At 37.4% G+C, this 57,671-nt stretch carries 55 protein-coding genes (2 of these 55 cut by a window edge); 19 read left to right on the forward strand and 36 right to left on the reverse strand.

Annotated elements, in window-relative coordinates:
* Both D569_RS0100240 and D569_RS22235 read right to left on the reverse strand, forming a co-directional pair.
* Nucleotides 1–756: the 5' portion of a carbohydrate ABC transporter permease gene (locus D569_RS0100240; RefSeq protein WP_018930378.1), read on the reverse strand. The gene continues 183 nt to the left of window position 1, outside the view; only the first 756 of its 939 coding nucleotides appear in the window; its start codon is at nt 754–756; its stop codon lies off the left edge, out of view.
* Between the two features lie 645 nt (nt 757–1,401).
* Nucleotides 1,402–2,754: an ABC transporter substrate-binding protein gene (locus tag D569_RS22235; RefSeq protein ID WP_018930379.1), complete on the reverse strand. Its 1,353-nt coding sequence runs from the start codon at nt 2,752–2,754 to the stop codon at nt 1,402–1,404.
* Between the two features lie 155 nt (nt 2,755–2,909).
* On the opposite strand from D569_RS22235, the gene D569_RS24970 reads away from it, so the two are divergent.
* Entirely contained in the window at nt 2,910–3,044 is a 135-nt protein-coding gene (locus tag D569_RS24970) for a hypothetical protein (protein ID WP_018930380.1), read from the forward strand.
* A gap of 162 nt (nt 3,045–3,206) precedes the next feature.
* On the opposite strand, the gene D569_RS0100255 is transcribed toward D569_RS24970, so the two are convergent.
* The 12 genes from D569_RS0100255 to gloA2 form a co-directional block, all read right to left on the reverse strand.
* Nucleotides 3,207–4,343, reverse strand: coding sequence for a Gfo/Idh/MocA family protein (locus tag D569_RS0100255; RefSeq protein WP_018930381.1), 1,137 nt, complete (start codon nt 4,341–4,343; stop codon nt 3,207–3,209).
* Nucleotides 4,344–4,372: 29 nt separating this feature from the next.
* Complete coding sequence (locus tag D569_RS0100260) at nt 4,373–6,049, reverse strand: glycoside hydrolase family 2 protein (RefSeq protein WP_018930382.1); 1,677 nt, start codon at nt 6,047–6,049, stop codon at nt 4,373–4,375.
* Complete coding sequence (locus tag D569_RS0100265; protein WP_018930383.1) at nt 6,046–6,669, reverse strand: YesL family protein; 624 nt, start codon at nt 6,667–6,669, stop codon at nt 6,046–6,048. The genes D569_RS0100260 and D569_RS0100265 overlap by 4 nt, the downstream gene beginning before the upstream one ends.
* 16 nt (nt 6,670–6,685) lie before the next feature.
* Nucleotides 6,686–7,576 carry a carbohydrate ABC transporter permease gene (locus tag D569_RS0100270; protein ID WP_018930384.1) on the reverse strand — a complete coding sequence of 297 codons (891 nt, stop codon included), beginning with the start codon at nt 7,574–7,576 and terminating at the stop codon, nt 6,686–6,688.
* 18 nt (nt 7,577–7,594) lie between these two features.
* Nucleotides 7,595–8,485: an ABC transporter permease gene (locus D569_RS0100275; protein WP_018930385.1), complete on the reverse strand. Its 891-nt coding sequence runs from the start codon at nt 8,483–8,485 to the stop codon at nt 7,595–7,597.
* Nucleotides 8,486–8,828: 343 nt separating this feature from the next.
* The gene (locus D569_RS0100280) at nt 8,829–10,520 is read right to left on the reverse strand and encodes an extracellular solute-binding protein (protein ID WP_018930386.1); all 1,692 of its coding nucleotides are present in this window, start codon (nt 10,518–10,520) and stop codon (nt 8,829–8,831) included.
* A gap of 152 nt (nt 10,521–10,672) precedes the next feature.
* Entirely contained in the window at nt 10,673–12,073 is a 1,401-nt protein-coding gene (locus tag D569_RS0100285; RefSeq protein WP_018930387.1) for a response regulator transcription factor, read from the reverse strand.
* A complete protein-coding gene (locus tag D569_RS0100290) occupies nt 12,070–13,806 on the reverse strand; it encodes a sensor histidine kinase (RefSeq protein WP_018930388.1) in 1,737 nt (578 codons plus the stop codon). The genes D569_RS0100285 and D569_RS0100290 overlap by 4 nt, the downstream gene beginning before the upstream one ends.
* A gap of 232 nt (nt 13,807–14,038) precedes the next feature.
* Nucleotides 14,039–16,033: an O-antigen ligase family protein gene (locus tag D569_RS0100295; RefSeq protein WP_083938964.1), complete on the reverse strand. Its 1,995-nt coding sequence runs from the start codon at nt 16,031–16,033 to the stop codon at nt 14,039–14,041.
* Between the two features lie 43 nt (nt 16,034–16,076).
* Entirely contained in the window at nt 16,077–16,934 is an 858-nt protein-coding gene (gene dat / locus D569_RS0100300; protein ID WP_018930390.1) for a D-amino-acid transaminase, read from the reverse strand.
* Nucleotides 16,935–17,293: 359 nt separating this feature from the next.
* Nucleotides 17,294–18,268: an NAD(P)H-quinone oxidoreductase gene (locus tag D569_RS0100305; protein WP_018930391.1), complete on the reverse strand. Its 975-nt coding sequence runs from the start codon at nt 18,266–18,268 to the stop codon at nt 17,294–17,296.
* A gap of 301 nt (nt 18,269–18,569) precedes the next feature.
* The gene (gene gloA2, locus D569_RS0100315; RefSeq protein WP_018930393.1) at nt 18,570–18,953 is read right to left on the reverse strand and encodes an SMU1112c/YaeR family gloxylase I-like metalloprotein; all 384 of its coding nucleotides are present in this window, start codon (nt 18,951–18,953) and stop codon (nt 18,570–18,572) included.
* Between the two features lie 334 nt (nt 18,954–19,287).
* Between gloA2 and D569_RS22240 the strand changes: the two genes are divergently transcribed.
* From D569_RS22240 to D569_RS0100330, 3 genes are read left to right on the forward strand one after another with little or no spacing between them, the layout of a single operon-like run.
* Complete coding sequence (locus D569_RS22240; RefSeq protein WP_018930394.1) at nt 19,288–20,160, forward strand: glycoside hydrolase family 16 protein; 873 nt, start codon at nt 19,288–19,290, stop codon at nt 20,158–20,160.
* Nucleotides 20,160–21,536: a glycosyltransferase family 2 protein gene (locus tag D569_RS22245; RefSeq protein ID WP_018930395.1), complete on the forward strand. Its 1,377-nt coding sequence runs from the start codon at nt 20,160–20,162 to the stop codon at nt 21,534–21,536. Before D569_RS22240 ends, D569_RS22245 begins: the two co-directional genes overlap by 1 nt.
* 11 nt (nt 21,537–21,547) lie before the next feature.
* Entirely contained in the window at nt 21,548–22,495 is a 948-nt protein-coding gene (locus tag D569_RS0100330; protein ID WP_018930396.1) for a polysaccharide deacetylase family protein, read from the forward strand.
* A 21-nt stretch (nt 22,496–22,516) separates the two neighbouring features.
* Here D569_RS0100330 and D569_RS0100335 read toward each other — a convergent pair whose 3' ends face one another.
* Nucleotides 22,517–23,800: a purine/pyrimidine permease gene (locus D569_RS0100335; protein ID WP_018930397.1), complete on the reverse strand. Its 1,284-nt coding sequence runs from the start codon at nt 23,798–23,800 to the stop codon at nt 22,517–22,519.
* Nucleotides 23,801–24,040: 240 nt separating this feature from the next.
* Here D569_RS0100335 and D569_RS0100340 point away from each other — a divergent pair, with 240 nt between their 5' ends.
* The 7 genes from D569_RS0100340 to htpX all read left to right on the forward strand — a co-directional run bounded on the left by D569_RS0100340 (nt 24,041) and on the right by htpX (nt 31,925).
* A complete protein-coding gene (locus D569_RS0100340; protein ID WP_018930398.1) occupies nt 24,041–24,559 on the forward strand; it encodes an HXXEE domain-containing protein in 519 nt (172 codons plus the stop codon).
* Between the two features lie 130 nt (nt 24,560–24,689).
* On the forward strand, nt 24,690–25,193 hold the full coding sequence (locus D569_RS0100345) for a sigma-70 family RNA polymerase sigma factor (RefSeq protein WP_018930399.1): 504 nt from the start codon (nt 24,690–24,692) through the stop codon (nt 25,191–25,193).
* The gene (locus tag D569_RS0100350; protein ID WP_018930400.1) at nt 25,183–26,052 is read left to right on the forward strand and encodes a hypothetical protein; all 870 of its coding nucleotides are present in this window, start codon (nt 25,183–25,185) and stop codon (nt 26,050–26,052) included. The genes D569_RS0100345 and D569_RS0100350 overlap by 11 nt, the downstream gene beginning before the upstream one ends.
* A 578-nt stretch (nt 26,053–26,630) precedes the next feature.
* Nucleotides 26,631–29,552, forward strand: coding sequence for a rhamnogalacturonan lyase family protein (locus D569_RS24975; RefSeq protein ID WP_018930401.1), 2,922 nt, complete (start codon nt 26,631–26,633; stop codon nt 29,550–29,552).
* Nucleotides 29,553–29,666: 114 nt separating this feature from the next.
* A complete protein-coding gene (locus tag D569_RS0100360; protein WP_018930402.1) occupies nt 29,667–29,942 on the forward strand; it encodes a hypothetical protein in 276 nt (91 codons plus the stop codon).
* A 135-nt stretch (nt 29,943–30,077) separates the two neighbouring features.
* Nucleotides 30,078–30,863: an SDR family oxidoreductase gene (locus D569_RS0100365; protein ID WP_018930403.1), complete on the forward strand. Its 786-nt coding sequence runs from the start codon at nt 30,078–30,080 to the stop codon at nt 30,861–30,863.
* A 156-nt stretch (nt 30,864–31,019) separates the two neighbouring features.
* A complete protein-coding gene (gene htpX / locus D569_RS0100370) occupies nt 31,020–31,925 on the forward strand; it encodes a protease HtpX (RefSeq protein WP_018930404.1) in 906 nt (301 codons plus the stop codon).
* 68 nt (nt 31,926–31,993) lie between these two features.
* On the opposite strand, the gene D569_RS0100375 is transcribed toward htpX, so the two are convergent.
* The 3 genes from D569_RS0100375 to D569_RS0100385 form a co-directional block, all read right to left on the reverse strand.
* Nucleotides 31,994–32,584, reverse strand: coding sequence for a class I SAM-dependent methyltransferase (locus D569_RS0100375; RefSeq protein WP_018930405.1), 591 nt, complete (start codon nt 32,582–32,584; stop codon nt 31,994–31,996).
* Between the two features lie 75 nt (nt 32,585–32,659).
* Nucleotides 32,660–33,556: an NAD(P)/FAD-dependent oxidoreductase gene (locus tag D569_RS0100380; RefSeq protein ID WP_018930406.1), complete on the reverse strand. Its 897-nt coding sequence runs from the start codon at nt 33,554–33,556 to the stop codon at nt 32,660–32,662.
* Between the two features lie 63 nt (nt 33,557–33,619).
* Nucleotides 33,620–34,054, reverse strand: a complete 435-nt coding sequence (locus tag D569_RS0100385; RefSeq protein ID WP_018930407.1) for an Rrf2 family transcriptional regulator — start codon at nt 34,052–34,054, stop codon at nt 33,620–33,622.
* A 164-nt stretch (nt 34,055–34,218) separates the two neighbouring features.
* Between D569_RS0100385 and D569_RS0100390 the strand changes: the two genes are divergently transcribed.
* On the forward strand, nt 34,219–35,133 hold the full coding sequence (locus tag D569_RS0100390; RefSeq protein WP_018930408.1) for a VanW family protein: 915 nt from the start codon (nt 34,219–34,221) through the stop codon (nt 35,131–35,133).
* 434 nt (nt 35,134–35,567) lie between these two features.
* On the opposite strand, the gene D569_RS0100400 is transcribed toward D569_RS0100390, so the two are convergent.
* The 5 genes from D569_RS0100400 to D569_RS0100425 form a co-directional block, all read right to left on the reverse strand.
* The gene (locus D569_RS0100400) at nt 35,568–36,206 is read right to left on the reverse strand and encodes a LysE family transporter (RefSeq protein ID WP_018930409.1); all 639 of its coding nucleotides are present in this window, start codon (nt 36,204–36,206) and stop codon (nt 35,568–35,570) included.
* Between the two features lie 32 nt (nt 36,207–36,238).
* On the reverse strand, nt 36,239–36,553 hold the full coding sequence (locus tag D569_RS0100405; RefSeq protein WP_018930410.1) for a hypothetical protein: 315 nt from the start codon (nt 36,551–36,553) through the stop codon (nt 36,239–36,241).
* Nucleotides 36,554–36,877: 324 nt separating this feature from the next.
* The gene (locus tag D569_RS0100410; RefSeq protein WP_018930411.1) at nt 36,878–37,285 is read right to left on the reverse strand and encodes an NUDIX hydrolase; all 408 of its coding nucleotides are present in this window, start codon (nt 37,283–37,285) and stop codon (nt 36,878–36,880) included.
* 34 nt (nt 37,286–37,319) lie between these two features.
* A complete protein-coding gene (locus D569_RS24550; RefSeq protein WP_018930412.1) occupies nt 37,320–37,493 on the reverse strand; it encodes a hypothetical protein in 174 nt (57 codons plus the stop codon).
* 195 nt (nt 37,494–37,688) lie between these two features.
* Nucleotides 37,689–37,880, reverse strand: coding sequence for a hypothetical protein (locus tag D569_RS0100425; RefSeq protein ID WP_018930413.1), 192 nt, complete (start codon nt 37,878–37,880; stop codon nt 37,689–37,691).
* 157 nt (nt 37,881–38,037) lie between these two features.
* Between D569_RS0100425 and D569_RS0100430 the strand changes: the two genes are divergently transcribed.
* From D569_RS0100430 to D569_RS0100460, 7 genes are all read left to right on the forward strand, one after another.
* Nucleotides 38,038–38,478, forward strand: a complete 441-nt coding sequence (locus D569_RS0100430) for a YtoQ family protein (RefSeq protein WP_018930414.1) — start codon at nt 38,038–38,040, stop codon at nt 38,476–38,478.
* Between the two features lie 290 nt (nt 38,479–38,768).
* Nucleotides 38,769–39,458, forward strand: coding sequence for a FadR/GntR family transcriptional regulator (locus tag D569_RS0100435; protein WP_018930415.1), 690 nt, complete (start codon nt 38,769–38,771; stop codon nt 39,456–39,458).
* 17 nt (nt 39,459–39,475) lie between these two features.
* A complete protein-coding gene (locus D569_RS0100440) occupies nt 39,476–40,321 on the forward strand; it encodes a transketolase (protein WP_018930416.1) in 846 nt (281 codons plus the stop codon).
* A 16-nt stretch (nt 40,322–40,337) separates the two neighbouring features.
* Nucleotides 40,338–41,303 carry a transketolase family protein gene (locus D569_RS0100445; RefSeq protein ID WP_018930417.1) on the forward strand — a complete coding sequence of 322 codons (966 nt, stop codon included), beginning with the start codon at nt 40,338–40,340 and terminating at the stop codon, nt 41,301–41,303.
* A gap of 5 nt (nt 41,304–41,308) precedes the next feature.
* Nucleotides 41,309–42,628: an ABC transporter substrate-binding protein gene (locus D569_RS0100450; protein WP_018930418.1), complete on the forward strand. Its 1,320-nt coding sequence runs from the start codon at nt 41,309–41,311 to the stop codon at nt 42,626–42,628.
* A gap of 97 nt (nt 42,629–42,725) precedes the next feature.
* Complete coding sequence (locus tag D569_RS0100455; RefSeq protein ID WP_018930419.1) at nt 42,726–43,598, forward strand: carbohydrate ABC transporter permease; 873 nt, start codon at nt 42,726–42,728, stop codon at nt 43,596–43,598.
* Nucleotides 43,599–43,604: 6 nt separating this feature from the next.
* Complete coding sequence (locus D569_RS0100460) at nt 43,605–44,426, forward strand: carbohydrate ABC transporter permease (RefSeq protein ID WP_018930420.1); 822 nt, start codon at nt 43,605–43,607, stop codon at nt 44,424–44,426.
* A gap of 53 nt (nt 44,427–44,479) precedes the next feature.
* Here the strand turns inward: D569_RS0100460 and D569_RS0100465 are convergent, their stop codons facing one another.
* The 13 genes from D569_RS0100465 to D569_RS0100525 form a co-directional block, all read right to left on the reverse strand.
* Nucleotides 44,480–45,745 (reverse strand): PTS ascorbate transporter subunit IIC, encoded by a 1,266-nt coding sequence (locus tag D569_RS0100465; RefSeq protein ID WP_018930421.1) that lies wholly within the window; start codon nt 45,743–45,745, stop codon nt 44,480–44,482.
* Nucleotides 45,746–45,995: 250 nt separating this feature from the next.
* Nucleotides 45,996–46,262, reverse strand: coding sequence for a PTS sugar transporter subunit IIB (locus tag D569_RS0100470; RefSeq protein ID WP_018930422.1), 267 nt, complete (start codon nt 46,260–46,262; stop codon nt 45,996–45,998).
* A gap of 4 nt (nt 46,263–46,266) precedes the next feature.
* A complete protein-coding gene (locus tag D569_RS0100475) occupies nt 46,267–46,701 on the reverse strand; it encodes a PTS mannitol transporter subunit IIA (RefSeq protein WP_018930423.1) in 435 nt (144 codons plus the stop codon).
* Nucleotides 46,702–46,898: 197 nt separating this feature from the next.
* Nucleotides 46,899–48,014 (reverse strand): ABC transporter permease, encoded by a 1,116-nt coding sequence (locus tag D569_RS0100480; protein WP_018930424.1) that lies wholly within the window; start codon nt 48,012–48,014, stop codon nt 46,899–46,901.
* Nucleotides 48,011–49,279 carry an ABC transporter permease gene (locus D569_RS0100485; RefSeq protein ID WP_018930425.1) on the reverse strand — a complete coding sequence of 423 codons (1,269 nt, stop codon included), beginning with the start codon at nt 49,277–49,279 and terminating at the stop codon, nt 48,011–48,013. The genes D569_RS0100480 and D569_RS0100485 overlap by 4 nt, the downstream gene beginning before the upstream one ends.
* 12 nt (nt 49,280–49,291) lie before the next feature.
* Nucleotides 49,292–50,224: an ABC transporter ATP-binding protein gene (locus tag D569_RS0100490; RefSeq protein ID WP_018930426.1), complete on the reverse strand. Its 933-nt coding sequence runs from the start codon at nt 50,222–50,224 to the stop codon at nt 49,292–49,294.
* A 119-nt stretch (nt 50,225–50,343) separates the two neighbouring features.
* The gene (locus tag D569_RS0100495) at nt 50,344–50,976 is read right to left on the reverse strand and encodes a response regulator (protein WP_018930427.1); all 633 of its coding nucleotides are present in this window, start codon (nt 50,974–50,976) and stop codon (nt 50,344–50,346) included.
* Nucleotides 50,973–52,109: a sensor histidine kinase gene (locus tag D569_RS0100500; RefSeq protein WP_018930428.1), complete on the reverse strand. Its 1,137-nt coding sequence runs from the start codon at nt 52,107–52,109 to the stop codon at nt 50,973–50,975. Before D569_RS0100500 ends, D569_RS0100495 begins: the two co-directional genes overlap by 4 nt.
* Nucleotides 52,110–52,199: 90 nt before the next feature.
* Entirely contained in the window at nt 52,200–52,703 is a 504-nt protein-coding gene (locus D569_RS0100505) for an RDD family protein (protein ID WP_018930429.1), read from the reverse strand.
* A gap of 726 nt (nt 52,704–53,429) precedes the next feature.
* Nucleotides 53,430–54,281, reverse strand: coding sequence for a class II fructose-bisphosphate aldolase (locus D569_RS0100510; RefSeq protein ID WP_018930430.1), 852 nt, complete (start codon nt 54,279–54,281; stop codon nt 53,430–53,432).
* Nucleotides 54,282–54,293: 12 nt separating this feature from the next.
* Nucleotides 54,294–55,313, reverse strand: a complete 1,020-nt coding sequence (locus tag D569_RS0100515; protein WP_018930431.1) for a carbohydrate kinase family protein — start codon at nt 55,311–55,313, stop codon at nt 54,294–54,296.
* Nucleotides 55,314–55,343: 30 nt separating this feature from the next.
* The gene (locus tag D569_RS0100520) at nt 55,344–56,342 is read right to left on the reverse strand and encodes an ABC transporter permease (protein ID WP_018930432.1); all 999 of its coding nucleotides are present in this window, start codon (nt 56,340–56,342) and stop codon (nt 55,344–55,346) included.
* On the reverse strand, nt 56,339–57,671 hold the 3' portion of the coding sequence (locus D569_RS0100525; protein WP_018930433.1) for a sugar ABC transporter ATP-binding protein. Its footprint extends 167 nt past the window's final position; 1,333 of the gene's 1,500 nt are visible here — the last part of the coding sequence; its start codon lies beyond the right edge, outside the window; the stop codon is at nt 56,339–56,341. Before D569_RS0100525 ends, D569_RS0100520 begins: the two co-directional genes overlap by 4 nt.

Consider the following 57,671-nt stretch of genomic DNA (forward strand, 5'->3'; position numbering starts at 1 on the left):
ACCTGTCCCCTCACTAATAATAAAGGCTGAAGTAAACACTTGAATTGATTTAATTAATTCAATTACTAAGTTAAAGAAAATAACTGGTGATAATAATGGCAATGTAACACGGAAAAAAACTTGACGTTTCGTTCCTCCGTCAACTGCTGCTGCCTCGTAGAGTTCTTTCGGAATTTGTTTTAACCCTGCTAAGAAAATAACCATGGAAGCACCAAACTGCCATGTTGCTAAAATAATGATCGTACCTAATGCATAATCTGGGTGTGATATCCATCCTTGTCCTTGTATGTTGAAATAGGCTAAAACCTGATTGACTAACCCATCAATTTCAAATAAATTTTTCCAAAGGATCGCAATCGCAACACTTCCGCCAAGTAATGAAGGCAAATAATAGGTCGTTCGGTAAAAGCCAATACCTGCCATTTTTTTATTCAATAATACAGCTACTAATAAAGCTGCGATTAACTGTGTTGGTACTGCAATAAATACGAAGGTTAAGGTAACTTTTGCAGATGCAATCCACCTTTCATCCTGAAACATTGCTTGAAAGTTGGAAAGACCAATCCATTCCGGTGTATTTAATAAGTCAAAACGTGTAAATGATAAATATAATGAGCTGATCATTGGTCCTAATATCAACCCAAGAAAGCCGATTAACCAAGGTAAAAGAAACACATATGCAGCGATATATTGCTTGCGTTTTTCCTTCGATTTTTTCTTTATCATCGGTGTTTCTAATGCTTCTGTACTTTTCATTGTCACCCCTCCTAAATCTTTTTGTGTGTTGAAGTCTTCATCTCAGTAAACCAATCTCTGTTGATTTCCTGAAATTGAAAAAAACGAGAAAGCCCACCCGGTCCTGTCCAAAGTAGTTATTTTGCCATGAATGATAAGCGTAACAACCGCTGCGGCTTGCCCACTTCGCTTTCCGTGGGGCGTGTCTTCAGCTAACTTTTGTAAAGAAGATCGCTTTACAAAAGTGGATCTTCAGATCACGCTGATCCCACAGGAGTCGAAGTGGACGCCTACGCTAAATAACGTTCTACATTGTTTTAACGTACGGACATACGTCTTTATTTCACATTGTATAAAACCTCATAAAGTTAGCTGTCACATACGTTGTAGAACTGCTTTATAACGGAGGCCGACCACTTTCAAACGAGGCTACTGAAAAACCCAGTGTAATGGGAAGTGGGCAGCCGAAGCGATGGTTATGCGATTGATATATTTCAAAATGACTATTAAAACAATCGTAGATCCACTTAACATTTAGTCGGAGCTAGACAAATACCTAATTTTATGCTTTCTTTTCAGCTTAAGACTTCAAAACATGGATGGAACAAAGTGACCCGCTAGGAGTCACTTTGTTATCAAGCTTTTTATTATGGGCAGTGGTTCATTTTATTCTTCAACTTCTTCATTTTCGTATTTTTCAATATTGGCAAGTAATTCTTCGTAATAGTCTTCTGCAGCTTCATCTACTGATTTTTGGTCGTAGTAAATAATTTGCTCTGTTTCCGTGAATAATTGGGTATTTTCATTGTAACCAGGTAAGTTAGGAATAAATGGTGCATCAGATGTTTCACTAACTAAGTCAATGTAAGAGTAAACAGCTTCATCTAATTCTGTAGCTTGATCAATCAAGTTTTCACGAACATCAGAATTAACCGGTGCACCACGATCATTACCTAATACTTCAGTAGCCTCGATGTTATTAACGAAGAAATCCATAAATTTTGCCGCTTCTTCTGGATGCTCTGTATCCTTATACGCCGCAAAATACTGACTTGGTCTTAGGGATACACCGTTTTTACCCGTTTCTGAATTAGCTGGGTAAGGATATAGTTCAAACTCATCCTCTGTCGCACCTGTGTAAGCACCGAGCTGGTTACTTGCAACAGATTCAATCGCTACGTCACGTTGCACAATCAAGGATTGTTCTGGAGTTTGGGATGCTGACACTTGTACCTCCGGAATAGCAGCGCCGCCACTTTCACGAAGTTCTTTCCATAAGTTGAACCATTCTTTAACATCATCTGCTTCAAAACCAACTTCACCATCTAAATAGGTATACTTATCTGTTTGTGCGAGAAATACACCAAAACCATCTTCACCAAAATCCCCTGCACCATATGTTCCATCCAGATTCTCAGATAATTGAGGTGTTATCTCTTTAAAATCTTCCCATGTCCAGTCTTTACTTGGCATTGAAATACCAGCTTCTTCAAACGCTGTTTTATTTAACAGTAAGCCCCATGCTGTTGTACCAAGTGTCACCCCATACAATTGGTCATTAAATGTTGCCGAATCTAACATACTTTGATCATGTAAGCTTATATCTAATTCATTTCCTACGTAATCATCTAATGGTAAAATTACGTCTCGAGCTACAAAGTCGTTTAAATTACCACCAAATTGTATAACGTCGGGAGCATTTCCAGCTGCCAGTTGTGTATTTAATTTGTCAAAATAACCATCAAAACCAGAATACTCAGCCTCAATCGTTACATGAGGATTTTCCTCTTCGTACATTTCAATCACTTGTAATGTGCGGTCATGTCGCTCCTGACCACCCCACCATGCTACTCGTAAAGTGACCTCTTCACTATCTGATGCCCCTTCGTCATTTTCTGTCTCTGTTGTATCTTCTTCAGATCCTGTATTTTCCTCATTTTCATTAGCAGAATCCGAACTACAGGCAACCACCAATGCAGTAAAAAATGCTAAAACTAAAAATAAATACCACTTTTTCATCACTAATAACCCCTTTCCTATTAAATTAAGTTCATTTTATATTGTAAGCAGTTTCAATTAAATAAATAAAAGTAAGGGCTTACACAAGAAATCTTAGGTAGATTGAAAAATGGATATGTTTCGATTTCATAATTAAATAATGGGACCTGGAGGGGATGAACAATTTTTCTGCAAACATTCATAAACATTTTGCAGGTGCACATATTAAAAAGGAAACATATCACGGGTTAATAACCGTGATCAATAAGCCATTAGAAGGAGTTGAATACTGTGCCAAAGAGGAAATATAACCTAAAAAATGTTAGAGCAAATACAGAACGTAATTTCTTAGCAACGAATACAACATTGCCACAAAATAAAAATAAATCAAAATAATGTAAGCTTCAAAATATCGTTTTTCCTGAACTTACCAGAAGTTAAATTGCATATAGAAAGAGAAGACCATATCCGGTTCAGCCTTCTCTTTCTTTTTCCATTAGGGCATGTAATTTTTCAAGATAAAGCGATTGGTCAAAAGGTATAGATACTTCTTGCTGCAGCCAGTCCGATAAATAAATAGCATTAATAAGCTCCACATTACGTTCACCATCTTCTTTTGTCGCAAATAACCGAGTATTTTCTGTTATGCTTTCCATGAAATTTTCCATGACGCTAACATATGGATTTTGCTTAACCTCCCTATAATCCAACATCTTTTCTTGATAATACGGGGAATTTTGCTCCATCGTCTTGAACTCTGCTAAACTTAACTTCTTACTCCAGAGCTGTTCCTCTTGATCAAATACTTTCATGTTCATCCAATCCCCGTTTTCTATCATAATCTTGCCTTTATCTCCCAGGATCTCAAGCCGATCTGTCCCGAAAAAATCATGCGTACGGGATGTAAAAACACCAGACATACCATTCATATAAGTAAAGACTGCTGTTACATCATCATCAGCTGTAATGTCTCGTTGAGATCCATATTTAAGGTGTGCAAACACTTTTTCAGGCATCCCAAATAACCAAGTGATTAAATCAATATGATGTGATGCTTGATTGATTAAGACGCCGCCACCTTCTCCATTCCAGGTTGCACGCCACTCATTCTGTTCATAATAGGCTAGCGGACGCCATGTTTTAGTAGCTGTCCATTGCCAGTTTCTAATATTACCGATAATACGTTCCACTAATACATCCTTCAACTTTTGATAAGCTGGCTTTGTCCGTTGATTAAAAATGATACCAAAACGCAAATCCGGTTTTTCTTCGGCTAATCGATTTAGTTCTTCAAGCTCTTTGGTATGTACACTGAGCGGTTTTTCTACCAATACATGTTTGTTATGGGCAAGTGCTTCCATAGCAATTGCGACATGCTGAAAATGAGGAACACAAATGATAACAGCATCAATTGCTTCATTTTTTACTAAATCGTGATAATCCTGATAAAATAACACCTCTTTAAAGTGCTCCTGTACGTAGTCTCTTTTCTCCTCGCTTCGTGAATTGACGGCTGTTAATGCCATTCCTTTTACTTTCCCGTCATGAAGGAGTGATGCGTATTTTGTACCTTGGAGACCAAGTCCGATAATTCCTACTTTGATTGACACTGCTTGATGCCTCCTTTCCGATCATATTCTTAGCCCCATTTGTTTTTAACAATATGGTAGGCTTGTTTGGGTTGACGGTAGCCATTAACAATACCTTTGTTGTTTTGCGTACCGGCTCTTGTCATAAACCACTCTTCCTCTGTCACTCGACAGTCAGCAAATTGCCAGATGAACATACCAGATAGATAATCTTTTTTCATATAAGCAGTCAAATTAGCCTCGATAATCATTGCCTGCCGTTCTTCTGTTCCTTTGACTGTAGTTGGACAGCGATAACCATATAACCCATCAGCACCAAACTCACTCATTATCATCGGTTTTCCTGCCCCACCTGACTCATCTGCCCACTTTCTGGCCTGGTCAGCTAGATCACCTGGATTTTCATCTGTGTACCATTGTGGATAGAGGTTGAACGATACGATATCTACCAAGTCAAAACATAGTTCCGCCGCTCGATGATGGGAAGCAAAAGTCAGAGGACGACTTTGATCGAGTGCCCGAATTTGTTCGAGCTGTTCCTGATATATTTCACGTCCTTGTTCGGTATTACTGGCACACTCGTTTAAAATCCCCCAAATAATAATAGAGGGATGATTATAATGATTTTCTACCATTTCCCGATTTACTTGTTCACATTGCTTTCGGAAAAGCGGGTGCTGCATTCGTTCTAAGCTTAGTCCACGGGCATGGTTTTCCTCCCAAACAAGAAATCCCAGTTCATCACATAAATCAAGAAAAAGCTCGTCATTCGGGTAATGGCTTGTACGAACGGCATTAGCCCCCATATCCTTCATCAGTTCCAGATCCTTTACCATCAGACTAAGTGGAAAAGAAGCACCGACAATTGCATGATCCTCATGACGGTTAAATCCTTTTAACACGATATCTTCACCGTTCACTTGGATCTTTCCATTTGCTGTTGTGACTTCGCGAAATCCGATTCGTTCGATATAATCGTCTACAGCCACTTCATCCGCTTTTCTTACGATTTGAAGTTCTAACCGATACAAATGAGGACTATTTGGTGACCATGCAGACACATCCAACCCTGTTATTGAATGACTAATTCTCTTGTTTTTGTCTGTTTGCTTAAGATCAATCGTAAATGTATGGTTAGCAATGATTCCTTTTAGATAATAACTGTCCGGACTATCGTCTAATAATTCCATATCAACTTCTAATTCTAAATTCCAACTTTCCCCTACTTTGACTGGGACGCTTTTCACTTGATTTACCATGATACTATCCATTAATTCGACTGCAACCGGCCTTATGATACCCCCATACGTATAATAGTCATTAGGAATATGCAGAGAAGATTGATCCGTGAAACGATTGTCAACGAGGATCACCAGCTCATGCTCACCCTGTTTTACATGTTTAATGACATGAGAAAAAGGTGTATAAGCATTATAATGAGAAGTAACATAACTTCTGTCAAAATAAATTTCGGCCGTGTGACTAATTCCTTTACAAACTAAATGTACATGTGTGTCATTTTGGATGAAGATCTTTTTTCGATAGGCTGCTTTTCCACGATAATTGGCAAAGGAAGGATGTGACTCCCAGCAACTTGGTACAGGCAGTTGATACTCGTAATTCTCCACATCCTTTATCGTACAATTTTTATCAATCGGCTGAAAATCCCACAGTCCATCTAATTCTTGATATTCTCTTACTTGATGATTATTAAACAAACGGATCATAATGCGACTTCCTTTCGCTTTCCTTGTATCGTTGTCACTCTTTCAAACGTTTTCAAACTAAAATACATAACAATCAATACGAGACCACTGAAACCACATAAAGGAATAAATCCCGGTATCGTCTTCATCATCATACAAAAGATTGAAACCGTTATCAACAATAACAATGTATTCACTGGATGAACAAATATCATCAAGAATGCATGTTTTAGAACAGAAAGAAAAGAAGTTCGAAAATGGATATAAACAGGAATGACAAATAAACATAGGCAAAGGAACAAGATAAAAACCGTTAAGATTGGATAATAACTTATTTGTATGAGTGAATGGTTGATCACTTCAGCAATCGTTAAATTAATATACAACAATAAACCAACTATTGTTAACAACCATCCGATCCCGTTACTTCTAAGCAATTCCTTTTTAAAAATGCGATAAAAGTTCTTTGTTATCTTTATATCACTATCACCTGTTAACCATTTTCGCACAATATAAAAAGTAGCAGTCACGGCAGGGAACACCCCAAAAACAACTAAGCCTAGCAAACTAAAGAAAAAAGCAAGTATATTTAAATAAACAAGTTTTATAATAAAATCTGCAAGATAGTACACGCGCTCCATTCCGTCACTCTCCCTTTTATTCTTTAACTGATCCTAACGTGATACCATGAATAAAGTATCTTTGTAAAAATGGGTACACTACTAATACAGGGATCATCGCAATAAAGATTTTGGCAGCATCTAACGTGCGGTTTGACAACTCACTCAATCGTTTATACTGATCCTCTGTCATCGTTGATGGATCAACCGATACGACCAGCTGTTGAATATACGTCTGTAATGGATAGAATTCTTCTCTCGTCATAAAAATCAAACCATACAGAAACTCATTCCAGTGATAAACAATACTAAAGAGGGATACGGTAGCAAGAACCGGAATCGATAGTGGAATAAATACTTTCGTTAAAATATACCAAGGTCCGGCACCATCTACTAATGCTGCCTCCTCCAAAGAAGAAGGAAGGTTTCGAAAGAAGTTAATAGTAAGAATAATATTAAACACAATCGTTTGTGCACCACCAACTAACACTAATGCCCAAATACTGTTCATTAAACCATAGGCTTTAACTGTTAGATAAAGAGGGATCAAACCACCATTAAATAACATCGTAAAAATGAGCGTCCACATTAATACATTACGACCTTTAAAATCTTTTACTGTCTTAGATAACGGATACGCCATCAAAGGTACAATAATAAAATTCAGCCCTGCCCCTAACACTACCCGTTGGACTGATATCCAGAAGGATTTAAAAAATTGACTATCCTGCAATAATTGTTGATAAGAATTAAAATTAAATTCCACTGGCCATAAAGCAACAGCACCAGCCGCCGCAGCTGTCTTGGAGCTTAAAGATAAAGATAACGTATACCATAAAGGTAAAATGCAAGTAATCGCAATCGCTACTAAGATGATAATCAGAACAACATCCGCTATTTTAGAAGATAATGACTTACTTCTTAACATATGCTTTTCTCCCTTCCATTAGAAAATCCGATAATTCGTAAATCGATAAGCAAGATAGTATGACAAACTGATTAAAATAAACCCTGCAACTGATTTTAATAAGCCGACAGCCGTTGCCAATTCATACTGTAAATTTAATAATCCTGCCCGATAAACCCATGTATCGATAATATCTCCTGTTGAATAAACGAGCGGATTATATAAGTTAAATATTTGATCAAACCCTGCATTTAGTACATTTCCTAAACTTAATACAGCTAGCAATACCGCCGTAGTGCGAATTCCAGGTAATGTAACATGCCAAAGCATACGCTGTCTTGATGCACCATCAATACCTGCTGCTTCATATAGCGCTGGATTGATACCGGTTAATGCTGCTAAATAAATAATCGTGTTAAAGCCGAATTCCTTCCAGACATCACTGCCTACTACTAAAAAAGGAAAAAGGTCTTCTCTACCAAAAAATAAAATAGGATCTATTCCAAATGCAGCTAACATTTGATTGATCGGACCACCATAAGCAAAAATATCGAGCATTACTCCACCCAAAATAACCCATGATAAAAAATGCGGTAAATACACAATCGTTTGGATCGACCTTTTTAGCCCCATATATCTCACTTCATTGAGCATTAAGGCAAAAACTAAAGGAACGATAAGATTTCCAATAATTTTCATGATTGCAATAAAGATTGTATTAAAAAATACGTTTACGGTATCGCTCAATTCGAACATATACCGGAATGTTTCTAATCCCACAAACTCTGAACCGAAAACACCTGCTCCGGGATTGTAGTTTTGAAAGGCAATCATAATACCGAACATCGGTACAATACTGAATAAGGTTAACCAGATAAAACCAGGTATCAGCATGAAATAATAATGCTTAGCAAAACCCTTTGACTTCATGAACAATCTCTCCCTTCTTTGGCCAATCAAAAAATCAGACCGTGGGTTAGCGGACATTTAGTTCGTTATTTGCATAGATAACATCCCTTTTTTGATGTTGGCGGACATCTAATCCCTTATTCCGCTACTTTAGGTAGAAATCTGCTTTACTTTGGGTGAATAACGGAACATATGACCTCAAAAAGGTTTACAACAGCACTTTTATCACAAATAGCGGAACAAATGTCCACTCATAAAATTGTTAAAGTATTGCATTGAAATCTCTAAAAAGTTGTGATATTAATGGTTATATACCTATCTTATTAGAAAGGCGCCGAATCACTTCGCCGCCTTTTCTGTTTCATTATTGGTTTACAACTTCTGCAACCTCTTCTGTAATCTGCTCTCCCCCTTGTTTTTTCCAATTTTCCACAAATTGATCAAAGGATTCTAGCGGTTCTGTACCCATAATGATTTTCAAAAATGTTTCATCTTCTAATTTTTTCAGGTTTACCCATCTGTCCTCCATCGTTTCTGTTTGAGAATATATTAAGCTCATAACACCATTGATTTCAGTATCAACTAATGGAGCAGTTCCAACTAACGCAGAGTATGCTCTCGTCCATTGACCCAGATTTGCTTCAGGATCCCAATATTCTATATCCATATTGTCATATGGTTCTAGCTTCACTTCATGAATCGTATCTACATCAGATTTCAGCAATTTATAGGCGGGCATGTCATAAAAATCTTCTGGTTCTTTCGTTCCAGCAAGCACCTCTCTTAGAGCTACTGTTGTTACTTCCATTTCATCTGCAGGTGCATAGACAAGACGTAATGGATAATAGCCCGGTCCACCAATACTAGGATCGAATTCAGATTCATTTGCTAATAAATTATTTAAAATCTTCATCGCAGCTTCCGGATGTTCATAGTCTTTTCGGACAACTACAAATTGAGTGGTTGTCGTACTCAAATGAGGTGTATATTCACCATTAGCATCAAGTGGAAGTGCATATGATTGCCAGTTTGCTTCTGGGTTATTTGTTACAGCGTCTGTAATAGGTCCATATGGCATCCAAAAAGGTCCGAAGAACATGCCAGTATTTCCGCTTATAACAGATTCACCAGAGTCCTCGCGAACACCCATTTCCGGGTCAATGAGCCCTTCGCTGTACATATCCCTTAATACAGATAAAGCCTCTTTCGTTTCTGGTAAAATTGATCCGTAGACTGGCTGTCCATCTTCTCCTTCTAACCAATACCCTGGATAAGCATGTAATGCTGAAAAAATCCCATCAAAACCATATAAATTATTGGTTGACTCTAAAAAGTTAGCATAGAGTTTATTACTGGTGTCTGGTCCGGCTAAACCAATCGTATCATCCTGCCCATTGCCATCAGGATCTTGCTCTACAAAAGCTTTTGCTACTTCTTTAAATTCTTCGATTGTTTTAGGTGGCTCTAAGCCAAGCTTATCAAGCCAGTCTTTTCTAATCCATAAATTATGGACACCATCGGCACTAGCTTGTGAATTAGGAATTGCCATCATTTTTCCATCAAATGTAACATTCTCAAGTGCAACTCCATCTGAACTATCAATAATTTCCTTTATTGCCGGAGATGCATAATTCTCATATACTTCTGTCAGGTCTGCAATTTGATCAGCTTCTACCAACTGCCTTAATTCAACTGGACCTACAACCATCGCATCTGGCAAATCATTACTGGCAATCGCAAGACTTACTTTTTGATCGTAGTTAGAAGGAGAAGCAGTAAATGCATGCTCCACTTCGATGTTTAGATTTTCTTTAACATGTCTTGTGTACTGATTATCGAGTGGTGTATCACCATCTTGTAAGCTAGTATCACTTGGATCCACTTCTTGACCAATGGCAATTGTAAGTGTTTCTTCGTAAGCGCCAAACGGATCAGCTGGCTCTGAAGAAGTTTCCGTTTCCGTCTCTTTGCCATCACTAGGATCTGAGCTTGCATCATCAGAACAAGCAACTAACACCAACGCAAATAATAATAAAAATAAGTACTTTCTTAGCATCCTTTTCCCCTCTTTTCCTTGAATTTTATATTCAATTTAATCATACCAATAATGTAAGCGTATTCAATAAGAGGGTTGTTTCGAAAAAAAGGTGGTATTTGTACTTTCCAAACCTTCTCTATTCTCCTTTATAAAGGGAAACAACATTTCTCTTACAACATAGAAACATTTGACCCCTTTTTATTTAATTTTCGATACTCACTCGGTAAGAGTCCTGTCTCTTGACGAAATATTTTACTAAAATATTTCATATCAGCATAGCCAACCTTTTCGGAAATAACTGCTATCTTTTCTCTTGTATACAGTAAGTAATCTTTTGCTTTACTAATTCTGGCCATTCGCACATATTCATTAAAGGTTTCACCGATTATTTCTTTAAAACAGGTTGAAAAATAACTCCTACTCATATTTACTTGTTGTGCAACATATTGGGCTGTCAAAGGTGAAGAGAGCTCACGTTCTATAATAGCGATCGCATTTAATATACATTGATTGGTCTCTGGAGAATACACTGGGCTAAATAAAGTTGTATACATAACACGCTGAAATTGTTTAAACCACTGTTCCACATCAGACCAATACTTTACTTCTATAGGGGCATGAATCTGTTCAGGGAGAATATCTCGATAAATCCGCTTATATTCATTAACGAGCCACGATAATAATTCCTCTATATGATTTATCGAAAAACCAGTTGTATATAAACCACTTAATAATTCAGTGACTTGCTGTTTATTTGCTAGCCAATCCGATGAAATGATCCTTTCCTTCCAACCTTCCAATTCTTGCTTGCTTACTTGTAATGGTTGATAGAGATTGCGGAAGGCCTTTACTACTATTGGTTGATCCTGGCTCACCTCATAAAATAATAACTGTTGGTGGTCATTAGCTTTCCATTCCTTCATACCGTTAAAATCCACTTCTGTTTCTGGATAAACTAGAAGTAATGGACGGATATCATATTTCGTATCCAATATTTGCTGTATCACATTCTTTGGTGTTAGTGCATCGCTCTTTACGAGCAGACAATAATCATTCCATTTACATAGATCTTCGCTAGGAAAAATCTTGTTTAATGCCTGTTCTACAACAGATATTTTTTTCGAAATGAGAGCATATCCACTAGTGATTGTTGTTTTTTCGTGATTTGACATAGAAGTTTGTTTTACTAGTTCTTTTTCAATTCTGTGCTGAATGCGAATAAGAATATCATCCATGTCATTCCCGTCTAATTCAATTTTGGCTATATAATCGATTGCTCCTAATCTCATCGCTTCCTGTATATACTCAAAATCCTGATGCAAGGAAAGCACGACGATAAAGATTTCTGGATATTTTTCTTTAACAATCCGAATAAGTTCTATTCCTGACATAATCGGCATTGCTAAATCGGTAATCATCAAGTCTACCTGATGATCTTCGATAAACTGCAAAGCTTTTTCACCGTTTTTTGCATCTCCAACTATCTCCATGTCAAATTGTTCCCATTGAAAGGAAGAGATGAAACTCTTTCTGACTAATTTGTCATCTTCCACAATTAATACTTTAATCATTTCAAATCACCCTTTATATATGGTATTCTCAAACGGACGACCGTTCCTTTACCTACCATGCTATCCATTTCAATCTCTGCATAATTACCATACGTTCTTTCCATCATTCTCTTAACATAATTTAAACCAATACCCATCCCGTTTCTCGTCTGTTTAAAAGATTGATCGTTTAAAATTTCGTTCATTTTCTCTCTCGACATTCCTCTGCCATCATCGCGGACTTCGATAACAATAATTTCCTCCTCAAGATGTATGTTAATTGCAATGTTTCCTTCATCGACCAGTCCATGATACAGTGAATTCTCTACTAATGGCTGAAGAATAAACCTTGGAACAGGAGCTTGTAAGACTTCTTCAGAGACATTGATACTGGTTACATATTCAAAATCATACCGGATTTGCTGCAACATTAAATATTGCGTCATTGAATCTAATTCTTCTTCCAATGTTGACAATACCCCTAATTTTCCCATATTGTAATAGAGTAATTTATTCAATGAGGTTAATAGACCGGTAAGCTCCTGCTTGTCTCCCGAGATAGCTAACCATTTAGCTGTATCTAACGTATTCATTAAAAAATGAGGATTGATTTGATGCTTTAATTTCTCCACCTCTAAATCAGCACGTTTTCTTTCTTTTTGTTCTATCTCCTGGATCAAACTGACAATTTGTACCCTCATATTACGAAAACGCTTTATCAAATCAACAAACTCTGGAATTTTGGTATGAACAATTTCCGAATGAAAATTGTTGTTGCCCATTAATTTTATTTCATGACGGAATTCGTTTAAAGGCTTGTAAAGTGTTTTCCATAATAACAGGGAAACGACAAGACTGATAAATACAAAAAGAATCGCAATATAAATCATTAAAATAACCCATTGATTCATTTCCTCGTTATATTCCGAGATAGGTATTAACGCGATAATACTCCATCCTTTTTCCGTCGTCTCCTCAAACCAGTAAAATCCATTATGCTTGCCATAACCCTTTTCATTACCACTGAAAGAACTATTGAAGGGGAAAGTGTCATTTTCACTATATATGATATGCCTCGTATCATCTAAAAGTATATAATCAGCGTGATTCAATACATTATCTACTTCTAAAAGGTCATTTGTTAAATCAAGATTCGATTCCAGATAAATATAAATATCATCAGCATAATTAACATCCAATTTCCTGGCAACAGAGAGTACATACTTATCTTTGTACTGTTCCATACTTATGTGAGGTCCATAAGTATGCATATTATATCCTTCATCTAATAATGGTTCATGGTCTAAGGAGAATTCATCTTTTACTCCATGATTATAAAAAAGATACTCCTCATTTTCTTTTAAATAGAGTAAGGATAAACCGATGCCGGGGTTACTAAACTGAATTACATTCAACTCATTTTTAATATCCTCATAAACTTTGACTCTATCGTAAGACGGAGACGAGTGTAAATAATCATCTAGCTTAAAGGTCAGGTTTTCGGAAAAAGCAATTTGTTGTGCAACATAGTTTAAATCTTCTATTGTATTTTCCATCGATAAGCGAATTTGTTGTAAATTACTATTGAAGGTAGCATGTAATTTATTCGTTAGAATATTCGACATCGATTGATAGGAAAACATGATCGTAAACATAAGTAGCAAAAAAGTACTTAAAGCAAACACTAAAGAAATTCTGCTTTTCAAACTTAACTTTTCAAAAAAAGAAATCACTCTACTAAACAATTTTTTCAAATCATACCACCTCTCTTTTATGATAGCGATTACATAAAAGTATCATTACAATAGCATCTTTTAAATGTTTCTTCAAGGTAGTATGGTTTCAAAAGGAATCAAAAATATAAAAGCCTAATCTCCCACTATCACTTAGCAGGAATTAGGCTTCTACAATTACTCTATAACGAAAGGACGTACTAGGTATAACTACTAGATATTTTTAGTTAATCCTACCACAACTGATAACTCGCTATTCATGAGAAAGTAAGGTTTTCGCCTTCACTATATCTTTCTCTATGGCATCCGTCATTTCAAATCCGCGTCTATTGTGGTCTTGTCCAATGGGGTTCTTTTCAAATTGCTCATATTGACTTAACATCCTGTCATAGGTTGCGATCGCAATCTTTGCATACCTATTACTTTCATGTTCCCCAGCCAAGTCAACGGAAAGAGAGATAATCCCTTGATAAATTCTCGAATCAAATGGGTCCAATTCTAATGCATCCCGATATTGATATAATGCATCTCTTTTTTCATTCATTTTTTCTAGTAATACGCCGGATTGATAGATGACTTGCGAATTCATCGGTTCCAACGCTACCATTTGATATATCGCATTTTTTGTCTTCCTTTTGTCCTTTTGATTGGTTAATGTATCACTTAACTTATACCAGTATTCTGTATCAAACTGATTATAACTTGTTGCCTCCTCTAGATACTGTTCACGTTCTATTAGATTATCAGTATTCATGGCTTTTTGATAAGAAAAATCTGCTTGCATAAAACGATAAGCAAAGGTTAGGGCAAATAACAGAATGATTGCATATATCCCTAATGAATAGAGCGGCCATTTTTTCAGTCGCTTTGGTTCAGCAAATGTTCTTAAACCCATGGCGATTAACCAGAAAATCATAAAAACAACAAATCCATATGCAAAGTTAAAATCGATAAAGCTGTGAGCCAAAATCGTAGCTAAACTTAATAAAATCGCAATATAAAGCGATCTATCATCAGCAAAGCGCATCGTTTGCCATATGCGGAGGATGAGATAAGCTAAAATACTAATCGTGATTAAAAATCCGGGATAACCTATATCTATGATCATTTCGATATATGCATTATGTATTTTTTTAGCTTGATAAGGTAATTGTTGATAATTACGATAGATAGATTCCCAGGCTTTCCCTCCTTGCCCTATCAAAGGGGCATCCAAACTCGCTTCCATTGCATCTTCTACAATAAGCACTCTTTCTCTTGCCGTCGAACTATCACTAATACTTGCCATTCTTTCTTGCAGATTGGCAGGTAGTTGCTTATATATCAATCCTTGATTAGCTAGGTCGAAACCAAACAGAACACCGAAAAAAAGGACGATTACAGGTAAAATACCTCGATGAAACTTTTTCAGTCTAACGTTTAAATCTAGTTGATAAATCCACCAAATGACCAAAAAGGATATTAAAGACAGGACAACCATGCTGATACCCGTTAGAAACATATTCCCTTTTTGTAAAAGGATAAATACCAAAATTCCGCTCAACATGGTTATCATAGTATTTAGAATATAACGTAATTGATGAGGAAACGAGAAACAACAAATTCCGATCAACCAGACAACCGGAAAGACAAGATACATACCTCTTGAATAGGATTCTAGAAAAGCTACGATAAAAGCAGTTAACGGAAAAGCGTAAAAGAATATCCTTCGCCCTTTTTGCTTTTTATTAAGCAACATAACTAACCCAAACATATAGAAAACAATCATCACCATGCCGAAAGTATTCGGATATTGAAAGACACCAGCAAATCGATCTTTGATAAATGCCCCTGGAACATCTAACAATCCGAATTGATTAAGTAACATATGGAAAGCAATCAGAACACCAGTAGCATAATAAATATAAGGAGCAAGTTGTCTTATTTTAGGATGTTTGTTGATACTCCAATACAATAAATAGAAAAAACTAATATAAGTAGTCCAACGAAAGACCATGTTAAACGCACCTTCGGGATGCTTAGCTTGAATTAATGAGATGAGATAGCATATTGGAATAATTAAGATAAACATAAGATCATTCCAAGTAGTGAAATCCTGATCATACAAAACCCTTAGCAACAACAAAAAGGAAAGCACGTAAATGAAAATATGTATCATATACAAATCCGAATCAAAATACAATCCCTGTTGTAAAGGAGAAAACATAAATAGTAACGAAAGCAAAACAAAGAAGAACCAACGCATCATAAACCTCCATCAATTGGAACAACGGGACAGTGGAAATGTCCCGTTATTCTAGAAAATCATATACTCGTTTTCGATAATATTGCTGCAGTCTTTTCGTTATTTCCCCTATCTGATTATGATCAATAGGTTGATGATCGATTTGTGTGATCGGTACTATTTCTAAAGGAGTTGCCGTAAGAAAACATTCATCAGCCTCTTGCAATTCGTCTACTGCTATTTCTCTTTCTTCAACAGGAATAGCTAGTTCTTCAGCAAACATCAAAACTTTTTTCCTAGTGATACCACCAAGTATATAGTTATTGGTTGGATGTGTATGTATCACACCATCTTTAATCATATAAAAATTAGAAGCACCGCATTCACGAACAATGCCATCGCGATGAAAAAGCGGTTCATGATAGCCATTGCGCTGTGCTTTTGTTCGTGCAAGCACATTACCTAATAAATTCAATGACTTAATATCACAACGGAGCCAGCGTATATCATCTTGCAATGTAACCTTTACCCCTTTTTCCCACATTTCTACTGGCTGTTCAAAACGATCAACCGTCGCATAGAAAATCGCATCTAATTCTTCCATATAGACATGATCTCGGGGCTGCATACCTCTTGTTACTTGCAAATAGAGTTTGCCATCAGCCATAAATTTATTTTTTTCGGTAAGTTGCTTTAATAATTGCTTTATTTCAGATCGGGAAAATGGTGCTCGAATTGCCAATTGTTCCATCGAATAAAACAAACGATCTAAGTGCCAATCCAAAGCATGAAGTTTTCCATCATATAAACGAATAACTTCATAAACACCGTCCCCAAATTGATAGCCACGGTCTTCAAAAGAAACCATTACATTTTCCGATTTACGCTCCACTATTTCATGGTTCCACAACATATAATCAGTCATTTTCATTACCTCCTTTGTTGTATTATTTTAACATATGAATACGTTGAAAGAGCGGAACGAAAACAAAAATTTGAAGTTGGATGTAGACTTTTTTGGACAATTCGGTCTTGATTTATTTCATATAATTACCTCTTCGAAAGTCAATTCGGCAAAATTTTCGTTATTTCCCGGGAAATGGACACGTAAACTGGTTGACATGACTAGCAAAGAGAGTGAGCCAAAAGAGTAATTATATAGAGAAAATCCGAACATTAATGTCTGCGTGCACGTAACACTTCGTTCAGATTGTTCGGATTATCGTTTTTACTATTTAGTTGTGTCCCACCCTCTAGATTTATCAGCCTTTCATTGCATAATGTCTATACTTGCAAAATGATTTTTCCGATATTTTTGTTCGCTTCCATATGTTGATGAGCCTTAGCAGCTTCAGTAATTGGAAAAGTAATGTCGACTACTGGTTGGACTTTTCCCTGTTCAAAATAGGTGAATGCCTTGTTGATAAACTCTTTGCTTAGTTCTGCTTTATATTCGTCACTTCTTGGCGTCAGTAATGTTCCTGTTAATTGAATTCTTTTTGCCATTAGATCCATCAGGCTTACCTGATTTACTGTACTGCCACCCAGTACACCAATCAACACCCATCTGCCATCGACAGCAATACTCTTGTAATTTTTCTCCCAATAGCTTGCTCCCACAAAATCAAGGATTACATCGACACCCTTTTGGTTAGTTGCTTGTAATACTTCCTCAGCAAAATCCTGTTCCTTGTAATTAATCACTAAATCAGCACCTAATTTGCGACAATAGTCCAATTTCTCTTGGGAACCAGCCGTTGTAATTACTTGTGCATTGGAGATCACTTTAGCTAATTGAATGGCAGCTGTGCCTACTCCACTTGCTCCTGCATGAATCAAAACAGTTTCAGCTTCTTGTAAATTAGCGATCCAATAGAAGGTTTGATAAGCAGTTAAAAATACTTCTGGAATGGCAGCTGCCTCTTCAAAACTTAAGGCATTAGGAACCTTCATCGCTCTGTTTGCTGGCATTGTTACTTTCTCAGCATATCCTCCACCATTCACTAATCCCATAACTCTGTCACCTTTTTTAAAATCAGGGTGACCATTAGGTTCTGCAACTTCACCAGCTACCTCTACACCTATAATCGGATTCTTGGCATAACCTAATCTACCTTCCCGATTTAAAATATCCGTTCGATTTACTGCTGTAGCGTGCACTTCAATTAACAGATCTCCTGTTTCTAATGTTGGCTCAGGCATTTCTTTATAAACTAATTGCTCCGCTCCGCCTGGTTCTTTTGCTATAATTCCTTTCATTTTTATCCTCCTTGTCAAAGTTACTTTAAAGCGTAGAGCAGCTTACTCTACGCTTTTTGATATGCTCTTCGTTCTGCATATTCTACACATTTATAACAAACCGGGATTTTTTCATCCTTGTCATTGTAGTAATAACTTGGCTTAACAGGCTTCTTCCCACAAACACCACAACTTTTCCTGCGAAATATTCGTGAAAGAAACTTCATATGACCGCTCCTTATTATCCAGTTTGTACCTATACGAGATACATTATCTATTATACCTCATGCACCTCACATCACTAAAGTAATGCGTTTTCTCGCTAACATTCATAAATCTCAATAGGTAACTGATCCGGATCTTGAAAAAAAGTGAAACGTTTATTCGTGATTGGATCTACTCTTATTTCTTCTACTGGTATCCCCTTTTCTTCGAGAACTGCTGCAGTCTCTTTTACATCCTCCACCGAAAATGCGAGATGTCTTAATCCACATGTCTCTGGAAAGCTAGGGCGCTCAGGTGGATCCGGAAAAGAAAAGAGCTCCATCACATATCTATCATGTAAAGCCAAATCTAGTTTATAAGAATTACGTTCTTCTCGATATACCTCTTTTATGATCGATAGTCCTAACTTATTCACATAGAAATCTTTCGAAACCTGGTAATCAGAGCAGATTACCGCAATATGATGAATGTCTCTAAACATAACAACACGCTCCCTGTTAAAGTGAGAATTCTCTCAGTGATCGACATTTTGTACCTTAACAAACGAATCATTGCTCCTATTGTACACAAAATATTCCTCACAATAACAGAGAAAACCTTTTAAATGGCAAAAATTGATGAAATCGTAAGCAAGCAAACGATTTGTTCTATAAAAAGAACGCAAACAACTTAATATTCTTTAAAAAGAACGATTTTGAGGTTTTTCTTTATAGGTAAAATAGACTATACTTAATTCAGTTCTTTATAAAGAACAGAAAGCGCGAATTATTTTTCTACCGTTCTATATATAACATATCAATATGGATGTGATAACGATGAACAAATTCACCATTTATATTTTCGTTCTATTGCTAATTATACTACCAGGTCTTCCTACAGCGAATCATTATTCACAAGTTGAGGCGACCAAAGCATCCGTTTATGACTTTCGATTAAACACTCATAAGTCAAACCAAATCGACAGTTTTACCAAACAATTAGCAATAAAAAACAAATACATAGAGGATGGTTGGAGTTTAGTTTGGCAAGACGAATTTAATCAAAAACAGTTAGATCCAGATCTTTGGAACATCGAAAATTGGGCTGCTCAAAAAAACAATGAACTGCAATTTTATACACCAGATAATATCAAGGTTTCAGATGGCAAATTGCAACTTATCAGTAAAAAACAAAGATATAAGGGGCGATCATACACATCGGCAGCGATTCATTCCAAAGACAAATTCTATTTCCAATATGGGAAAGTGGAAATGCGAGCGAAACTACCAAGTGGACAAGGTATCTTCCCAGCTTTTTGGATGATGCCAAATATCGACAACACCTGGTTACCTGAGATCGATATTATGGAAATGCTGGGGCACAAGCCGAATGAAATTTGGATGGTACAACATTGGTTAAATGAAGATCAACAGCTAAAAAGTAACGCTGACCACTTTGTAGGTGATGATTATTCACAGGACTACCATACTTTTTCGATTGAATGGAAACCTGGCTCAATCACCTGGTTAATTGATGACAAAGAAAGATTTCAATCCACTCAATCGATCCCTCAAGAAGATATGTATTTATATCTGAACACTGCAATTGGTGGAGATTGGCCAGGTAGTCCTGATGATACAACGGTTTTCCCTCAAGTATTTGAAGTAGATTACATTAGAGTCTATCAACAAAAAGGAGCGAACCAGTAATGCTATTGAAAATTACCCTTGTTTTATTCTTATTCTATATCTTTTTTCAATTACTGTATATACTCTATCCACTATACGCCGTCAGCAAGAAACAGAAAGCTACTAGATTAAATCAAGAAAAAGGAATTACTGTTATTATACCAGCTTATAATGAAGAAAAAATTATCCTAAACTGTCTGGAAGGGATTGTGAATTTACAATATCACAATTATGAAATCATTTTTGTAAATGACGGGTCAAACGACAATACATTAGCAATCTTAAAAAAACATTTAGACCTCAGGCCAACATTTCAAAAATTACCAGCTGTCAAAATACCACATCAAGAGATTAAAGATATCTATCATTCCGAACTATTTCCAAAAATATATCTAATTGATAAAGTTAACGGTGGTAAAGCTGATGCATTAAACACAGGAACTGAATATGCCGCTAAGGAAATTGTAGTAACATTGGATGCCGATAGCATACTGGATCCAAATGCTCTAAATGCGATCAACACAACATTTGCAGATAAGGACATCATCGCTGCAGGTGGTATGGTTCAAATTAAACAAGGTTTTCTCGGCAGTATTTTAAAGCCTAAACCCACCTTTAAACTGAAAGGAATCATTCGTTATCAAATTGTTCAATATATGACCGCATTTTATTTACACAAATTAACGCAAGCAAAACTTAATTCTATTATAGTTATTGCTGGTGCTTTCGGGGCGTTTCGAAAACAAGCTTTATTTGATGTTAATGGATATCGCAAAACAGTTGGAGAAGATATGGATATTACACTAAAAATGCACAGGTTAATAAAGACAAATAAAAACTATCGAAATAGCAAATTAGCATTCATTCCCCATGCAATATGCTACACCGAATGTCCTGAATCCTTTAGTGAACTTTATAAGCAAAGAATTCGCTGGCAAAAAGCATTTGTTGATTGTGTCTTCTATTTTAAAAAATCATTTTTTCGTCAATTAGGATTTCGTCTATCCTTCTTTTTCATCTTTGAGTCATTACTATTAGGAACATTGAATGTTTTTCCAATTATGTTGATACCTATTGCTCTTATTATAAACAGTAATCATTACATGGTAGCTGTGGCACTGTTCTCGGTAACTATCTTTCTTTCCATCTATCAAAGTATCGTGACCATTATTGTCGGAGAGCGATTTGGAATAATTTATTCTAATAAACATTTAAAAAAATTAATTGTTTTTATTCCTTTCGAAACTATTACGTACCGTTTGATGGGCTTGCTGTTCGTTATAACAGGCACGTTTATGTATTTCAGAAACAAAGACAGCTGGCACGTTTCGAAACGGGTCGGTAATAGTCAACATTCAATTCCTATCGAAGTTAGACAAGACAAACATGCAATATAGGAGGGTAGCATATGATTCGTAAACACCTATTTAATATCATATTTACCGTTATTTTTTTAGGGCTTTTTTCACTTATTATTAATCTTTATTATGATGATGTCTCACGTGCGTTATATGAAAATGAAATTTTTCCTGCAGATAAAGGGTTTGATATCCTGGCTTGTCAAAATTGGCGAAATGAAATGCGACAATTCCATGTTTCAGATGAAGATAAAGCAAAGCAAGTCACTGTATTAATGTATCACCGCGTGATCGAAGAAGATCAAATTGATGATATTCACCTTGAAACAAGTGGTGATTTAGTCTCTACAGTAATGCTGAAATCTGAATTTGATATGCAAATGCAATTGTTAAAGAATGAGGGATTTACAACACTTACCTTAAAGGAATTAGAAGCATTTATTGAAGGAAAAATAGATGTGCCAAAACATAGCATTGTCCTAACTTTTGATGACGGTTTTAAGGACAATGCTGTGGAAGTGGCTCCAATTCTTCGTGAACATGGCTTTACAGGAGTCAGCTTTGTTATTACCGGAGTAGTCAATTTGTATGATGCAAAATATGAACCTGGTAAGTACCAATATCTCAGCGTTGAAGATATACAAAATACTTGTGATGTATTTGAATTCGAAAGCCATACTTATAATTTTCATAAAAGAATGGACGATCACACCCCTTATTTAATCGGAAAACCGGATGAGTTGGTACGCAAAGATTTAGAAACAAGTATCATTAACCTCGATGGCAACACACAAGCATTTGCCTCACCTTACGGAGCATTTGATGAAAACAACATTCAGTTATTCCAAAAGCTAGGATTCAACATGGCTTTCACCGTCGTTCCTGAAACTGTCCGACCAGGCACAGACATCTATCAAATTCCGAGAAAAGAAGTTTATCCTCATGAAACCATCATAGACTTCAAAGAAAAAATTGGATTACAGGACGGAGATACTTAATTGTAGTCCCGTCCTTTTCCCCTACTCACGCCATAGTTGCTCAAGAAGGATAACAAGTGCTGTCCCTACTAGGAGACCATTACTCATAATATTCTGTATAAGTAGTGGAAATTCTGAGAACACCTCTGATGGTAGAAACATAGTCCCCATCCCGATCAGATAAGCAACTCCTAAGATTGTCATTCTTCTATTATCCAATGGCTGGATCGTGACATTGCGTATCGCCAAGCCAACAAGCTGGACAAAAGATGCCATTAACGCTGCATTTGCAATAGGTGCCGGAATCGCCGAGATAAAAGCAACAATAGGCGGGAAAAAGGCAAACAATATTAACAAAAAGGATGCATAGATAAACGGTGCTTTTCGTTTTTGCCCTGTTAAGCCAATAAACCCAGCAGAAGTAGACAACGGCACATTAGCAATCGAAGAGAAAACGCCTGATAAGCCGTGATTGATACCAAAAACTGCTGTCCCATGATTAATTTCCTTACGGCGGTCCTTCCCTTCATTTCCCAATACTTGATCAACCGCAACTACCGATGCAATCATATTCGAAAGTAATATCACTGCGATTAACAATGCAATCGGAATCACGCTAATATTAAAACTCGGCATACCAAAAGCGAACACGTCTGGCAATGCAAACAGCTGTACATCCCCAATAGCAGGTGCTTCCCCTTCGACGAGAATAAAAATGATCCATCCAATCAATATCCCAATGAACATCGAATAATTTTTCAACCATCCTTTAGCAAAAAAGGATAAACCTAAAACTACTAAAAAGATAAACGTAGCAATCAATGCTTCTTTCACTTGAATATTGCTCGATTCACCTTGCAAACCTAGCATTCCTTCCAAAAAGGTGCCACTTAACTGCACTGTTAACAGGAAGAAAAAAGTTCCTGTAACAAGTGGTGTAAAGATAGGTAAAATGAATTGAGAAATTTTAAAAATACCAAATATAAACAAAAATATGCCAGTTAATATCATCGTTGTTTGTAATAACTGAAGCGTTCCATCAAGTGATCTACCATTTTGCAAGCCGGTAGCGGCCATTACCGAGAAAATACTAATCCAAATCCCAGCAGGTCCTTCCATAATCGGCATTTTATGTCCAATGATACTTTGCAGAAAAGATGCAAGTCCTACTACAAAAAAAGTCCGTTGCATCAGTCCAGCTATTTCAGCAAAGCTCATTTCAAATATCCCACCTATTACAATTGGTAAAGCAACTGAACTTGCTAGAAGAAAGATAAACCACTGGATTGTTTCCATTGACGTTTTAACTATTTTTTGTGTATTCAAGATAAACGCTCCTACTCTATCTATTTCGCTTCACATATCATATCACGGGTGTGATTTTTTAACAAAATACTGATACCACTCTTGAACGATCTAAACAACCAACTTTTTATAGGAAGGCTAGATAAGTAATATTATTCACTGGAATATTGTGTAAATCATTAGTACAATTAAAATATTAACTCATATAAGAATGACATGAGACATGTCATAAGGTATTAAAAATGAAGTAGGAGGAATGGGATGGATATTTACACATGGATTGTATCTTTTGTAATCATATTTATGCTTCATAATCTGGAAGAGATCATCATGATCGAAAGCTGGTTTAAAAAATCTTACCCTCGAGTTAATAAGAAGATTCCTGCATTTGCTCAAAAGGAGCTCAACCAGTATAAAGACATTACATCCTCCCAGTTTTCTGTCGTTGTTTTTGTGTTTTCCGTTATTACCTCTATCTTTATATTAATCTCTGTCATAACAGAACATTATTTTATATTTATAGGGGTAAACCTCTTTTTTGCTTTAAATATCTTTACTCACCCATTACAGTCATTGTTTTTAAGGTGTTACACTCCAGGTGTCTGGACAACAATATTGCTGATTCTTCCCTATAATATTCTGCTTTTCTATCATTACTACAAGGCTGGTATTTTAACAGTAAACACGATTACTGGCTCATTAATTGTGATGATCCTTTTAGTACCTGGATTTCTCATCAGCCACAAAATTGCCGAGAAGTGGATAAAATCGGCACATTAAATATTCCTTACAAGAAAGGTTCTTTACATAAGAACCTTTCTTTTTTAATGCGAAAAGTGTAATGTTTTCGTATAAACGTCGTCTAATAAGTAAAGAACAACCAAAGACAGACAAACAGGGAGGTCACGAAATGGATGAAGAGTTAATTACCGATTGGTTTGATGCCTATTCTGATGATATCTATCGATTCCTGGTCTATTATACGTCCACATCAGATGTCGAAGATTTAGTACAAGAGGTATTCATTAAAGCAATCGATCGATATGATTCTTTCAAGGGAGATTCCAGCCCTAAAACCTGGTTATTTTCCATTGCCCGTAATTTAGCGATAGATGAAGCAAGAAAACAAACACGACAAGATTGGCGCAAACTGATTAAAACCTATGAGCATAAAATCGACATATCTCCTGAGGATAAACACCTTTTGACTGAAAAAAAGCTGGAGCTGCACAAAGCAATCACAAAACTCAAGCAGGATTACCGGGATGTTGTTATCCTTCGCGGAATCGAGGAGCTATCTGTAACGGAAACAGCAAATATTTTAAAATGGTCTGATTCGAAGGTAAGAGTTACATTCCACCGTGCTTTGAAAGCTTTAAAACTGCAAGTGAAGGAGGTTTATTATGAGTCATAACGAAGACGAATTAATAAAGGAGCTTAAAGAATTGAAAACAAATGCCCAGTTAGATCCAGAAAGAAAGGAATCGATGAAAATAGCACTACAAAAACATGCCAAGAAAAAGCGGTCACGATCAAAGGCAAAGCACACATTCATCTGGTTGTCGAGTACTGCTGCGGTTTTGGCTTGCGGTGTAATCTTGTATACATTTATAAATAGTGACCAAATCACGCTCCCTGCTGGTGATAACGAGCAAAGCGAAGAAATTGGTAATACTGGAGAGGATGCAAAAGACCCTAATGATATGGAAGGATTAGGTGTCGAAGATCCGGATAACAATGATACTTCAACAGCAGAAGAGGAGGAAACACCAGAACAAGATGACCCCAGTGGTGAAGGAGTTAGTCAACAGGAATTTAAAGTAGATCAATTAGGTAAAGAGACGCGAACGATCTCGATCGAAGGAACAGAAGAAGAAACATCTGTATACAATTATCGCATGGATCCATATGGTATTGAATATCAGGTTGATACCTATTATGGAGAATATGCGATCGAGGAAAATACAGTAAGGCACCATGACAAGAATAATTATACATCGATTCGGCTATACGTCGAGGAAAACGCAACAATAGAGGAGCTGGCAAATGAATTTGATGCACGATATAATGAAAACTTCAACAATGTAAGTGAGATTATGGAACCAAATGATGGCGAGAATCCTTATTCCGGTTTAACTCAAAATGCCGGTTCACAAGAATATTACCTTTATCAGATAGATGATAATGTACTCGTAATTGAATACGAGCAATCTAACCCTGAAGCAAGTGATGGATCTGCACGGCTTCAGACTGTTATTGAGTCGATACGATAATTGCTATGCAGCTTCAGTGTAAATGTATACGCTGAAGCTGCATTATTGTATGGTTCTTGATAAAGTGAGACTATGATCAGAGGGGGATTGCCTCACTGTTGCTAGCGAAACTTATCAGGATGTCAGCATCTGTTATCCCTAAACACTTGAAGCTTGAAGTGGAGATTGTACAGATGTTTAGCACCGTAATAAAAACGACATTGAGTTACCGCATCAGACAGATGTTAGATCTATTTTACTACCCAATTAATGTGTTAACGATTTTTATCTTGTCCCCTTCTATATCTCATTCACTAAAAATCAGATATCTTTGTATAAAAACCAGACATTTCCTTGACGAATCTATTCTACTTCTCTAATCTAAAAACGTAATCAAGAAATCCGGATCCTTGATTGCAGTTCACGCACTTATTTATTTCTGCAGAAAAATGTAAGCGTTATCATCAATTAGACCTATGACATATGGACCCACTAAAATTTAATAAAGGTGGTGATACATCCTTCTTCCTCGCTAACAGCATAGACCCCAACATAAAGTAATCTAAAATAATCCAAATAATAGGAGGGTTTTTCTTTTGATGAAGAAAATTTCCATCGTCCTGATTACTGTATTAGTGGTTAGTCTACTTCCAAACAACTTAACAAATTCTCTTGAGGCAGAAACAACTGATGGTTACTTATTTGACTTTGGCTCCGCCGATAGCCCTGTTGCAGATGGCTACTCGCAGGTGCCTAATACCTTACTTTATGATGAAGAAAGAGGTTATGGATTAAGTGATACGGTAGATAACCGTGATCGTGGTAACCCGGATGATATGCGCCGTGATTTCGTAATCGGCGCTGATTACTCTTTTATCGTCGACATACCAAACGGAGACTATTTCGTGCGTATTGTTGCCGGTGATGATATCGCCTTCAATCGTTCCAGTTTTATCATTAATGGTGAGGATTATGGCAATATAACATCAAGTGGTGGTGAATATGCCGAGTTAACAACCGATGTAACGATTACCGATGGAAAACTAACCATTGATATCGGGGAAAATGGACGAATTAATGGGCTGGAGATTGTTTCTATGTCTCAAATTGACAGTCTGACAGTAGACTCTATTTCCTATGCTGCAGATAGTGAAGTAGCTTTGTCATGGCAAAGTGATCCAAACGCTAATTATTATAATATTTATCGCAAAGGAGAAAATGATGAAGACTTCGAGAAAATAGATGAATCCACAGAGGCAAATTATACCGATACTACCGTAGAATTAGGCTACAGTTACACGTATGCTGTAACACTTGTGCATACATCTGGTATCGAATCAGAGAAAAGTAATGAAGTATCTGCTTCGATTATCAATGAGGATGCGGAAAAACCACAACCTCCAAGTAATTTGTCTGTAAGCAATGCGGAGCTTGATAACATCACATTAAACTGGAATGCTGTCGATAATGCTAGTCTGTATTATGTGTATCGCGCTAATTTTAACCCAGATGATTATCCAGATGGTGCTGTTGAATTTGAAAAAATCGGCACCACTTCAGAAAACAACTTTACCGATGACTCGATTTTAACGTATAACAACTACTATTATCAGATTCGTGCTGTAAATGAAGGTGGTATTTCAAATCCATCGAACACCACAGAATCCCCGGTAACCGAAGTGAAAAAACGCCAGATGGAACAACTGGATCGCGCGTTAGTGGCAGTTGAATCAGACGATGGTGTTTATGTCGGATGGAAGATGCTTGGCACCGATCCAAAAGGCGTCAAATTCAATTTGTTCCGAGACGGCAAAAAAGTAAATAAGAAACCAATTGAAAACAGTACCAACTTTTTGGATGAGGATGGAACAGCAGATTCTACCTATCAAGTGAAAATTATTAAAGGCAGTGGTGATAAAATTACCAAAGAAGTTAATGTTTGGTCTGAAAACTACTTAAGTATTGCATTAGATAAGCCTGAAGGTGGTACAACACCAGATGGAGTTGATTATACGTATAGTGCCAATGATGCTAGTGTTGGTGACCTTGACGGAGACGGTGAATATGAAATTATTTTAAAATGGGATCCGTCCAATTCACAAGACAATTCCCGTTCTGGTTATACCGGCAATGTCTACCTTGACGCTTATAAATTAGATGGTACCAAATTATGGCGTTTAGATCTTGGACATAACATTCGAGCTGGTGCTCATTATACCCAGTTCCTTGTATACGACTTTGATGGCAATGGCAAATCAGAAGTTGTGTTAAAAACTGGTGATGGTACCGTCGATGGCGAAGGGAATGTGATTGGAGATCCTGAGGCTGATTGGCGAAATAGCAGTGGATATATTTTAGAAGGCCCTGAATATCTCACCGTATTTGAAGGGGAAACAGGCAAAGAATTGACAACTACTGATTACACTCCTGCTCGTGGCAATCTTAATGATTGGGGAGATAACTATGGAAACCGTGCTGACCGCTTCCTTGCAGGTGTTGCCTATCTTGATGGGGAACGTCCAAGCATTGTAATGGCACGTGGTTACTATACACGTTCCGTACTTGTTGCTTACAATTGGCGTGATGGTGAGCTAACCCAAGAATGGATTTTTGATAGTGATGATGAAGGTAATCAAGACTATGCTGGACAAGGAAATCACAGCCTTTCAGTAGCAGATGTGGATCAAGACGGAAACGACGAAATCATCTACGGTGCAGCAGTTATTGATCACGATGGTACCGGTCTTCATACAACAGGATGGGGACATGGGGACGCACAACATGTTAGTGATTTAAATCCAAATCGCCCAGGTCTTGAAATTTTTCAAGTTCACGAAAATAGATCAATTCCTATTGGTTACGGTATCCGCGATGCTGCTTCAGGTGAAAAACTATTCGGTGTAGATCTTAATGCTGATGTAGGTCGAGGACTTGCTGCAGACATCGATCCACGTTATGATGGTGCCGAATTCTGGGCATCTGGCGCTTGGGATGGCAGTACCGGAAATGGTCTTCATGCCGCAGATGGAGAACTGATTTCCCAAAATACACCTAGATCTGTTAACCATGCTGTCTGGTGGGATGGTGACCTTGGTCGTGAACTACTAGATCATGATTTCGATCAAGATAATGATCCGCACGGGGTCGGCCGAATTGACAAATGGGATTATGAAAAGGAAGAGCTTGTAAACCTATTAACTCCAGAAGGAACACGAACAAATAATTGGACGAAAGGAAACCCTTCATTACAAGCAGATTTAGTTGGTGACTGGCGTGAGGAAGTGATCTGGCCATCAGCTGACAGCGAAGAATTACGCCTATACACGACGACTGATATAACAGAAGAAAAAATATATACGTTAATGCATGACCCTGTTTACCGTCTTTCAATCGCATGGCAAAATGTTGCCTATAATCAGCCACCACATACCGGCTTTTTCTTAGGGTACAATATGGAGGAACCTCCACGCCCTGCGATTGAAACAGGCGATGAATTGTTTGGTCCAGAAAAAAATAAGTAATTACTATTAAGGTGAGAGTATCTGCTCTCGCCTTTTTCATTGTTTTCCCTATGCATAATTACCTTGGTATTTCTGCAAATTATAACTGTGAGGAATTACAGAGGAGGCGTAACATTGAAAAAAGGGAACAATATCTCTAGTTTGCAAGATCAAAATCAGCTTGCGCAAGCTCAACAGTCCATTCTCCATTTACAGCGAGCAATTAATCAGGCTAAAAGTCATATGAATGAAGATATTTTGGAACAAATCAAACATTCCATGGACAGAGCAGAGCGTTCATTAACGCAAGCAGAGAACGTTACGGATGATCAAAATGCGCTAAACTTAGTGCGCCAAGAATTAGTACAGCAACAACAAGTTTTTCAAGACTTAACACAACAAAACAGATAAACGCTGTGACAAGAATCATCACCAAAGCTACAGACAATTTTACTGTCTGTAGCTTTCCTCTTTTACCAATCGTATGTGTAAGAAAGAGATAAATAGGGAAAGTTTAGGTAAAAGGAACATAAGGAGGCAGTATCCTTGAATCAGCGATTTAAAGATAAAGTAGCTGTAGTAACTGGTGGGAGTTCGGGTATTGGTCGTGCTTCTGCCATCCAGCTTGCAAAAGAAGGTGCAAAAATATGCTTAATGGATTTAAAGGAAGAACAAGCAGAAAAGGTAAAAAAAGAAATAGAAAGAGACGGTGGTGAAGCACTCATTACCGATGTTGATTTATCCGATCCTGTAAGAGTCGAAAAAGGCATGAAAGAAGTAGTTGATGCCTGGGGAAGAATTGACATCATTTTTGCCAATGGTGGTATAAACGGTGTGCTTGCACCGATAGAGGATTTAACTCCCGAAGATTGGGACAAAACAATTCATACCAACTTAAAAGGAACCTTTCATACGGTTAAATATGCAATACCTTTTATGAAAGAGAGAGGCGGCAGTGTGATCATCACAAGCTCTGTCAATGGTAATCGCGTTTTTTCTAATTTCGGGATGTCGGCTTACAGTACATCCAAAGCAGGACAAATGGCTTTTGGTAAAATGGCTGCATTAGAATTAGCCAAATATAAAATAAGAGTCAATATTATTTGTCCTGGTGCGATTGAAACTAATATCGGTAAAAACACGGAGAAAACACCCGAACTAGATAAGATTAATATCCCCGTTGAGTACCCTGAAGGAGATAAACCATTAGAACATCAACCAGGAAAGCCAGAGCAAGTCGCAGACCTAGTGGCCTTCCTCGCTTCCGATCAATCGAATCATATCACTGGGACAGAACTATTTATTGACGGTGCAGAATCATTGCTGAGATAATCTATTTAGGCTTATCGTTATTGTTATATGACGATAAGCCCTTGTTCTATGAAAACAGGGAAGTCTCTTATTTTATCTAATAATCAAAATTGTTTCCTAGAGGCAAAAATATGATATGATATAAGATGAAGATTTCACCGAATTGGAGGTTAGGAAATGGGGAAGCGTTTGTTTTTGTTTATCTTGACAAATATCTTGGTGATGACAACGATTGTTATTGTATGGTCAGTAATCACTAGATACACTGATCTTGGTGGTTCCTATTATAGTGGGGGAACTATCAATTATACAACTCTCATGGTCTTTAGTTTGGTGGTTGGTTTTACGGGTGCATTCATCTCACTAGCTATGTCCCGTTGGATGGCTAAAATGATGATGAAAGTAAAAGTAATTGACCCAAGCCGCCCAGCATCAGCTCAAGAACGTGCCGTATATGAAAAGGTAGAGAGATTATCCCGTGCTGCTGGACTGGCACACACACCGGAAGTTGGAATTTACCAATCCAGAGAAGTAAATGCTTTTGCAACTGGCCCAACGAAAAAACGTTCACTGGTTGCTGTTTCTCAAGGACTGTTAGACACAATGGATGATGATGCCGTAGAAGGTGTTATTGCACACGAAGTAGCACACGTTGCAAATGGCGACATGGTAACAATGACGCTTTTACAAGGTATTGTTAACACATTTGTTGTGTTCTTCTCCCGAATCGCAGCCATTATCGTATCGCGATTTGTCCGTTCAGAAATTCAATGGATCGTACAATTTGTAGCGATAATTGTCTTCCAAATTTTATTCTCTATTCTTGGAAGTTTTGTCGTAAGTGCCTACTCACGACACCGAGAGTATCACGCTGACCGTGGTGGAGCCGATCTAGCGGGACGTGACAAAATGGCGCATGCATTACGCTCACTAAAAATGTATGTTGATCGCGCCAAAATCGATGATCGTACCGACGATTCCGCAATCCAAACGATGAAAATCAGTGGAAAAAGCGGCATGATGGCATTAATGTCTTCTCACCCACCACTAGAAGATCGTATTGCAAAACTGGAACAACGATAATATGAGACAAACAAGGAGCTGTCCGGTAAGTTTTAAATAACTTATATGGGCAGCTCCTTTTTTTGATTTTACCTGTTAGCAATAATAATGTACAAATCATCAGTCGGTTGCAATTGCTGTATCACCCTGAATCCTGCCTTCTTAATTTCTTGTTCCATGAGTGATGAAGAAATTCTCGGATGGTTATCAGAATCTTCTTCTTTCTTTTCAAATTCAACACAAACGAAATATCCGCCAGGTTTAAGGACTCGCTTCACTTCCTTTAATGAAGCGGACAAATCTTTCACCTCATGTAAAACAATTGAAGCTAATGCGATGTTAACGGAATGAGTAAGTAGCGGTATATTATTGATACTTCCTTCCACCGTTTTGATATTTGTTATATTTTCTTTCTTTGCTTTGGTATGGACAAAGTCTAACATTTTAGCATCGATATCTAATGCGTATACCATTCCTTCCACCATTTTAGCTGCTGGAATGGTAATATATCCTGTACCTGCTCCTAAATCTAAAATATTATCCTTTTTATCAAGAGGAACCATACGCAGCAACTGTTCTGGTGGTATATCCCCTCTTTTCTCAGGGTTATCAAGAAATTCAACTTTTTTTGCGAAATGTGCCATTCCTTCAGGACCATACTCATTTTTATCCACATCCATCAATCTCCTTTTTAATAATATGATACTTGAAACTTGAAATAGCGGCTTACAAACAGTTAGCACGTGATGAAAGTATTAAAAATCTTCGTTAATTAAATCACTTACTACCCCAGCCGCAACTTTACTACCTTCACTTGCCGCAACAATTAATTGAGGCATGGAAAAGGTAGTATCTCCACTAGCATAGATTCCATCAATATTCGTCCGTCCAAGATCATCTGTTTCAATGCCACCCATTTCAGTGATACTACATCCCAATGACTCTGCTAAAGATGATGCTTGCTTTAATTCACTAACTACAAACCCTCCTTCCCTCTCTATTTCCATTCCATTTATAAACTTCACTTTTTGTAAGTAGCCTTTTTCTCCATGCAAAGCTTCTATCTCATTTTCCACGATCTTGATATTTTTGTTTTCTAATAGTTGTTTTTCTTCCTCAGAGAAAACCTGTTTTCCGTTTGTACATACCACAAGATCACTACTCCAATTAGAAACCATTTTTGTCAAATGGATAGCACGATCGTTTTCTGCAATAACAACTAGTCGGCGATCTTTTAATTCCCATCCATCACAAAATGGGCAAATGAATAAACTCGTGCCATAAAATTCATGAATTCCGGCTATTTCTGGTAATACATCTTGAAGTCCAGTTGCAAGAATAACCTTACTCGAACGATAGGAACTTCCATCATCTGTATAAATAATAAAGGATTCATTTTCTTTTTTTATATCTATTACTCGTTGGTTTTCCACCGACAGGTTCGGGTATTTCGCCAAGTCCAGCTTAGCGATTCGTTTGAATTCTGAAGGTTTGATCCCATCTCTTGTGATAAAACCATGCGATTCATGAGTTACAGCATTTCTAGGTTTATTTTCATCAAACAAGATGATCTTCTTCTTAGCCCTTGCAAGTACTAGAGCAGCATTGAGTCCTGAAGGTCCTCCACCAATAATGACACAATCTAATAACATGTATTCTCCTCCTAAAAATAAGTACATTAGAGACTCTTAATATCTATAATTAAAGTAAAAAAATTATGATGATTGTTCGTTTACTATTTTTTGCTGTTCGATTTGTTTTGCAATATCCACAATATATTTCTTATCTAAGTCATCTTTCATCTTTCTTTCTGCTTCAATCATGACATTTTCAATTAAACAATCGCCATTTTTATTTTCTTCATGTTCCAGCGAACAGCTAAATAAGGTTGTTTCCCCTTCAATAGCATGAATAACATCTAAAAAGGAAATTTCTTTCGACCGTCTGATAACACTATACCCTCCATTAACTCCAGGAGTTGATTCAATCAATCCTGCTTTGACAAGCTTCGTTAAAATTTTGGAAAGGTATGTTGGTGAAAGATTTTGTATTTTTGCTAATTGATCTACTCCAAGTGATTTTCCTTTTGGTGCTAATGTTAAATAAGCCATTGTGTGTAGTGCATAGTTTGTGGCTCTGGAATATTTCATAACTTTTCCACCTCATAGATATATTAGAGACTCATGTTGTCTGTAATTGATATTAAACGAAACTGACATAAAACACAAGCTATTTACTCCATTTTATTATATTTGCAATTTCTCACATGAAATCATGCCTCTGAAACATACTAAAATTAGGAGGCAACTAGCAGATGAAAATGACCTATTTAACAATCTTTTTTTTACTATTCACTCAAACCAATGTTTCGCATGACTTGGTAGTAACGTACAAAGGGAAACCAATTGCGAGTATCAATCGAACTGATTTGATGGTTCCCTATTTAGACGATCCGCTAATCGATGATTCTAAGTTTAGCGAGTTCACAGAAGAACTTGGTGAAAAAATCTCGCAAGAACCTGTAGATGCAACGATCGACGATGATGGAATAATTGTTCCTGGTCAAGAAGGATATACGTTACACCGCCAAAAATTCACAGAACTGTTTTACACCAATTTTTTCGAAAAGGATGCTATCCGAATAGAAGCACCAATACTTAAATTGCATCCCAGAGTGGACAGTGAATTACTCGCCGATATTCGAACGCAACAAATAGGGCAATATATTACCTATTTTAATGCGAATAATGAAGAAAGATCTCATAATATTTCTCTTTCAGCAGAAGCAATTAATAATCATGTTGTATTTCCCGGTAAAACCTTTTCTTTTAACGAAGTGGTTGGAAAAAGAACGAAAGAAAAAGGATATTTGCCTGCTCCCGAGATAGTGAAAGGGGAATTAACAGAAGGTATCGGCGGGGGGATTTGCCAAGTGTCCTCCACTCTATTTAATGCTGTTGATCGTGCAGGAGTAGAAATTATCGAGCGATATTCTCATAGCAGGAAAGTTCCTTATGTTCCACCTGGACGTGATGCAACAGTTAGCTGGTACGGACCTGATTTCACATTTAAAAATAATTATAATCAACCTTTGCTTATTCGTTCTAAGGCCATTGATGGTAAAGTAATCATCAATATATACTCTTCTGATTTAGTGGAATACACTCCACGCAAAGTACCTAACGCATCAGATCAACTTCCAAAAGAAATAAAGATATTCAGCAATTAGCTACAGTTGGAATCAGATATTATTAGAATGCGTCCGTAATCAAATGAGATACTATTAGTTTTACGAGAAAAACTGCAAAATAAAACTGTAAGATTTCCCTGTAAAACGGAATTAACAGGGAAATCTGTCCAAGCAAATGAACAGATTTCCGCGTAAGGAGTTAGCTTTTTATTATTATTGCAATTGTTTATTGCGAAATTCAGCTTCTTTATTGCGAAATTGCACTCGTTTATTGCGAAATCCCGCTCCTTTATTGCGAAATTGCAATTGTTTATTGCGAAACTTATATCTCTACTTATGTTATTTCTTTTTTGACTTTCCAAATACTCCTATCGCAATAGCTACAGCAACAGCTAAGGCAACCCAAGAACCTACTCCCATTACCATCACCACCTTTAATATATCCATACGTTTCATGGATAAGGAAGTTTCATTTAGTAAATATCTATAAAAGTGATGATAGCTTGATAACCAAAGTTTAATCCGAATATCCATAATACAATGCCAGCTATGATGGAAATCCATTTGATGATTGTCTTATTAATTCTTTTACGGCTAAAATGGGCTATTGCCGCCATGGAAACATCCCAAATCATGATTCCAATAAATATAGCACTGCTGTACAGAAGTGCCTGTTGCTTTCCAATTGTATGTACTGCCTCTGTCAAAACCGATCCATATATACCAATCCAGAAAATAATATTTAATGGATTCGAAGCTGCCAGTAAAAAGCCCGTTACAAATGACTTTATCGGAGGTTCATATTGATTACTCTCAGCAAGTGTTATCTTCTTTTTGGAATCACGAATACTCTCATATCCCAAATAACTGAGAACTAAGCAACCTAAAGTCCACATTAATAATTTTGGAATAGGAGTCGTCAAATAGTCCGTAATACCATAGTAAATGATCAACATAAATAGGACATCAGCTAACATACCACCAATGCCAACAAGCCATGCATTTAGAAATCCATGATGAATTCCTTTGTTAAATTGCGCAATATTAATTGGACCAACCGGCGCAGAAAGTGATATACCTAAAAAAATATATGAGATGATGATACTTATCATTGTGTTTTCTCCTAATTAATTAGATTGACTTATTAGTCGATAATTTCTACATCCTTTATTTTATTTTTATTGCAATTCCAAACGTCTTCATCACTTCTTGGTATCGCAAACCAAACCTTTACGTTTTGTCCTTCTTCAAATTCACTAATTTTTTCTACTTTGCTTTGAACACACTCTATTGTAATCGTTCCTTCTTCTTTATTTACTTTCTCAACCTTACTTTCTCTTATCACTATTTCCGGGCTTAAAAAATCCTTAAACAATAGCCAGAAAAAGAATGCAACAACAAGCACAATGACTAGGACAATGGATATTAGTAACAATTCTTGTTTTACATGTTTATCCATTTCTCCCTCCTTCACCATTTAATCTTTCTTTTAAAAAGATATCCTTGTTATTCACTATTTTAAAGTTGCCTTTATAATGAGAAATTGTGGGCACTTCATTAGACTATTATATTTTTTCGGTGATTGTACTTTAAATTTCATGGTAGGCAGTGGTTCTATTAATCCTTCAATCTAAAAATATTGTTGAGTTTTGTTTATAATTTCATTTAAAGGTCTTCGATAAAAAGGGACCTTATATAATTTACCTTCTTTATTCCATGTATCGATAATTAATTCTGTTGAAAAATATTTGGCTTTAGGAAGTAATTTAATATCACGTCTTATTCAACATTCCACAAAAAATGGATGCAGATGTTCATTTAAACAATACTCCATTCGATTTCTGAAAGTATGCCATGTAACCATCTCAAGTGCTTGGTTAATAGGAAAGAAACCTACCTCTAAACTTTCAAGACTAGTTGTTAATTCTCCACCGATCACTTTTCCTAAAAACAATGCGTTACAAATAGAACGACTTACATTTTGATACATGCCACAATATTTTTCTATATCAATATCTATACCTGACTCTTCCTTTGTTTCCCTAATTGCAGCGCTTTTTATTGATTCTCCCTCTTCTACTTGACCTCCAGGCATTTCCCAACCTCTTTTTGGGCTTTTCACTAACAAAATCTCATTTTTATCATTTAAAACACAGGCAGAAGCCGAAACGATATGTTTTGGTGTCGCCATCATCCTCACTCCTCAATCTTGAAATGATTTCTTTTTAAAATATAAAATTGGCAATCATGCCTAATACGATCATAATCGCCATTCCACCGAATAGGAAATACCCGATTATTTTAATTGGGAGTGGTAGGCGTCTACCTCTAGTTATAGGAACACCTTCGACCTTCTGTTTATGCTCTATGACATCGTTAAAAGATTTATTTGGAGACATTATGACCTTCTCCCTTCATTCTAAAAATCACCTATTCTTAAAACTGTTAAAAACTACAAATGAAAATAATAATAGTAAAACAACACCGACTCCAAGTACAATATTCATTATCATTTTTCCATAACCCCCTTCAATATCATTTACTAGATAGAGACTAGGAGCTATCTCTCTTACGAACAATATCTCTCAAGGAAATTATCTAGAACTCGGTTTCTTCATTAAGATTATTCCGTTTGCAACAGCTCCAATGAATCCACTGAAAACAAAGATATATGCTACAACTAAGGGGGTTGATACAAGGGACTCGGTCAGTAGTCTAAATAAACCTGCAGCAAAAATAAGCAAACTACTTACAAGCGTGATAATAGCCCGAGTTTTACTTTTCACACTTAGTCCCTCCTAATTATTTCCTAATAAAAGGTTAACATATAATTTAACATAAGTTAAAAATCACTTCAGTAGACATACACTAGTATTCTATTTTTGAAAATGGAACCCTTTTTTTATATCATGAAAGTAATAATAATAAGAGAGGGGATTACATATGCAGCTAACTGTTTATTTAGCGGGACAGATTCATGATGATTGGAGAAAAGAGGTAGAGCAAAAATCGAAAGAAAAAGGACTTCCTTTAACTTTTGTAGGTCCTCAAACAAATCATGATCGTTCAGACAATGTTGGCGAGGATATACTAGGTGAACAACCTGGTAAGCTTTATAAAGACGATGCAGCATCAGATATAAACAATTTTCGAACACAAGTCTTAATGAAAAAATCTGATATCGTGATTGCGCTTTTCGGGGATAAATATAAACAATGGAATACCGCAATGGACGCAAGTACTGCAATTGCGATGAACATACCTACCATTATTGTCAGACCAGATTCACTTATACATCCATTAAAAGAGCTTTCCAACAAAGCGAATGTAACCGTTGAAACTATTGATCAAGCTATTGAGGTCATCTCCTATATTTACGAATGAAACACCGTGCTATAAACACGAACATTTTAAAATGTTCGTGTTTTTTGTTCACTGAAGTGTATTTCTCTTGCTTAGATAATCAACGATATCCAAGGAAGAGAATCTGATGAGGAAGTAAGGTAAATAGTCCGAATATGTCCTGTACTTTCTACGTCAACCTCTTTATTTATCCCTTTTCTACTACTCTCTAAAACTCACATTTTTATTATTGTCATACTTATTATCGATTTGTCATACAAATCTAATAATTGTTTAACAAGTGAAGATGTCCCTATTAGTTGGAGGAAATCATGAAAAAGAATGGAGAGAAAAAAGTAGCACAAAAAAGTGAAATTATCGACATTATTGTGGAATGCCTGTCAACAAAAAGAAATCTGCCTTCAGAAAAAGAATTAACAGAACGACTTAGTGTCAGCAGACCTGTTTTACGAGAGTTGTTACGTGAATTTGAGGCAAGCGGCATTATCGTACCTACACAAGGAAAAGGAAGAGAAGTGCGATTTCCTGATGTCAGCAACTCCATATTAGGTGGCTGGAACATTCTACTTCGTGCAAGACCTGCATCCTTACTAGAACTATTAGAAGTACGATACAACTTAGAGAGGGGGTTTTTACCTTCCGCCATTGAAGCATTAACTTTAGAAGATTTACAGATGATGAGAGATTTGGTTAACCGGATGGAAGCAAAAGCACAGAAAAAGCGCATTTTCAAAGAAGAGGATCAATTATTTCACAGAATTCTTTATTCACGAACGAAAAACCTAATATTAGACCAATTGCTTCATGCATTTTGGGAATTGTTTGAGCAAAAAAGTGAACTGCATCATTCCGAAAATTTAATCCAAGCTGCAGCACTTCATCACCAACTTTATCAAGCTATTCTAACGCAAAATATCGAGGAAGCAGAAAAATTATTAGAATTGCAGTTTCATGATGTTAGACAACGGATTATCAACATGATGGAGACAAATCCTAATTAAAGGAGGAATCAGAATTAATGGCAAATACGAGAGAAATTAACGAAATCGCAAAAAGAATTAAACGTGATGTTATTCAATTAACAAGTAAAAACACTGGTCACCCTGGGGGAGCAATAGGAGCAGCAGAAATCATCGCAGAATTATATTTCAATCGATTACACCACCGACCATCACAACCTGATTGGGAAGACCGTGATCGCTTTGTGTTAAGTAATGGACACATTTGTACAGCGCTATATTCTGCCATGGCTAGAAGTGGTTACTTCCCGATTGAAGAATTATGGACGTTCCGAAAACTAAACTCCAGACTACAAGGACACCCATCACGTCATGACTTACCAGGACTTGAAACATCTGCAGGACCGCTGGGACAAGGACTTTCGATCGCAAATGGAATGGCACTTGCTAACCGGCTTCGAGACAGTGATGCAAAAATTTATTGCTTAGTCGGGGACGGTGAAATTCAAGAAGGCCAAGTCTGGGAAGCTGCTATGACAGCTGCACACCATCATTTAGATCAAATCGCATTGATCATTAGCTGGAATGACATTCAAATTGACGGTCATGTCAAAGATGTGATGAATATTGAACCGATCGCCGAAAAATTCAAGGCATTTGGCTGGCATACTCTCGAAATTGATGGCAATGAAGTAAATCAAGTGAAAAAAGCATTTGATCAATTTGAACAAAATACTGGTACTCCAACTGCGATAATTGCGAAAACGGTCATTGGAAAGGGAGTTTCGTTTATGGAACATGAAGCAATCTGGCACGGAAAAGCACCATCAGAGGAAGAAGCCACTCGCGCACTCGATGAAATCGGTACTAGCAGTTTTGGCTCAGATTTAGTAACAGAACGATAATGAAGGAGGATTACAAATGACAAAAGCAAAAAGTGGTCGTGATGGTTTTGGGAGAGCATTAGTAGAACTAGGCGAAGAAAATCAAAAGGTAGTCGCATTATGTGCCGATTTAGCTGAATCTGTCAGGGTCGAAGCTTTTGCCAATAAATATTCCGAAAGGTACTTTCAAATTGGTATATCTGAACAAGATATGATCGGAACAGCTTCCGGCTTAGCATTAGCAAACTATATTCCTTTTGCTACAACATATGCTGTGTTTGCTGCACAACGAGCGAACGAACAAATACGTCTGGCAGCTTGTTACAATCAAGCTAACGTAAAAATCGCAGTCAGTCATGCAGGATTGACATGCGGAGAGGATGGGGCTACCCACCAGGCATTAGAAGATATAGCCTCCATGAGAGCAATGCCTGAAATGACGGTAATTGTACCTGCAGATGAAAAAGAAGCTTATGAGGCAACTAAAGCAAGCACAGAATGGATCGGTCCTGTTTACCTTAGATTGGGACGCACGCCAGTTCCGATCGTAACAAACGATACCGACCCTTTCCAAATCGGTAAGGCTCGGACAATCAAAAAAGGAACAGATGTATCCATTTTTGCATGTGGAATCATGGTGGAACGTGCATTACAAGCTAGTGAACAACTAGCTTCAGAAGGAATAAATGCATCCGTTATTAATGTCCATACAATAAAACCACTGGATAAGGAAGCTATTATAAACGAGGTTCAACACACAGATTGTGTGGTAACAGCAGAGGAACATTCTATTATCGGCGGTCTAGGTGGTGCTATTTCAGAACTTTTAGCGGAGGAATATCCTGTACCCGTACGTAAAGTCGGAACACAAGATACTTTTGGTGAATCCGCATCACCTGAAGAACTGCTCGAAAAGTATGGATTAACGGCTGCCAATATTGTCACAGCAAGTAAGAAAGCCCTCGAGCAAAAAGAACAATTTTTAGCAAAAGAAAGGAGTTAAATAAGATGAAGAGACTATTAACATATCTGTTGGTATTATTCTTACCTATTATTTTAGTTGCTTGTGTCTCTAGTAATAACTCCACATCCACTGAAGGAACAAATGACTCTCAAGATAATGAATCTACCGATACAGAGCAAGAAGACACACAATCAGCTGATGAACCGGTTGAACTAACCTATTGGTATTGGGCTGATAACTCTGAATACTCTAATTTAATGCAGGATATAATTGCAGAGTTTAATGAAACAAATGATAAAGGCATTACCGTTATCGGTGAGGAGTACCCATGGGACGGTGGTGGTTATAGTGAAACATTGTTTACCGCTGCAATGGGAGGTGGCGGGCCGGATGTAGCTGCTTTTAAGTTAACCTCCACCCCGCTTTTCACCGCAAATAATTTACTAGCTAAACTTGATGACTATATCGACAGTTGGGAAGATAAAGACGACATCGAAGAGAACTTATACGATATTATGAAAAGCGCAAGCGGCACAGACAATTTATACGTTATGCCTTGGAATACCCAAGTATTATACATGTATTATCGCCCTTCTATTTTTGAAGAAGCTGGTGTTGAAGTTCCGACCACCTATGAGGAATTATTAACCGCTATTGAACAAACAACAATGGATACCGATGGTGATGGAAATACGGATATTTATGGGTTTGGTATGCGGGGTGCTACAGGTGGCCAAGAACCTTGGGGGAGTTTTATTCATGGCCGTGGTGGTGATTTTGAAGATATGACGAGTAAAGAAGCTATTCAAGGTATGCAAGACTTTATTGATATATACGAGAATGGCTATGCTCCCCCATCAGCTACTACAGATGGCTTTAATGAAATAATTGCTAATTTTAAATCAGGTAAGACAGCCATGACCGTTCACCATACAGGTTCTTCCGCTGAAATGGTGGAAACATTCGGTGATGATGTATCTGCCTTTGCCTTCCCTGAAGGTGTAGGGCAATGGACATCAATGGGGGATACCAATAATGTTATTTTTGAATCAACCGAGCATAAGGAAGCAGCATTCGAATGGGTTTCCTATCTAGCAACTGGCAAAGGACAAGAAGATTGGACGATTGCAACAGGCAATGTACCAGTAAGTACTCGTGTTCAGGAAATGGATCATTTTCAAAACGATGAATTTATGAAAGCTTCGATTGAGGGAGTACCTTTTGCCGGTATTCTGCCGATAAAGGATACTACAACAGAATGGATCAGTACAATTTGGCCTAACACGACAGCTTCCGCATTATTAGGAGAAATCACAGCAGAAGATGCTATGCAGCAATTACACGAAAGTCTGCACGAAGAATAACAAATTATGTAAACGGATTCAAAAAGGATCATGACAGAGAACAATTCTTTGGCATGATTCCTTCTTACCAAGCTACTACGAAACAGAGGTGAAAAAGATGCGACGTAAAAATATCAATATATGGCCCTATCTTCTAGTGTTACCGGCATTATTAATTGTCACCTTTGTTGTTTTTATACCTGTTATTGAGGCCATATTCATGAGTTTTCAAAGCTATGATTTAAGGCGACCCGATAAGATCGCTTATCTAGGTTTTCGAAATTTTGCGGACATGTTTTCCGATCCAATCTTTTGGCTTGCCTTTAAAAACACGATTATATGGGTTGTTTTTGGTGTTGGACTGCAATTTTTATTTGGTTTTATTTTAGCTTTATTATTGAATCAATCCTTTCGGGGACGTGGAATTATTCGGGCAGTTAGTTTGATTCCATGGGCTACTCCTGGTGTGTTAATCGGACTGATGTGGAAGTGGATATACGATGGAAACTACGGCGTTTTAAATGATTTGTTGATCAAGCTGGGGCTGCTTGATCAAGGAATCACCTTTTTGTCTCAAACATCCACAGCATTTGGATCTGTCATTGTTACGATCATCTGGCAGGGTATTCCTTTTTTCGCCATTATGATCCTTGCTGGGTTACAAGTGATTTCACGAGAAATGTATGAAGCAGCTGATATTGACGGAGCAAGCAAACTACAGAAATTGATTCATATCACGATTCCATCGTTAAAGAATGTGATTATTATTACTATTTTACTTCGGATTATCTGGGTCTCTAACTCTGTTGATATTATCCATAACATGACTGGTGGTGGCCCATCGTACTCTACTCAGACTTTGAGTGTTTATATTTTTAATAAAGCAACAGTACTAGACCTAGGCTATTCTTCCAGTATGGCACTTTTCTTAATGTTCATGCTAGCAATGGTAGCTGTTCCATATCTCAAAAATGCGTTTAAAGAGAGGTAATGAGCGATGCGTTGGAAGAGAATTGTTTCTTTATATATTCCATTGGGTACTATTCTATTGTTTTTACTGTTTCCTTTTTACTGGACGTTTATTACATCCATGAAACCGGAGCATGAATTGTATGGTTCCACTGTCACCTATTGGCCAAAAGAGTTAACATTGGCTTCTTACCAAAAATTATTTGGCGAGTTTAATTTCCTGTTACCGATGTGGAACAGTTTCTTAGTAGCAACGATCACCACCTTTGTTACACTTTTTGTCTCTACTTTGGCAGCTTATTCTTTTACCAGATACGAATTCAAAGGAAAAAGTCTGCTAATGGGCTTATTTTTAACAAATAATATGTTTCCGAATGTATTATTGCTTATCCCCTTATTTGCGATCATGCGTAGTTTTGATTTACTATATACACCAATTTCACTGGTGATGGCATATGCAACATTCACCATCCCTTTCTCGGTGTGGATGCTTACAGGCTATTTAAAAGATTTGCCTAATGCATTAGAGGAAGCAGCCATGATTGATGGTGCCAATCGAGCAACAGCTTTTATAAAAGTAATCCTACCAGTCCTTATGCCATCGATCGTTGCAACTGGGGTCTATATCTTTATTCAATCTTGGAATGAATACACCTTTGCTGTACTTTTTACGAATGAAGCGACTAGAACGATACCAGTTACACTAAAGAATCTAATCGGGCAACTCGGTGTGCAATGGGATTTATTAACGGCCGGGGGAATTATTACGATCATCCCTGTCTGTATTATGTTCTTCTTTGCACAGAAAAAATTGATCGAGGGAATGACAGCGGGATCAGTGAAAGGCTAGGAAATCTAATAAACCAGTCGTGTGAATGATCACGACTGGTTTATTAGATTTATTTATTGAAAAAAGGATGCAAAAATACCAATTAGAATTCCGACTATTCCAAAGTCCGTATCACCAAAGGTAGTATTAGCAAATCCAAGATCACCTAACACAGGTAACAAAAAGGCAGGAATAAAGCTTATAAGTACTCCATTAACAAAACCACCTAATGCAGCACCAATTCGACCACCCGTTGCATTACCGAACACCCCTGCACCCGCTCCTGTAAAAAAGTGTGGTACAAGCCCTGGTATTATTAGAGGAAGTGCGAGTACTCCCAGTACAGCCATACTAATTAATCCACCTACAAAACTAAACAAGAAGCCAATCATTACAGCTGTTGGTGCATACGGGAAAACAATTGGTACATCTAAAGCAGGTTTTGCTCCAGGTACAATTTTATCTGCTATCCCTTTAAATGCAGGAACAATTTCATTCAAAATCATTCGTACACCTAACAAAATAATACTCAGCCCTGCTGCAAAGGTAATCCCCTGCATAATACTAAACATCAAATAATTCTGGTCACCACTGTAATTAGAGACAATATCCGAACCTGCCAACACAGCAATAATAATAAAGATAGCAACCATTGTTAAGGCAGTAGAAACTAATGAATCCTTTATAAATGCCCAGCGATCAGAAATTTTAATATCTTCTGTAGACTTTTCTTTATTGCCAAACCACTTTCCAACTAATCCGGCAGAAATATATCCGAATGTGCTAAAATGACCAATTGCCACCTGATCATTACCCGTTACTTGACGCATAAAAGGTTGACCCAAGGCCGGCATGATCACCATTAAAAACCCTAATAATAAAGAACCGACAAATACTAACCAAAATCCACTTAACCCTGCTGTACCAAGCACAGCCGATAATAATGCTGCCATAAAAAAGGTATGATGCCCAGTTAAGAAAATGTATTTCCAAGACGTAATACGTGCAAATAAAATGTTCGCAATAAATCCAAATCCCATAATTAAGGCTGTCTCCGCACCAAACATCTGCTGAGCTAACGCAACTACTGCCTCATTATTCGGTACAACCCCTTGAATTTGGAACGCCTCTTCAATAATACCACCCAATGAATCTAACGAACCGATAATAACCCCTGCACCAGCACCTAATATAACAAATCCGATCACACTTTTTAATGTGCCGGTTAGAACCTTTGACACGATAGCCCTTTGAGCAACAAGTCCAATTAAAACTATTAGACCAACTAATACCTCAGGAATACTTAAAACTTCATTCATCAAGAATTCAAAAAAGCCCACTAGGTCCACCTCCTTAGGTTATAAGAAAAGCGCAGAGTGCCCGCTTAAAAACGTAGCGTCTGAACCAAAGCAACTAAGATAAAGGAATCACTGACTTGTACAGGAGGTACTGACATCTGTTTTGCCTACAGGACGTAGGCGAATTTAACAGATGTCCTTTTCCGAGCCGATGATGACTTATCGTAGGTGCTCTCGGGAAGTAGACTAGTTTTTGGCACTCGGAGCTAGACATCAAAAACGGTCTTTAGTATTATCCAATAAATCCGATTAATTTCTCTTTCACTTCCTGACCATCCGCTATATTATTAATGGCTATTACTGGTTTTGATCCATCGTCCAATTGTTTCGCAAATTCGGTATTCGTCACGATAAGATCTGCCTGTAACCCAGCAGCTGTACTAAAATCTGCAGTCTCGACATCTGCAACTTGATTTAAATCTTTTAACACCTGTTCCACTGTCATTTTCAGCATCATACTCGAACCAAAGCCCATTCCACAAACAGCTAAGATTTTCATCTCTTCACCTGCTTTCCTCATCAAACAATTGTTGTACTTCACGAACCGTTCGTGCTTGTTTTAATCGCGCTAACTTTTCACTGTCACCTATCACCTCCGCAACCGCTTTCAATAAATTCAAATGCATTACTTTATTTTTCGCAGCTAAACCGATAAAGACAATTGCTTCTTTATCTGAGGAAAAAGAAACAGACTTTTGCAAAACAGAAACACTTATTCCTTGTCGTAATACCCCATCCTCTGGTCTAGCATGCGGTAATGCCACTCCTGGTGCAATAACAATATACGAACCTAAAATATGAACCGTATCCACCATTGCATGAACATAACGAGCCTCCACATTTCCATTGTCGATTAATAACTGTCCACACTGTCGCACCGCCTCTTCCCAGTCTGAAGCCACTTGCCCAACTCGAATAACCTCTTCATTCAGCTTCATTCGGTCCCCACCTTTAAAACGTACTAGCCCTAATACAATATATCGTTGGTGTACTCATTTTATGTACAGAGTTTACTGAAAAAAAATAAAGGACTTTTCCATAAGTCCGATATAGAATTATGGTAGTCCTTTTTGTTTTTACGAAAAACAATATTCAATTAATAATCAAGCAATATTATCGTATTAGAACAGTTCATTTACTTTGTAGCTGTACTCCCTCCACGCCTCTCGATAAGATTTACTCCAATACCCATGGCTATTATCCCAATAAGGAGCATGATTAATAGCGGCATTAAAATCTCATTGAAGTTGGCATCATAGAAGATAACTGACATCGTTGCATCCATTGCGTGTGCCATTGGAAATAAATCTCCGATAAATAGCAACACTTTGTTTGTGATCGTACCCGGCATCATATACGCTCCACTAATTAATGGAATAAGCGGGATGATGGATGGATAGATAGCGTAAAATTGCTCTGGTGATTTTACAAGGCCAGTTAACAACATCGCAATACTGATCATGCTGAAGGTAAAGAGTGCAGAAATGATGATTAGTGTCCACAAGTTATCACCCAACTCATAATTCATCACGTACTTAAAGACAATCAGAACTACGACAATTTGAAACATCGTCACCAAAAAGCTGTACAAAATATAGCCGATATACATACTCGATTTATTAATCGGTGACAAAATCATCCGATTCCACACACCTGAAACTTTATCATTTGTGACATTATTGACTTTAAATCCTGCAAGAAACATAGAAATCAGAAAGGTGAAAGCAAACATAAGCTGAATACTCATGTTATAACTTGGCACCTCTTTACTATCCAATCCTTGTGCTTCGATTTGTACAGGCGCATCTGCTAGATAATTTTCGATCTCACTTCTGATGTTCTCATCTCCTGTAGCATCAATCAGTGAGCTAATTTGTGCTTCCTGTTGAAATACTTTATCCACATGTTGCCTTACCATAGAAACTGTCGGAAGCTCAGAAATAACTAACAATCGATAGTCCATCTCCATTAATTGAACCGCCACATCGATATTACCATCACGAACTTCCTCACGTGCTTGATCAGGATCTGTGACAACAAACTCGAAGGCATTATCTACATTTAAGCGATCTTCCCATTTTTTTTCGATCTCCTCCGCATTATCTTCCTCACTGAAAATAACCACCTTGGTAGGCGTTTGTATCCCACCCGAAAAAAAGAGGGTCGCAAGGATACTTCCCATAATCAATGCAAGAACTAAAATTGGATTTCGTTTATCTTTAGAAAATTGTGCCCACAAAACAGACTTCATTTTGCTCCCCCCCTTTTAGGATACATCGCCAATCCAACTAACGTACATAATACAAAAAAGCCAACTAGCATTAAACTAGGCATTATTAAAGACGATACTTGTTGGTATTGAAGCCACTCCATCATCATTGACAGAGTTAAGCCATTTGGTGTCCATTCGCTAACCCTTTGCATCCAATCCGGAAATACATAAATGGGCACGAAGTTACCTCCAAGGACTGCTAATACCATTGCTATCACATTAAACACACCGTTTGCAGCATCTATATTGTGCATTTGTAAAGCAATAGAAGTGAATACCGCCGCTAAACCTGCAACCGCTAAAGCAAACAGTAACGTAATCACAGCAACTCCTAGCCAAAAGTCGAGGGAACGACCAGGAAATACATCTAATATCAAATGCGCTAAACCAAAGACGATACTGATTTGCAACCATGCTAAAATAAATGTTGATACCATTTTCCCGATCAAAAATAACATAGGATGACTATTCGTTACTAAAATTCGATCAAAAACTTGTTGTCTGATTTCTTCACCTGTTTTAGCCGCTACCGTAATGGAAAGGAATAATGCAAACAGGATTCCCATTGCAAGCGTGAAATACTGGGACATTGTAAAAGTTTCTCCTTCACCTAACTGCTCCACACCGCCTTGTGGTTGTACTACTTCCACTTCATTACTACCAGCGATCTGCTGCATGGCAAATTGATAATTCAAATTATCAATAAAACCGTTAATGATGTCATACATTGTCCCGTTGTTAGCCGTTTCTTCTTCCATTTTATAAGCAAGTGAAACTGCCGGCGGTTCTCCGGTGAAAGCCGCATATAAACTTTCAACTGTAAAGTCATTCGGGATTACTAACATTCCATCGATTTCACCTTGTTCGACTTGATCTATCGCTTCCGTTTCATCTAAATCGTGTATGGTAACCCAATTTTGTAAATCTTCACTCTCAAGAAAATTGGCTAAAGCTTCTACCGGATCTGCATAGCTAGCTTGTTCTGCAATTGCAGTAGCTTCCATTTCGTCAAAAGATCCCTCTTCAATCAACTTTTCCTGTAATGATTCCGTTACCTTCTCCTGATTATCTTGATTAACTAATGCCAAGTGTATATCGAGCGTGGCTTCCTCATTACTGTCAAACAACCCATCAAAGGCAAGATTGAGGACAAAAATGATCACAATCGGAAGCAAAAGCGCGACTACAAGTTCTTTACGATCACGTAAAAATAAAAATAAATCCTTTTTGATAAAACTTCCCACGATTACACCTCCTTAATCTCTCAATGTCCTACCAGTTAGATGAAGGAAAACATCTTCCAGACTAGGTGACTCTGTTTGAAAATTGAGCAATTGAATTTGATGACTGTCAGCTAAATAGACAAGCTCACTAATCAAATTGCTTCCTTTCTTTGCTATGACCTTAAGCTGCGAACTAGCTGTTTCCACCTTGCGAACACCTTCCAGCTTTTTTATCTTTTCCACAAAAAGTTCATCGATCATGCTTAATTCTAGCTTGATCGTATCTTCAGACGATAAAATACTGAGCAGCTCCGCTTTACTACCTGCCGCAATCACCTCACCATGATCCATAATGTAAACTCGATCGCAAAGCTGTTCGACTTCCTCCATATAATGACTCGTATATAAAATCGTTGTACCGTCTGTTTCATTTAATGATCGTACCGTTTCTAAAATATGACTTCTTGATTGTGGATCAATGCCGACTGTCGGCTCATCAAGAATTAATATTTGCGGTTTATGCAACAATGCAGCAGCAATGTTGACTCTTCGCTTCATCCCTCCGGAAAAAGTTTTCACTAAATCCTTTTGACGATCCTTCAACCCGACAATTTCCAGTGCATGTTGAATACTGTTCTCTAATTCCTTGCCTTTCAATTTATAAATCGAGCCAAAAAATTTTAAATTTTCATAAGCAGAAAGCTCTTGATAGAGAGCTAATTCCTGAGGCACCACTCCTAATACTCTTCTTATATCTGCTGGTTTGTTTACGGTATTGACTCCATTCAACTTTATTTCACCAGAAGTCGGCTTGATCAAAGTCGATATCATGGAAATCGTTGTAGATTTACCGGCACCATTCGGACCTAGCAAACCAACTGATTCTCCTCTATCAAGATATAAGTTAACGTCCTGTACCGCCTTTTTTCCCTTAAATGACTTACTAACATTTATCGTTTCAAGCATGTGTTTTCCTCCTTTTTTTCCTTTCTTACTATATATCGTAAATGAAAAAGACCAACGTCACTACTGACCCTGGTCATGAACTCTTCTTACATATATTACTTTAGTCATTTTTTCTGCAATCATACTAGACGATGGCGAATAGCATATATTGCTAATTGAGTCCGATCTCGTAATGCTAGTTTATCTAATATTTGACTAGTTTGATTTTTTACTGTACCTACTGAAAGTCCCAATCGTTCTGCAATCTCTCTATTATTCAGCCCTTCTCCAATACATTTCAGGATTGCTCTTTCTCTCGGTGTTAACGTTGGATCAATTGACTCTTGTTCTTCGGTTTTCAGTAATTCCGGAACCACTTTTGCCGCCACCTGATCTTGGAGGGAAAGTCCTCCTTTTATTGCACTCTTAATTGAGCGTATCAGTGATTCGGTATCTCCATCCTTCAACATATAACCGCTAACCCCCACTTTTAACGCATCCATAATATATTGATTATCATCAAACGTTGTCAGCATTAATATTTTCAAATGAGGGAAACGCGAGCGTAATACTTTTGCCGCTTCTATTCCATCCATCTCAGGCATGCGAATATCTAACACCGCAACATCGAATAACTGTTTTTCACACAACACTACAGCTTGTCTACCATTATCCGCTTCCCCGGTTACTTCTATTTCTTCATCCGTTTCGATCATTGCCTTTAACCCTTGTCGTACCATCACCTGATCCTCTGCTAACAAAACCTTTATCATTCTATCCTCTCCATTTTCGTTAATCGAATACTGCCGCTTACTACAAACTGCCGCTCATCATGATGTATATCTAGGGAACCGCCCACTTTTTCCAAACGTTCTCGCATCGCTTTTAACCCATACCCCTCTTCAAAAAAAGGACTCGTTTTGCCAGGATTCATCACTTCAAAGCGAAAAATACTACCCCCCGGTGTTTCAAAAGAGATGTGAGCCTCTCTTGTAGAACTATGCTTCATAATATTGGTTAGTGCCTCTTGTACAGCGCGGTAAATTGCAAATGACTGTTCGCCTGTCAATGATGCGGCAAATGCTCCGTGCTTTACCGAAAAATTGATTTTCATAAATCGTTCCACTTCTAACTTACGAATTAATCGGATGAGACCTTGTAAACCACCGACTTCAGTTTGTTTAAAGGATTTGACAGCTCGCCTCGTTTCTTCCAAACTTTGTTCGGCAAGTTCTTTCAATTTTTTGACCTTTTCTTGATCTTTTTCATTCACAGTTATACGAAAGGCTTCTAATTGCATTAACAAAGCAGTTAGTTTATGACCAACAGAGTCATGAATTTCATGCCCTATCAACATCCGTTCATCCTGCCTGGCATGTTCTTCCTCCGTAACCAGCTGCCTTTTCATCCTTCTATATTCATCTAATAAGGCATCGTTCTTTTCTCTGACCTCTATTTCACGTCTTTTTACAAGCTGAAAGTACAATAATCCGATCATAGTTAATAGGTAAAACAATCCGACCCATGCTAATTGGTTCGTGGAGAGGCTAGTTTGCAGCAGGATTGAGCATAACCCGACAAACTGAACCAACATTACAACCATACTTTGTAACAACGATAATCTAAAAACTGCTTCTGCAAGTACCAACGCTTGTACAAGTAACAAATATGGATTGAAATCCTGGTTTACAGGGTAAAAAATATGCAACAGTGTCAGTGTCTGTGTGCTGAATAATATCGTTTGTAAAAGCGATTTGTCTGCAAATAGTGGGAATAGGAACAAGATAATCAAAAACAAACAGAAACTGGACAACTGTTGTAAAGATAAAGTCAAATCCGATCCCCAAAAAGCTAATGGCCATACAAGGCAATGAATAGCGATCCACATAAAATATGTTTTATTCATATTGAAATACTCCTTCGAACATAACGATCATCCTTTGTGCCCTCATTATACTATGATTGATCATGCACCGCATCCGCGATTTAAAGGTTTTTACTGTTTTACTACCGTTGTTCCTGCTAATAAATCTGCTAAATGACGATGATCCTGACGTACAAGGACCATGATAATATAAAGAAATGCTAAAAACATCGAGATACTAATATAAACCATGGCTATCCAATTGAAATCATGATACATTCCATGAATAACTCCCATATGGCCTAGCTGCCACGGTAGAAATTTCGCAATATTGCGTACCGTACTTCTTATTTTGGGATAATCAGGATAGCTTACTTTTACCTTTTTGATTCTTTTGCCAACAGTGGAAGCGCGAGAGCCGCCTTCAAGAATCGAAAGTAGAATGATGACTGGAAGCACAGAGGTTAACGTTGCAATAAGTTGTGTTTGCCAATTTGAAAATGCAGGAATTCCATTAAAAGCGACCAGGTAGACTAATTGCATGATGCCGAAGAGTAAGATGAGATATGCACTGATACATAACCAGTCAATCAATAAAGCAATAAACCGTTGTTTCCTTGTAGCAACAGTTTGCATATAAATCCTCCTTAATAATGTGTGGAGTTTGTTGTTAGTGAAATATTTAAAGCTATCACACGGACATACAATGCTTAATCCATTATACTATTAATATGAGTACTATAGGGGGTTTTTTCACAATAAGAAAATCTGAGCAAAACCACTCTTTCCTTATAACTAAAAGCTAAAGATTTACCATTTCTCTAACATCGATTATGAAATACTTGAACAGCTTAACCACCGCTCCGGCTGCCCACTTCCCTTTCCGTGGGGTTTGTCCTTCAGCTAACTTTTTCGAGCAAAACCCACTTGAAAAAGTGGATCTTCAGGTCAAACAATTCCCACAGGAGTGAAAGTGGGCGGCCTTCGCTAAGTATTGTCCTACAACGCTAGCATGAAGTAATACGGTTGCTTTTATTATGGCAAATAGCAATTGTTCACTTTGTCCATTGTAAAAAGTCAACCTATTACTTCTGACAAGAGTTGTTGCACCTTCTCATAGCGGAGACTAATTACGGAGACTCCTGCGGGAATAGCACGAGCCGAAAATCCACTTTGCAAAGTTAGTTGAGGCAGTGCCCATATAAAGCGAAGTAATTAGTCGGAGCGTTGGCAAATAAACATAAAACATTTCAAAATAACTACTTCGCTTAACGCAGTCATTGCACTGATTTTATAACTTCTTAACTTATAAAAAGAAAGCTTGCAACACCCTGTTTAGGCGTGCTTGCAAGCTTTCTACTATTAATTCATAAATATTTCAATAGCGCGTTGATAATTTTGTTTCATCGCTTTTTTGGCGACTGCCGTTATATCATGATAAAAAATATGTTCCTTGTGGTTAACATAATGCTTTACTGCTTCAGCGCCTGCTTTGGCTGCATAGCTATAATAATTGACTTTCCTTACTCCTGCATTGATCACTTGAGTATAGTCCTCTTCTTTAAGGCCGGAACCACCATGCATGACAACTGGTTTACCTGTTCCTTGATAGATTTGTTGCAAACGGTGAAAGTCAAGCTTAGGCTCCTCTAAATAAATGCCATGCACAGTGCCAAACGCAGCAGCTAGTGCATCAATATCTGTTTCCGCTACAAATACTTTGGCAGTTTCCGGGTCGGTATAAATACCATCGCCTTTGTCGGAATCGTCATAGCTTTCACCGCCACCTATTGTCGAATCTGTCATCACTCCCAGTTCTGCCTCGACCGAAACATTTTGTTTCCTTGCATATTCTACCACTTTCTTCACTTCTCTTACATTTGCTTCAAAAGGTAAATGGGATGCATCAATCATGACAGAGGTGAAACCAATATCAATCGCTTGTTTGATTAAATCGAATTGAGTGCCATGATCCAGATGAACCGTAATCGGTACACTTGCTTTTTTGGCTAATTCTACTAAAATGGGTCCAATAAACTCTAGCGGCATTAGCTCATTATGAACCTCGGCATGCGCCAAAATAATCGGAGCTTTTAACTCCTCCGCTGCCTCAAGTGCTGCTCGGGCAGCTTCCAAAGTAGGAACATTAAAAGCACCAACTGCATAATTCCCTTTCTCCGCCATTTCTAGATTTTCTTTTAATGTAACTAACATGATTTATCCCCCTTATAGAAGAAAAGCATCTTCGCGTTTCTTCCAGTTATCATACATCTCTTTTAATGTTTGTATATCTTTCACACCGGAAGCACTATCTTCTTCTAACAAGGAGGAAGCAGCACTAGCGGTAGCTATTTTCATTGACTCATATAATGAATAACCTTTCTCCGCACCATAGAGAATCCCAGCTGCATACGCGTCACCTGCTCCAACCGTTCCTTTTATGCTATCTTTATTAATCGATAAAGATGGTAAACGATAAAATTCCTCCCCGTTATACCCAAAGCTAGCTTCAGGTGCGTGGATGACTACCCAATCTTGTACACCTATGCTTTTCATCTTAGTTAATGCTTTTTTTATATTGTTCACTAGTAATCTATCATTCTGTCCACGCAATGTTATTGCGGTACTTTTCCCAGCTTCATATTCATTCACAATGCAGTAGTTCGTATATTTTAATGCAGGTGGTACTAGCTTTTCATATCTATCTTTATTTTCACTTACGATATCAATGGAAGTTTGAATCCCTTCTTTTTGGGCGAGATATAATAGTTTAGCAAGCTTTGTCCCGTATTGCTCATCCTCTTGATCTAAAGCATCTAACAACAGGACATATGCAACATGCAAAATTTTCGCCTGGATATTTAAAAATGGAAAAGCATCTTCATTAAAAGAGGTAGAGTTTCCTTTATAGGTATAAAAGGTTCTTGTTTTATCGGATTCATCAAAGATAACATCAGTAAATGGCGTTTCTCCCGTAAACTGAACCTTACTCAAATCGACATTGTTATATTTTGAAAAGCCTTCATACAAATATTGTCCTTTCTCGTCTTCTCCAAAATAAGCAATGATTTCAATTGGAAGAGTCGGATCGATATGAGCCAAAGATAGTGAACAGTTGGAAACAGCTCCCCCCATTGACCGTTTCCTTTGCTCAATCGTCGTTAATTCTGATTTAGCTGGGTATCCATTTACTGATTTAATTTCATCAACCATTACCGTACCAGCAATTGCAACTCCCTTGCGCAATAATATCCCCCCCTTTCGGTATGAACAAACTTACAATTGATTCCGCTTCTTAATAACATCAGCGTATACCGCGATTAGAATCACCGTACCTTTTACGATATATTGCCAAAAGGAGCTGACTCCCATTAAATTGAGACCGTTGCTTAAAACACCGATGATAAGTGCACCGATTACAGTTCCACCGATCTTACCTGAGCCACCTGTCATACTTGTTCCACCCAATACAACAGCGGCAATTGCATCTAACTCCGCCATATCACCTGCTGTCGGCTGGCCAGAGAACATTCTCGAAGATAAAACGATCCCCGCAACACCTGCCATCAGACCGCTAAAAGTATAAGCGAAGATCTTGATCTTCTTAATGTTTATGCCGGCATATTTAGCTGCTTCCGGATTACCACCAACCGCATACATATATCTTCCTAGTTTCGTTTTATTCATTATGATATAAGCAATGATAAGAATAATGATTAAATAAAGGACAGGAGCTGGCAGAAATCCGCCAATATAACCAGAACCAATGTTATTGAAGGAATCTGACATCACTCTTACCGGTTTTCCGTCACTAAAAACATAAGCTGCTCCCCTGGCGATGTTCATTGTCGCTAAGGTGACAATAAAAGGAGGGATTATCGTAGTGGCGACTACATAGCCGTTAAATGCACCGAAAAGCATGCCGACTAATAATCCCGCCGCAACTGCCGCCCAGACAGGGAAACCTAACATTGCAATTAATAGCGTTGTTACAACGCCCGTTACCGCAATAATAGAGCCTACCGATAAATCGATCCCACCTAAAATAATGACCATCGTCATCGCTATCGCTAAATACATGTTGGTAGAGGTTTGTCTTAATACATTCATGAGATTGTTAGAAGACAAAAAATCAGGATTCATGATCGAAATAAAGGTACATAAAACAATTAATCCAATTAAAATCCCCATATTATCTCTAACAAACCCCGTAACAGCATGGCTGATTTTAAACCAGATCGATTCTTTACCATTTTCATAGGTTAATGGAGTCATCTTTCTCCACCTCCTGTAGCGTAATACATAATTTGCTCTTGTTTGATTTCGTTTCCTTCTAAAATATTTCCGACTTTTCCTTTATACATCACCACTACTCGATCACTCATGTTAATAACTTCTGGTAATTCCGATGAAATCATAATGATCGAAACACCTTCTTCAACTAGCTTTTGCATGATAGAGTAAATTTCAAACTTAGCGCCAACATCTACCCCTCTTGTTGGCTCATCTAAAATTAATACATTAGGTTTCGTAGCAAGCCATCTTGATATTAATACCTTCTGCTGATTTCCGCCACTTAAATTTCTTACCGTCTGCTTCGCATGGGGTGTCTTGATATTTAATTCATTAATATAGTGATCTACCTGCTGCTTTTCGACTTTATCGTTTACACGCAAGCCTTTTATAAATTTATCGAGAATTTTTATCGACATATTATAATCCACTGCTTTAGACAGGAATAACCCCTGATCCTTTCTGCTTTCCGGTACATATGCTAATCCTTGATTCATCGCATCATTAGGCTGTTCAGTTTTTACATGCTTGCCATTCAGTAGAATTTCCCCGCTATCATAGTCATCAATACCAAATATACACCTCATTAACTCTGACCTTCCTGCCCCTACTAAACCTGAAAAACCTAGAATTTCACCTTTCTTCAAATCGAAGCTAATATCTTTGATGACACCTTGCTTCGATAGGTGATGCACCTCTAATACGGTTTCGCTAGTCTTCCATCCTTTTTCTCGATAATAGATATTACTTAAGCTTCTCCCTACCATCATCGCTACTAATTCATCATTAGTTGTTTCCTTCGTCTTAACGGTTCCAACATATTCACCATCTCTCATGACAGTAATGCGATCGGTAATCTCAAATAACTCTTCCATTCGGTGGGAAATATAGATGATGCCTACCTGTTGCTTTTTTAAACTGCGAATAGTCTGGAATAATGCCTTTACTTCTTTATCGGTTAAGGAGGATGTTGGTTCATCCATAACAATAATTTTCGCTTCGAATGATACCGCTTTAATAATTTCAATCATTTGTTGTTGCGCTACCGTCAATTCTTTAATGGTCGTTCTTGGATTCAAATCCAGTCCAAATTCTGCTAAATATTTTTTCGAATCCTCTATCATTTTCTCCATATCAATAAAACCACTTTTAGTTAACGGTTCTCTTCCTAAATAAATATTCTCTGCTATCGACAAATAAGGAACGAGCACAATTTCTTGATGAATAATACTGATTCCATTTACTTGAGCATCGGTAACCTTCTCTATTGTCACTTTCTTTCCATCAACAAAAATGTCACCATCATCTGGC

This window comes from Gracilibacillus lacisalsi DSM 19029, from assembly GCF_000377765.1.
GTDB classification, from domain to species: domain Bacteria; phylum Bacillota; class Bacilli; order Bacillales; family Amphibacillaceae; genus Gracilibacillus; species Gracilibacillus lacisalsi.

Excerpts from the sequence above, each read along its gene's own strand:
- D569_RS0100520 (WP_018930432.1), bottom strand. The coding sequence starts at position 56,342 with ATGACTCCATTAACCTATGAAAATGGTAAAGAATCGATCTGGTTTAAA.
- D569_RS0100450 (WP_018930418.1), top strand. The coding sequence starts at position 41,309 with ATGAAGAGACTATTAACATATCTGTTGGTATTATTCTTACCTATTATT.
- D569_RS24550 (WP_018930412.1), bottom strand. The coding sequence starts at position 37,493 with ATGTCTCCAAATAAATCTTTTAACGATGTCATAGAGCATAAACAGAAG.
- D569_RS0100295 (WP_083938964.1), bottom strand. The coding sequence starts at position 16,033 with ATGATGCGTTGGTTCTTCTTTGTTTTGCTTTCGTTACTATTTATGTTT.
- D569_RS0100510 (WP_018930430.1), bottom strand. The coding sequence starts at position 54,281 with ATGTTAGTTACATTAAAAGAAAATCTAGAAATGGCGGAGAAAGGGAAT.
- D569_RS0100340 (WP_018930398.1), top strand. The coding sequence starts at position 24,041 with ATGGATATTTACACATGGATTGTATCTTTTGTAATCATATTTATGCTT.
- D569_RS22240 (WP_018930394.1), top strand. The coding sequence starts at position 19,288 with ATGAACAAATTCACCATTTATATTTTCGTTCTATTGCTAATTATACTA.
- D569_RS0100505 (WP_018930429.1), bottom strand. The coding sequence starts at position 52,703 with ATGCAAACTGTTGCTACAAGGAAACAACGGTTTATTGCTTTATTGATT.
- D569_RS0100330 (WP_018930396.1), top strand. The coding sequence starts at position 21,548 with ATGATTCGTAAACACCTATTTAATATCATATTTACCGTTATTTTTTTA.
- D569_RS0100460 (WP_018930420.1), top strand. The coding sequence starts at position 43,605 with ATGCGTTGGAAGAGAATTGTTTCTTTATATATTCCATTGGGTACTATT.
- D569_RS24970 (WP_018930380.1), top strand. The coding sequence starts at position 2,910 with ATGAACAATTTTTCTGCAAACATTCATAAACATTTTGCAGGTGCACAT.
- D569_RS0100445 (WP_018930417.1), top strand. The coding sequence starts at position 40,338 with ATGACAAAAGCAAAAAGTGGTCGTGATGGTTTTGGGAGAGCATTAGTA.
- D569_RS0100405 (WP_018930410.1), bottom strand. The coding sequence starts at position 36,553 with ATGGATAAACATGTAAAACAAGAATTGTTACTAATATCCATTGTCCTA.
- D569_RS0100275 (WP_018930385.1), bottom strand. The coding sequence starts at position 8,485 with ATGAAGTCAAAGGGTTTTGCTAAGCATTATTATTTCATGCTGATACCT.
- D569_RS0100410 (WP_018930411.1), bottom strand. The coding sequence starts at position 37,285 with ATGGCGACACCAAAACATATCGTTTCGGCTTCTGCCTGTGTTTTAAAT.
- D569_RS0100490 (WP_018930426.1), bottom strand. The coding sequence starts at position 50,224 with ATGCTTGAAACGATAAATGTTAGTAAGTCATTTAAGGGAAAAAAGGCG.
- D569_RS0100480 (WP_018930424.1), bottom strand. The coding sequence starts at position 48,014 with ATGAAGTCTGTTTTGTGGGCACAATTTTCTAAAGATAAACGAAATCCA.
- D569_RS0100345 (WP_018930399.1), top strand. The coding sequence starts at position 24,690 with ATGGATGAAGAGTTAATTACCGATTGGTTTGATGCCTATTCTGATGAT.
- D569_RS0100400 (WP_018930409.1), bottom strand. The coding sequence starts at position 36,206 with ATGATAAGTATCATCATCTCATATATTTTTTTAGGTATATCACTTTCT.
- D569_RS0100495 (WP_018930427.1), bottom strand. The coding sequence starts at position 50,976 with ATGATAAAGGTTTTGTTAGCAGAGGATCAGGTGATGGTACGACAAGGG.
- D569_RS0100390 (WP_018930408.1), top strand. The coding sequence starts at position 34,219 with ATGAAAATGACCTATTTAACAATCTTTTTTTTACTATTCACTCAAACC.
- D569_RS22235 (WP_018930379.1), bottom strand. The coding sequence starts at position 2,754 with ATGAAAAAGTGGTATTTATTTTTAGTTTTAGCATTTTTTACTGCATTG.
- D569_RS0100280 (WP_018930386.1), bottom strand. The coding sequence starts at position 10,520 with ATGCTAAGAAAGTACTTATTTTTATTATTATTTGCGTTGGTGTTAGTT.
- D569_RS0100385 (WP_018930407.1), bottom strand. The coding sequence starts at position 34,054 with ATGAAATATTCCAGAGCCACAAACTATGCACTACACACAATGGCTTAT.
- D569_RS0100475 (WP_018930423.1), bottom strand. The coding sequence starts at position 46,701 with ATGAAGCTGAATGAAGAGGTTATTCGAGTTGGGCAAGTGGCTTCAGAC.
- htpX (WP_018930404.1), top strand. The coding sequence starts at position 31,020 with ATGGGGAAGCGTTTGTTTTTGTTTATCTTGACAAATATCTTGGTGATG.
- D569_RS0100285 (WP_018930387.1), bottom strand. The coding sequence starts at position 12,073 with ATGATTAAAGTATTAATTGTGGAAGATGACAAATTAGTCAGAAAGAGT.
- D569_RS0100500 (WP_018930428.1), bottom strand. The coding sequence starts at position 52,109 with ATGAATAAAACATATTTTATGTGGATCGCTATTCATTGCCTTGTATGG.
- D569_RS0100350 (WP_018930400.1), top strand. The coding sequence starts at position 25,183 with ATGAGTCATAACGAAGACGAATTAATAAAGGAGCTTAAAGAATTGAAA.
- D569_RS0100380 (WP_018930406.1), bottom strand. The coding sequence starts at position 33,556 with ATGTTATTAGATTGTGTCATTATTGGTGGAGGACCTTCAGGACTCAAT.
- D569_RS24975 (WP_018930401.1), top strand. The coding sequence starts at position 26,631 with ATGAAGAAAATTTCCATCGTCCTGATTACTGTATTAGTGGTTAGTCTA.
- D569_RS0100305 (WP_018930391.1), bottom strand. The coding sequence starts at position 18,268 with ATGAAAGGAATTATAGCAAAAGAACCAGGCGGAGCGGAGCAATTAGTT.
- D569_RS0100375 (WP_018930405.1), bottom strand. The coding sequence starts at position 32,584 with ATGGATGTGGATAAAAATGAGTATGGTCCTGAAGGAATGGCACATTTC.
- D569_RS0100270 (WP_018930384.1), bottom strand. The coding sequence starts at position 7,576 with ATGTTAAGAAGTAAGTCATTATCTTCTAAAATAGCGGATGTTGTTCTG.
- D569_RS0100455 (WP_018930419.1), top strand. The coding sequence starts at position 42,726 with ATGCGACGTAAAAATATCAATATATGGCCCTATCTTCTAGTGTTACCG.
- D569_RS0100440 (WP_018930416.1), top strand. The coding sequence starts at position 39,476 with ATGGCAAATACGAGAGAAATTAACGAAATCGCAAAAAGAATTAAACGT.
- D569_RS0100260 (WP_018930382.1), bottom strand. The coding sequence starts at position 6,049 with ATGATCCGTTTGTTTAATAATCATCAAGTAAGAGAATATCAAGAATTA.
- D569_RS0100470 (WP_018930422.1), bottom strand. The coding sequence starts at position 46,262 with ATGAAAATCTTAGCTGTTTGTGGAATGGGCTTTGGTTCGAGTATGATG.
- D569_RS0100430 (WP_018930414.1), top strand. The coding sequence starts at position 38,038 with ATGCAGCTAACTGTTTATTTAGCGGGACAGATTCATGATGATTGGAGA.
- dat (WP_018930390.1), bottom strand. The coding sequence starts at position 16,934 with ATGACTGATTATATGTTGTGGAACCATGAAATAGTGGAGCGTAAATCG.
- D569_RS0100435 (WP_018930415.1), top strand. The coding sequence starts at position 38,769 with ATGAAAAAGAATGGAGAGAAAAAAGTAGCACAAAAAAGTGAAATTATC.
- D569_RS22245 (WP_018930395.1), top strand. The coding sequence starts at position 20,160 with ATGCTATTGAAAATTACCCTTGTTTTATTCTTATTCTATATCTTTTTT.
- D569_RS0100265 (WP_018930383.1), bottom strand. The coding sequence starts at position 6,669 with ATGGAGCGCGTGTACTATCTTGCAGATTTTATTATAAAACTTGTTTAT.
- gloA2 (WP_018930393.1), bottom strand. The coding sequence starts at position 18,953 with ATGTTTAGAGACATTCATCATATTGCGGTAATCTGCTCTGATTACCAG.